Annotated in this window: 42 protein-coding genes and 2 tRNA genes (1 of these 44 running past the window's edge); 17 read left to right on the forward strand and 27 right to left on the reverse strand. The window is 56.4% G+C overall.

Annotation, left to right across the window (positions count from 1 at the left end):
• Positions 1-69 precede the first annotated feature (69 nt).
• Positions 70-597, reverse strand: a complete 528-nt coding sequence (locus KYK14_RS02030) for an RNA methyltransferase (protein ID WP_219156528.1) — start codon at positions 595-597, stop codon at positions 70-72.
• A 297-nt stretch (positions 598-894) separates the two neighbouring features.
• On the opposite strand from KYK14_RS02030, the gene mutS reads away from it, so the two are divergent.
• Complete coding sequence (gene mutS, locus KYK14_RS02035) at positions 895-3,570, forward strand: DNA mismatch repair protein MutS (protein ID WP_219156636.1); 2,676 nt, start codon at positions 895-897, stop codon at positions 3,568-3,570.
• A gap of 94 nt (positions 3,571-3,664) precedes the next feature.
• Here the strand turns inward: mutS and KYK14_RS02040 are convergent, their stop codons facing one another.
• The 4 genes from KYK14_RS02040 to KYK14_RS02055 all read right to left on the reverse strand — a co-directional run bounded on the left by KYK14_RS02040 (position 3,665) and on the right by KYK14_RS02055 (position 10,600).
• Positions 3,665-5,371: a RagB/SusD family nutrient uptake outer membrane protein gene (locus KYK14_RS02040; RefSeq protein ID WP_219156530.1), complete on the reverse strand. Its 1,707-nt coding sequence runs from the start codon at positions 5,369-5,371 to the stop codon at positions 3,665-3,667.
• Positions 5,372-5,390: 19 nt separating this feature from the next.
• Positions 5,391-8,588 (reverse strand): SusC/RagA family TonB-linked outer membrane protein, encoded by a 3,198-nt coding sequence (locus tag KYK14_RS02045; RefSeq protein ID WP_219156532.1) that lies wholly within the window; start codon positions 8,586-8,588, stop codon positions 5,391-5,393.
• 237 nt (positions 8,589-8,825) lie between these two features.
• Positions 8,826-9,875 carry a FecR family protein gene (locus KYK14_RS02050; RefSeq protein WP_219156534.1) on the reverse strand — a complete coding sequence of 350 codons (1,050 nt, stop codon included), beginning with the start codon at positions 9,873-9,875 and terminating at the stop codon, positions 8,826-8,828.
• A gap of 125 nt (positions 9,876-10,000) precedes the next feature.
• Positions 10,001-10,600 carry an RNA polymerase sigma factor gene (locus tag KYK14_RS02055; protein ID WP_185281510.1) on the reverse strand — a complete coding sequence of 200 codons (600 nt, stop codon included), beginning with the start codon at positions 10,598-10,600 and terminating at the stop codon, positions 10,001-10,003.
• A 374-nt stretch (positions 10,601-10,974) separates the two neighbouring features.
• Between KYK14_RS02055 and KYK14_RS02060 the strand changes: the two genes are divergently transcribed.
• Together KYK14_RS02060 and KYK14_RS02065 are read left to right on the forward strand one after the other, a co-directional pair.
• Positions 10,975-11,050: transfer RNA gene (locus KYK14_RS02060), tRNA-Gly, on the forward strand.
• A gap of 82 nt (positions 11,051-11,132) precedes the next feature.
• A tRNA-Leu gene (locus KYK14_RS02065) sits at positions 11,133-11,215 on the forward strand.
• 65 nt (positions 11,216-11,280) lie between these two features.
• Here the strand turns inward: KYK14_RS02065 and KYK14_RS02070 are convergent.
• The gene (locus KYK14_RS02070) at positions 11,281-12,318 is read right to left on the reverse strand and encodes an LLM class flavin-dependent oxidoreductase (protein WP_219156536.1); all 1,038 of its coding nucleotides are present in this window, start codon (positions 12,316-12,318) and stop codon (positions 11,281-11,283) included.
• 230 nt (positions 12,319-12,548) lie between these two features.
• Between KYK14_RS02070 and KYK14_RS02075 the strand changes: the two genes are divergently transcribed.
• The 8 genes from KYK14_RS02075 (at position 12,549) to KYK14_RS02110 (ending at position 22,055) form a co-directional block, all read left to right on the forward strand.
• Positions 12,549-12,983: a hypothetical protein gene (locus KYK14_RS02075; RefSeq protein ID WP_219156539.1), complete on the forward strand. Its 435-nt coding sequence runs from the start codon at positions 12,549-12,551 to the stop codon at positions 12,981-12,983.
• A 148-nt stretch (positions 12,984-13,131) separates the two neighbouring features.
• Positions 13,132-13,380 carry a heavy metal-binding domain-containing protein gene (locus tag KYK14_RS22035; RefSeq protein ID WP_246601640.1) on the forward strand — a complete coding sequence of 83 codons (249 nt, stop codon included), beginning with the start codon at positions 13,132-13,134 and terminating at the stop codon, positions 13,378-13,380.
• Between the two features lie 88 nt (positions 13,381-13,468).
• Positions 13,469-14,749: an efflux RND transporter permease subunit gene (locus tag KYK14_RS02085; protein WP_219156541.1), complete on the forward strand. Its 1,281-nt coding sequence runs from the start codon at positions 13,469-13,471 to the stop codon at positions 14,747-14,749.
• Positions 14,750-14,936: 187 nt separating this feature from the next.
• Complete coding sequence (locus tag KYK14_RS02090; protein WP_219156545.1) at positions 14,937-16,826, forward strand: efflux RND transporter permease subunit; 1,890 nt, start codon at positions 14,937-14,939, stop codon at positions 16,824-16,826.
• A 168-nt stretch (positions 16,827-16,994) separates the two neighbouring features.
• Positions 16,995-18,239, forward strand: coding sequence for a TolC family protein (locus tag KYK14_RS02095; RefSeq protein ID WP_219156547.1), 1,245 nt, complete (start codon positions 16,995-16,997; stop codon positions 18,237-18,239).
• Between the two features lie 46 nt (positions 18,240-18,285).
• A complete protein-coding gene (locus KYK14_RS02100; protein ID WP_219156549.1) occupies positions 18,286-19,545 on the forward strand; it encodes a heavy metal-binding domain-containing protein in 1,260 nt (419 codons plus the stop codon).
• Between the two features lie 77 nt (positions 19,546-19,622).
• Positions 19,623-20,885 (forward strand): efflux RND transporter periplasmic adaptor subunit, encoded by a 1,263-nt coding sequence (locus KYK14_RS02105; RefSeq protein ID WP_219156551.1) that lies wholly within the window; start codon positions 19,623-19,625, stop codon positions 20,883-20,885.
• 195 nt (positions 20,886-21,080) lie between these two features.
• The gene (locus KYK14_RS02110; protein ID WP_185281502.1) at positions 21,081-22,055 is read left to right on the forward strand and encodes an AAA family ATPase; all 975 of its coding nucleotides are present in this window, start codon (positions 21,081-21,083) and stop codon (positions 22,053-22,055) included.
• Positions 22,056-22,071: 16 nt separating this feature from the next.
• Here KYK14_RS02110 and KYK14_RS02115 read toward each other — a convergent pair whose 3' ends face one another.
• Together KYK14_RS02115 and KYK14_RS02120 are read right to left on the reverse strand one after the other, a co-directional pair.
• Positions 22,072-23,358: a lipopolysaccharide biosynthesis protein gene (locus KYK14_RS02115; RefSeq protein WP_219156553.1), complete on the reverse strand. Its 1,287-nt coding sequence runs from the start codon at positions 23,356-23,358 to the stop codon at positions 22,072-22,074.
• Positions 23,355-24,542: a glycosyltransferase gene (locus KYK14_RS02120; RefSeq protein ID WP_219156555.1), complete on the reverse strand. Its 1,188-nt coding sequence runs from the start codon at positions 24,540-24,542 to the stop codon at positions 23,355-23,357. Before KYK14_RS02120 ends, KYK14_RS02115 begins: the two co-directional genes overlap by 4 nt.
• A 124-nt stretch (positions 24,543-24,666) precedes the next feature.
• On the opposite strand from KYK14_RS02120, the gene KYK14_RS02125 reads away from it, so the two are divergent.
• Both KYK14_RS02125 and KYK14_RS02130 read left to right on the forward strand, forming a co-directional pair.
• Positions 24,667-25,554: a YicC/YloC family endoribonuclease gene (locus tag KYK14_RS02125; RefSeq protein ID WP_208306599.1), complete on the forward strand. Its 888-nt coding sequence runs from the start codon at positions 24,667-24,669 to the stop codon at positions 25,552-25,554.
• Between the two features lie 376 nt (positions 25,555-25,930).
• Positions 25,931-26,425 (forward strand): hypothetical protein, encoded by a 495-nt coding sequence (locus tag KYK14_RS02130; protein ID WP_185281498.1) that lies wholly within the window; start codon positions 25,931-25,933, stop codon positions 26,423-26,425.
• 153 nt (positions 26,426-26,578) lie between these two features.
• On the opposite strand, the gene KYK14_RS02135 is transcribed toward KYK14_RS02130, so the two are convergent.
• The 11 genes from KYK14_RS02135 to KYK14_RS22380 form a co-directional block, all read right to left on the reverse strand.
• On the reverse strand, positions 26,579-27,925 hold the full coding sequence (locus tag KYK14_RS02135) for a M28 family metallopeptidase (protein ID WP_219156557.1): 1,347 nt from the start codon (positions 27,923-27,925) through the stop codon (positions 26,579-26,581).
• The gene (locus KYK14_RS02140) at positions 27,913-28,329 is read right to left on the reverse strand and encodes a VanZ family protein (RefSeq protein ID WP_219156559.1); all 417 of its coding nucleotides are present in this window, start codon (positions 28,327-28,329) and stop codon (positions 27,913-27,915) included. The genes KYK14_RS02135 and KYK14_RS02140 overlap by 13 nt, the downstream gene beginning before the upstream one ends.
• A 1-nt stretch (position 28,330) precedes the next feature.
• On the reverse strand, positions 28,331-28,711 hold the full coding sequence (gcvH, locus tag KYK14_RS02145; protein WP_219156561.1) for a glycine cleavage system protein GcvH: 381 nt from the start codon (positions 28,709-28,711) through the stop codon (positions 28,331-28,333).
• A gap of 284 nt (positions 28,712-28,995) precedes the next feature.
• Positions 28,996-36,444, reverse strand: a complete 7,449-nt coding sequence (gene sov / locus KYK14_RS02150; protein ID WP_246601641.1) for a T9SS outer membrane translocon Sov/SprA — start codon at positions 36,442-36,444, stop codon at positions 28,996-28,998.
• A gap of 33 nt (positions 36,445-36,477) precedes the next feature.
• Positions 36,478-37,083 (reverse strand): Holliday junction branch migration protein RuvA, encoded by a 606-nt coding sequence (gene ruvA / locus KYK14_RS02155; RefSeq protein WP_219156563.1) that lies wholly within the window; start codon positions 37,081-37,083, stop codon positions 36,478-36,480.
• Positions 37,084-37,216: 133 nt separating this feature from the next.
• Positions 37,217-37,612 carry a hypothetical protein gene (locus KYK14_RS02160; protein ID WP_219156565.1) on the reverse strand — a complete coding sequence of 132 codons (396 nt, stop codon included), beginning with the start codon at positions 37,610-37,612 and terminating at the stop codon, positions 37,217-37,219.
• Positions 37,613-37,708: 96 nt separating this feature from the next.
• Positions 37,709-39,991: an NADP-dependent malic enzyme gene (locus KYK14_RS02165; RefSeq protein WP_208306594.1), complete on the reverse strand. Its 2,283-nt coding sequence runs from the start codon at positions 39,989-39,991 to the stop codon at positions 37,709-37,711.
• Between the two features lie 188 nt (positions 39,992-40,179).
• Entirely contained in the window at positions 40,180-42,117 is a 1,938-nt protein-coding gene (locus KYK14_RS02170; protein ID WP_219156567.1) for a LysM peptidoglycan-binding domain-containing protein, read from the reverse strand.
• A 65-nt stretch (positions 42,118-42,182) separates the two neighbouring features.
• Positions 42,183-43,622 carry an Asp-tRNA(Asn)/Glu-tRNA(Gln) amidotransferase subunit GatA gene (gene gatA / locus KYK14_RS02175; protein WP_219156569.1) on the reverse strand — a complete coding sequence of 480 codons (1,440 nt, stop codon included), beginning with the start codon at positions 43,620-43,622 and terminating at the stop codon, positions 42,183-42,185.
• 136 nt (positions 43,623-43,758) lie between these two features.
• Positions 43,759-44,142: a Sec-independent protein translocase subunit TatA/TatB gene (locus KYK14_RS22375; protein WP_219156571.1), complete on the reverse strand. Its 384-nt coding sequence runs from the start codon at positions 44,140-44,142 to the stop codon at positions 43,759-43,761.
• 9 nt (positions 44,143-44,151) lie between these two features.
• Positions 44,152-44,439 carry a Sec-independent protein translocase subunit TatA/TatB gene (locus KYK14_RS22380; protein ID WP_219156573.1) on the reverse strand — a complete coding sequence of 96 codons (288 nt, stop codon included), beginning with the start codon at positions 44,437-44,439 and terminating at the stop codon, positions 44,152-44,154.
• 323 nt (positions 44,440-44,762) lie between these two features.
• On the opposite strand from KYK14_RS22380, the gene KYK14_RS02190 reads away from it, so the two are divergent.
• Positions 44,763-45,704: a GAF domain-containing DNA-binding protein gene (locus KYK14_RS02190; protein WP_219156576.1), complete on the forward strand. Its 942-nt coding sequence runs from the start codon at positions 44,763-44,765 to the stop codon at positions 45,702-45,704.
• Between the two features lie 267 nt (positions 45,705-45,971).
• Here the strand turns inward: KYK14_RS02190 and KYK14_RS02195 are convergent, their stop codons facing one another.
• The 7 genes from KYK14_RS02195 to KYK14_RS02225 form a co-directional block, all read right to left on the reverse strand.
• Entirely contained in the window at positions 45,972-47,306 is a 1,335-nt protein-coding gene (locus tag KYK14_RS02195; protein ID WP_246601642.1) for a murein hydrolase activator EnvC family protein, read from the reverse strand.
• 16 nt (positions 47,307-47,322) lie between these two features.
• Positions 47,323-48,075, reverse strand: a complete 753-nt coding sequence (lolB1, locus tag KYK14_RS02200) for a lipoprotein insertase outer membrane protein LolB1 (RefSeq protein ID WP_219156578.1) — start codon at positions 48,073-48,075, stop codon at positions 47,323-47,325.
• A gap of 13 nt (positions 48,076-48,088) precedes the next feature.
• Positions 48,089-49,900, reverse strand: coding sequence for a tetratricopeptide repeat protein (locus tag KYK14_RS02205; protein ID WP_219156580.1), 1,812 nt, complete (start codon positions 49,898-49,900; stop codon positions 48,089-48,091).
• A 111-nt stretch (positions 49,901-50,011) separates the two neighbouring features.
• On the reverse strand, positions 50,012-51,025 hold the full coding sequence (locus tag KYK14_RS02210; protein ID WP_219156582.1) for a sugar phosphate nucleotidyltransferase: 1,014 nt from the start codon (positions 51,023-51,025) through the stop codon (positions 50,012-50,014).
• An 82-nt stretch (positions 51,026-51,107) separates the two neighbouring features.
• On the reverse strand, positions 51,108-51,542 hold the full coding sequence (dut, locus tag KYK14_RS02215) for a dUTP diphosphatase (RefSeq protein ID WP_185281483.1): 435 nt from the start codon (positions 51,540-51,542) through the stop codon (positions 51,108-51,110).
• A 63-nt stretch (positions 51,543-51,605) separates the two neighbouring features.
• Positions 51,606-53,108 (reverse strand): oligosaccharide flippase family protein, encoded by a 1,503-nt coding sequence (locus KYK14_RS02220; RefSeq protein WP_219156584.1) that lies wholly within the window; start codon positions 53,106-53,108, stop codon positions 51,606-51,608.
• Between the two features lie 127 nt (positions 53,109-53,235).
• Positions 53,236-54,027: an enoyl-CoA hydratase/isomerase family protein gene (locus KYK14_RS02225; RefSeq protein ID WP_219156586.1), complete on the reverse strand. Its 792-nt coding sequence runs from the start codon at positions 54,025-54,027 to the stop codon at positions 53,236-53,238.
• A 208-nt stretch (positions 54,028-54,235) separates the two neighbouring features.
• On the opposite strand from KYK14_RS02225, the gene mscL reads away from it, so the two are divergent.
• From mscL to KYK14_RS02240, 3 genes are all read left to right on the forward strand, one after another.
• Entirely contained in the window at positions 54,236-54,661 is a 426-nt protein-coding gene (gene mscL, locus KYK14_RS02230; RefSeq protein ID WP_185281480.1) for a large-conductance mechanosensitive channel protein MscL, read from the forward strand.
• Between the two features lie 133 nt (positions 54,662-54,794).
• Entirely contained in the window at positions 54,795-55,724 is a 930-nt protein-coding gene (locus tag KYK14_RS02235) for a DUF3078 domain-containing protein (protein WP_208306583.1), read from the forward strand.
• A gap of 94 nt (positions 55,725-55,818) precedes the next feature.
• A complete protein-coding gene (locus KYK14_RS02240) occupies positions 55,819-56,265 on the forward strand; it encodes a hypothetical protein (protein ID WP_219156588.1) in 447 nt (148 codons plus the stop codon).
• 362 nt (positions 56,266-56,627) lie between these two features.
• Here KYK14_RS02240 and infB read toward each other — a convergent pair whose 3' ends face one another.
• Positions 56,628-57,671: the 3' end of a translation initiation factor IF-2 gene (infB, locus tag KYK14_RS02245; protein ID WP_219156590.1), read on the reverse strand. It continues 2,028 nt past the right edge of the window; only the last 1,044 of its 3,072 coding nucleotides appear in the window; its start codon lies off the right edge, out of view; the stop codon is at positions 56,628-56,630.

Raw genomic sequence — 57,671 nt, forward strand, 5'->3', positions numbered from 1 at the left:
AAGGTCCTTCGCTCCGCTCAGGATGACAAACCCTTTTTCAACTCACCATCTCACTACTCACAACTTCACCTACCTCATCTTCGAAATAAAATCCCACAACACCACCCCCGCCGCCACGCTCACGTTCAGGGAATGTTTGGTACCGAATTGTGGGATTTCCACAGCCGCATCGCAGAGGGCCAGCACTTCGTCGTCTACCCCAAATACTTCGTTGCCCATCACCAGCGCATAGCCTTGGCCGGGGGTAGGGGAGAAGGCGGGTAGGGGCTGGCTTTCGGTGGTTTGTTCCACGGCTATTACCTGGTAGCCAGCGGCCTTCAGCTGCTCCACGGCTGCCACAGTGGTAGGTGCGTATTCCCACACCACCGACTCGGTGGAACCTAGTGCCGTTTTGGTGATTTCGCGCTGGGGCGGGCGGCCTGTGATGCCGCAGAGCCAGATTTTCTCCACCGCAAAGGCATCGGCAGTGCGGAAGGCCGCGCCCACGTTGTGCAAGCTGCGCACGTTGTCGAGCACCAGGACAAGGGGGAATTTTTGCGTATTTTTGAAGTCTGCCACCGTCAGTCGGTTCAGCTCTTCCATTGAAAGTTTGCGCATTCGGCAAAGGTAGGAACACGCCGCCGGCTGGCGGGTGTTTGCTGAGTTATTGACAGAAAGGTTGTCATGCTGAGCTTGTCGAAGTATCTCGTTCGCATCGTTGAGTCACTTGCGCAACGTCAGCACGCGAGATGCTTCGACAAGCTCAGCATGATGGTCTGATTACCTGCCCCGCCTACCCCTATTACCCTCGTACTACCCCGCACACCCGTGAAAACGAAATCCGCCGACTCCACTAAGAAGCCTGTCCGCACGCACGGCTCGCTCGGGCCAGCGCCTGTGGCCGATACGCCGCTGATGAAGCAGTATTACCAGCTGAAGCAGCAGCATCCCGGAGCGCTGATTCTCTTCCGGGTAGGTGACTTCTATGAAACATTCGGCGACGATGCCGTGAATGCCTCGCGCATTCTGGACATCGTGCTGACCAAGCGTGGCGCCGGCACGCCCTCGGAGGTGCCACTAGCCGGTTTCCCTCACCACTCCCTCGATACCTACCTGCCTAAGCTGGTGCGCGCCGGCCAGCGCGTGGCCATCTGCGACCAGCTAGAAGACCCCAAGCAAGCCAAGGGACTTGTTAAGCGCGGTATCACGGAGGTAGTAACGCCTGGCGTAAGCATGCACGACAACGTGCTGGAGCGTCGCCGCAACAACTACCTCTGCGCTATTCACTTCGGCAAGCAAGAGGCCGGCATCAGCTTTTTGGACGTAAGTACCGGCGAGTTTTTGGTGGCCCAGGGCGATGCAGCCTACCTCGGCAAGCTGCTGCAAAACTTCACGCCCGCCGAGGTGCTGTTCTGCAAGAAAAGCCGCCGTGAGTTCGAGGAAAACTTTGGCCCCGACTACTGTCACTTCGCCTTGGATGAGTGGGTGTTTGGTTTCGACTATGCCCACGACACGCTCACGCGCCACTTCAATACCGCCTCGCTTAAAGGCTATGGCATTGATAATCTGAAAGAAGGCATCACGGCGGCGGGCTGCATTCTGCACTACCTCGCCGAAACCAAGCACACCGACATTGGTCACATCGGCAGCATTGGTCGTTTGGAGGAAGACAAGTACGTGTGGCTCGACCGCTTCACGGTGCGCAATCTGGAGTTGGTGCACGCCCAGCACCCCGGCGGCGTGCCTCTCATCGACATCCTTGACCAGACCGTGACGCCCATGGGCGCCCGTCTGCTGCGCAAGTGGGTAGTCCTACCGCTAAAGGAGCCCGCCCAAATCCAGCGCCGCCTCGATACGGTGGACGGTTTATTGCAAAACCCTGATCTGCTGGCCGAACTGGACCAATACCTACGCCAGATCAATGACTTGGAGCGCTTGATTTCCAAGGTAGCCGTGCGCCGCATCAACCCGCGCGAGCTGGTACAACTGGCCCGCGCCTTGGAGGCCATCGAGCCCATCCGGGAGTTGCTAGCGGCCTCGGGGTTGCGCGCCCTTCAAAAGCTGGCCGATCAGCTGAACCCCTGCGCGGCCCTGCGCGACGAAATCAAAGCCAAAATCAAAGTTGATGCGCCCTTGCTCATCAACCAGGGCAACGTACTCAACGATGGGGTAGACCCCGAGCTGGACCGTCTGCGCCGCATTGCGTTTTCGGGCAAGGATGAGCTGCTGAACATTCAGCAGCGCGAGCAGCGCAACACCGGTATTTCGTCGCTGAAAGTGGCGTATAACAAGGTGTTTGGCTACTACCTCGAAGTCTCGAACGCGCACAAAAGTAAGGTGCCCACGGAGTGGATTCGCAAGCAAACTCTGGTGAATGCCGAGCGCTATATCACGGAGGAGCTGAAAACCTACGAGGAAACCATTCTGAACGCCGAGGAAAAGCTGTTTTCCCTAGAAATGCAGCTCTATAATGACCTGGTGCTATCAGCGGCCGAGTCGGTGTCCCAAATTCAGCAAAATGCCCGCGCTATTGGTGTCACCGACTGCCTGTCTTCTTTCGCCAACACAGCCCGCCAGCATCGCTATGTGAAGCCTGTAGTGAACGACGGCACCGTGCTCGACATACGCGCCGGCCGCCACCCCGTAATTGAGCGCCAACTACCGGTCGGCGAAGCCTACATTCCCAACGACATCTGCCTCGACCAGGACGAACAGCAAATTGTGGTGATTACCGGCCCCAACATGGCCGGTAAATCGGCCCTGCTGCGGCAAACGGCCCTTATTGTGCTGCTGGCGCAAATCGGCTCTTTTGTGCCCGCCGATGCGGCCACCGTGGGTATCATCGACAAGATTTTCACACGGGTAGGGGCTTCCGACAACCTGAGCAAGGGCGAAAGCACCTTCATGGTGGAGATGACCGAAACCGCGTCCATTCTCAATAATCTATCGGACAGAAGTTTGGTGCTGATGGACGAAATCGGGCGCGGCACCAGCACCTACGATGGCATCAGCATTGCCTGGGCCATTGTGGAACACCTACACAACTCGCCCAAAGCGCGAGCCAAAACGCTGTTTGCTACCCACTACCACGAGCTAAACCAGCTCGCTGACGACTGCCCCCGCGTGCGCAACTACAACGTGGCCGTGAAAGAAGCCGACGGCCGCATTCTGTTTCTGCGGAAGCTACAAGAAGGCGGTTCCGAGCACTCGTTCGGCATTCACGTGGCTCGTATGGCGGGTATGCCCACGGCCGTAGTACTACGCGCCAACGAAATCATGCACCACTTAGAACAGGAGCGCGCCGGCACCGGCCTGGACACGGACGCACCCACCGAGTTCGATGAGGTGCTGGCCGGCCTGGACATCGAGCCGCCTACCCCCGAAACGGGCCGCCGTGCCCCCAAGGCCCAACCCGCCGCGGCCGTGCACAACGCTCCGCGCCCCAGCCTCCAACTCAGCATGTTCGAGCCCGCCGACCCGGCGCTGGAACGCCTGCGCGAACTGCTGGAGAAGCTCGACGTGAACACGCTCACACCCATTGAAGCGCTGCTAAAGCTGAATGAGCTGAAGCTGGCGGCAGGTAGCAAGTAAATAGACGCAAAAAAGCCCCTCGTACGATGTGCAGTACGAGGGGCTTTTGCTTGCTACCCGCTAAGGGGGTAGGCTACCTGATTAGAAAGAAAACCTAGTAGCCAGGGTTTTGCTTGAGTTGCGGCGACACGTTCAGCGCATTCAGCGGAATAGGGTAAATCTTGGTATGGTCGTCGCCATCTGGCGATTTGTCCCACCACGTACCAGTATTGAATTTGCCGAAGCGAATCAGATCAATACGTCGACGGCCTTCCCCAATAAATTCACGGCCCCATTCATCCAGCAACTCTTGCTCGGTAAGAATAGCCCCACCAGTTCCGTACAGGCTAGATGAGCCGGTAGGGTAGTTCCGGCGCCGCACGGTGTTCAGCAGCTCAGCAGCAGCCACTGGGTCACCCGCCCGAAATTTGCATTCGGCCAGCATATAGTGAATTTCTGCTAAGCGTATCTCGGCATAATCTGCTTCGATCTTGTTGGGGTCGGTAGAAGGGTAGAAAGGATACTTTACCATAAAGATGCCTGAGTTTTGGTCGGCATTGTTCATGTCTGACACTTTATTGGCTGGCACCTGGCCGGGCTTTGTGTACTTGAAGAGGCCTACCTGGTCGCGCAAGTACAGCGTGTAACCGCGGGTGCTTTTAATGGTATCCTTGCCGTCGTTATACAGCAGGTATCCCTTCAAAAACATGCCCTCACGAGTGCTATTGCCCAAGTTTTGGTAGTTTTTCAGGCGTACATCATCGGCGTACTTCTGAAACTTTACAAACGGCTTGCCCTGCACGAAGGGGTATTCCTTATTCTCAACATCGTGACCCGGTTGCAAAGCATACCGCGGGTTGCCCCCCCCGAAGTCGGTGAACTTAAAGTAGTTGATAGGAACGTTGTATGGAAGTCCCCAGAAGTACATGCCGCTTGTATATTGCCAGTGCGAGCGGCCAAATGAGCCAGGGAAAGCAAAAATGGTTTCCGATGACTGATCGTTATTCCAGTCGAATGGAGCGTCCCAGCGGCTCTCGATGGCATATGGGCCATACTTGCCACTGATAATGTCCTGACACAGGGTCGCGCAATCAGTGTAGTGGTCCTGGTCAATGTACACTTTGGCATTCAGGTAGAGACGAGCTAATAGGGCGGCCGCGCCCGCCTTGGTCCAGCGGCCCTGAAACTGCGCAGTACCTTGGTCACCCTTAGCGAGTAAGTCTGGCAAGGCCTCTTTCAGCTCTGTTTCAATGAAGGTGAAAGCCTCCTGGGGCGTTGATTGGGGCGGACTTGTCGTTTCCCCTTTCACCTTCGTAACAATCTGAATATTGCGAAACAGGTCCAGCAGTCGCAGATGATACCAGGCCCGCATCACGCGCAACTCCGCAATGAGTTGTTTTTGCTCCGCCACGGTCATATTAAACCGGGCGGGGTCGAGGGCTTGAATATCCTCCAGGGAGTTGGTTGCCAGAACATTGCCTTGGCTTAGGAGCGTCCAGGTGCCATTAATATAGCCCTCTTGGATTGTCCAGGTGTGGTAGTGCGCCCTTGCATACTGCCCGCCGTCAAACCAGTCGCCCTCCCGGTTAGGAGTCATGAGTTGATCAGCGCTTAACTCCTGTAACTGGTAAGGTGCGTCTTGTATCGTGTTGTACCCGTGCTCGAACGTGCGCAAGAAATCACGGTACACGTCGTCTTTAGTTTGCAGAAAGTTGTCGGCCGTAATACGGTCGTACAACGTTTCATCCAGATTCGTGCAACCACTAAACCCAGCAAGTATTACTGCTGCTGAAAGGCCGGCGTATGTTTTAAAATATTTCATAAGAAGCAGAAAGAGGCGTTTATAGACCGAACTGGAGGCCGAATAGAACCTGCGTAGTAGAAGGGTAGTACTGGCGGGTGCCGTTGTTGTCCACATTAAGTGGGATGCCTGGATAAAGCCCGTTGATGGGTATGATGTCGGGGTCGCCCCCGGTGTAGCCCGTTATCGTCAGAACGTTTTTGGAGGCGGCATACAGGCGTAGCGAGCGGGCGTATTTTGACTTAAATTGGAAAGTATAACCAATGCTCACGTTGTCTAGCTTCACGAAGTCGCCCTTTTCTAGGAAGTAGTCCGAGAGCACACTAGTAGTTGTATTGTTGGTAAGCTTAGCATACTTGCTGTCATTATAAGCAGACGTCAGCACGTTGGCATTGGATTGCGTAGACGGTGTGCCCAAGTAGAAAGCCCTGATATTAAATATATCAAAACCCAATACACTTCGAAAGAAGATAGAAGCGTCAAAGTTCTTGTAAGTGAACGTATTGCCTAAGCTCAGCGTGTACTTGGGTAGGCCGTTACCTACCACCTGCCGATCGTCCAAGTTTGCTTGGTTGCCCGGAATGACGGTGCCATCCTTGGAATATACCAGCAGGCGCCCTTGCTCATCGACACCGGCTGACTTTAGCATATAGAATGTACCGATACGTTGTCCTTCTTGTAAACGCTGCGCGTTGCCGGGTGAGCCGGGTGAAGGCAAGCCTACTACATCAATATAGGGTTGGCCTTGGTATGTGTCATTCGAAAAAGAAACAAATTGGTTGCCGTTAGTTGCCCCAGCAAAGGATATAGCGTATTGAAAATCAGGCTTGCTGATGATGGGAGCATTTAACTGCACTTCTACCCCTGAGTTATCCAAAGTACCTACGTTCGCATATGTGCTGGTCTGTGTGTTGGGTGGAATCGGCACTCTGTAGCTACCCAATAGGTCTTTGTTGCGGCGTGTGTAGTAGTTGACGCTACCCGTAAGCTTACTATTGAACAGAGCAAAGTCTACCCCAATATTTAAGCTTTGCGCTTCTTCCCAGCGGAGATTAGCGTTAAGGTTTTGGTTTGGGCCATACACTTGGTAGTACGTGCCATTCAACAAATAATACCCAAAGCCGGTGTAAGTATTAAGCGAAAGGTAATTGCCGAAATCCTGGTTGCCAGTCACACCATAGTCGGCCCGTAGCTTCAGATCATTGATCCATTCCTGGCCGTCCAGAAAAGACTCTTCCCCAATGCGCCATCCTATTGATACCGCTGGAAAATTACCCCACTTGTTATCGGTACCAAACCTTGTTGAACCCTCGTGGCGCAAACTGGCAGACAAAAGGTATTTATCTTTGAAAGAATAATTGACGCGGCCGAAGAAGGCAATTAGCTTGGAGTCGTTCTTATAGCTACTGGCATCGTTACGCCCAGCTACTTGCCCATATAGGCCAGTGCCAATGTTGTTGTACGTGAAAGCATCTGATGGGAAGTCACGGTTGTAGATAGCGTTGCCTTCCGCCGAAAAGTATTGGTAGGAATAACCGGCTAGGGCCTGCAAAGCATGCTCTCCAACGTTGAGGGCATAATTTCCAGTCCACTCCAAACTTTGCTGGTCGTAGCGATTATAGTTGCGCTCGGCCGAGTTCATGCCCCCGTCGTTCTGTAGAGCGAACGTAGAAGTAGAAGGCCGGAAGAAGAAGTCGAAATAGTCGGTGGTAAAGCGTCCGTAAGTTACCTGTGTGTTCAGCTTCGGCAGGATATTCAGCTTGAAAGTGGCGTCGTAGTTCAGGATTTTTCCTTCCGTACCGTCCAATTCTGTTTGCAGGCGCTCTGCCGGGTTGAAGCGGCCATCAAATCCACTTTGAATATTGTAGTAGCGGGTTGGGTCATCCGGATTTCGCACCGGAATAGTAGGGTTCAGCGTCAGGGCTTGCTCAAAGCTGCTGTAATCGGCGTTGCGGGACGTGAAGTAGCGAGGCGCAAAGTTCAGCCCAATAGAGTAGAGCTTACTGGGCGCATCGTGGTTTAAGGAAATACGGGCACCGTACTCTTGCCGACCCGAGCGTACGTCAATGCCCTTGGCATTGCGATAGTCGAGTGTAGCTCGGTAATTACTGTTATCGGAACCGCCCGACGCAGTAAGGGTATGCTTATTCGAAAAAGCGTGGTTTCGGGAAACTGCGTTTAGCCAGTTCGTTCGACCGCCGTAATCCGTACCGCGCTCTTGTGCCAAAAATTCCTCGGGAGAAAGCACCTTAGGTTGCAAGGTGGCATAGTCGAAGGTAGCGTACGTGTTGTAGTCTAGCGTGTTATTCTTTGTGCCCTTCTTTGTGGTGACCACAATCACGCCGTTGCTACCCCGTGTGCCGTAGATAGCAGATGCGGCACCGCCCTTCAGTACATCAATAGATTCGATATCGTTTTGGTTGATGTTTTCCAGATTGCCGCCTGGCACGCCGTTAATCACAATGAGCGGACCTAAGCCGGCATTCCGCGACGAAACGCCACGCAGCTGAATGCTTGGTTGCGAGTTTGGGTCGGCGGCCGAGGTGTTGGCAATAGTCAGACCCGCTACCTTGCCTTGCAACGCCGTCAGCGGGTTGATGGCGGCCACCGTCAGCAGCTCCTTGCTATCGATGTGGGTGATGGTGCTGGTTACTTCTTTTTTATCGAGGGTGCCGTAGCCCACTACTACCACGTTGTCAAGCGACTGGCTATTTTCCTGCAAGGAAACGCGCAAGGTTGTAGTGGCCTCCTGCACCGTCACTTCCTGCGGGTTATAGCCGATAAAGCTGAAAGATAGCACGCTACCCTGCGGCACCGTCAACGAGAAGTTGCCGTCGGCATCAGTAGTGGTGCCAGTGGTGGTTCCTTTCACTACCACCGTTACGCCGGGCAGGCCCTGGCCGTTAGGCTGCGTTACGCGGCCCGATACGGGTACGTCGGCGACGCTGGCGCTAGTCTCAAGTGGTGCGTGGCTTAGAATCACGCGGCCTTTGCGCACCTCAAACTGCGCCTTGCGCGGAGCAAGCAACTCATTCAGGACCTTCTCTAATGGCTCGTCTGTCACCCGCAGGGTTACCCGCCGGCTAGAGCCGATAAGCTGTGGGCTATAGACGAAGTGTACGTCTAGTTGCTTTTCAAGCTGTTTCAGCACCGATTCAATCGTTTGCGATTCCGCTTGAAACGAAACGTGACGTTCCAGAACTACTTGCTGCGCCACAGCTGGGCGAGCAGTGGCCATAGTAGTCAGCGGAAAAGCTAAGGCAGATTGAATCGCTAGTATCCGGAGAGGATATCCAAAACGCTTCGAAAGAGGTAAGCGGTTTTTCATAGATAGAAAACGATTGCGGTGGAGAGGTAAAAAAATTATTGTAGTGGTTGTGGGAGTGAGCGCGCTATTGTGCTGCTTAGCAGATAAGCATAGCAGTAATCAGAGGCAACAGAGAAGTGAAAGGCCATTGCGAGTTGTGTCGAAAGCTTAAAGCGTGCAGCCATCACTGTGGAATAGAATTCGAGCATTGTCAGTAGGAGAATAGCTAGCGCCGAGCGCCTTGCTGAGCACATCCAATCTATCGTAGAGCGATTCTGACTCCTGATAGAAAGTAATGGTGATGGTGCAGTTAACTAGCTTGGCTTCATCATATATAATCTCAACTCCGTACGCCTTCTCCAACGCCTGCAATACTTTGCTCACAGGCTGTTTATCAAAGGTGAAGGTCTGTGGAGTAAGGATTGCAGGGTTTTGTACAAGCTGCTTACGCAGCGGGCGCGGCGTTAAAGCCGAATATGCTACCCGCTGGTTGGGCAGCAGTATGATGCCCTCAGCAGCGGGTTGCGCAGGCGTGGCACTCAGGTCGGCGCCGCGGCGTAGTTGCACGGATACGCGGCCCTCGTGCACTGCTACCTCATTCTTATGCCCTGCATAGGCTTTCACCCGGAAGCTGGTACCTAGCACAGTTGTCACTAGCTGATCGGTATAGACCAGGAAGGGCGCATCAGGATTTTTGGCAACCTGAAAAAAAGCTTCGCCCTGCAACCGAACCTCGCGGCGCGGACCCGCAAAACCAGCCCTGTATTGCAGGCTACTGCCTGGGGATAGTGTAACGCGGCTGCCGTCCGCCAGCGCAAGTAACTCAATGTTTTTTCCCTTGTTATGGTGCTGCTTCCACTCAATGGCCGTTGTAGAAGGTACAGGCGCCGATTCCCATTTCTGAGGCAATACGATTGCCAGCGCTACCCCAACTACTAGTAAGGCTGCCGCTACCCAACGCATTACTGGCAGGCGCCAAAGGGAGGTTGAAGGGTGGAGTTCTTTAACCGGAGGCGTATTACTGAGGCTGTCCTGCGTGAGGTGCTCAATCTGTTGCCACATAGCGGCACGCACTTGTTCATGTTGCGTGGGTGGCAAGACCAGATTCTCCGGCTCCCCAAGCTGGTTGCTCCACTGCTCTATCAACGCTCGTTCGCCGGGCCGGCTGGTGCCGTCGAGGTAGCGTTGGAGCAACTCTTCAAATTCAGCTTCAGTCATAAGAATAAGCCCGAGGTAAGCGTCTAAAAAGGAAGACGCCTATCTCGGGCTTACCCCTAAAGAGGAGGCAAACTTTTTTCAAGCAACTACGCCAGGTAGTATGGGCTTGTATACACAATTGCTTTTCAGCGAATAAAAAACAGGAGGGGCGCCAGCATAACCATGAACTCCCGCAAGTATAGGCGTAACAGCTTCAACGACTTAGTCAAATGATACTCTACTGTTTTAGACGTAACCCCCAAATGCGTTGCTATTTCCTCTACGGATTGGTGCTCCAATCGGCTCAGTTGGAACACTTGCTTTGATTTTTCGGGCAGGAGTTCTACACCTCGCAGGAAAGCGGCCGTTAAATCACTGGCAGCCAGCGCTTCTTCAGTTTCGTGCGTCGTCTCAATTTGTACGGTATGGCAGTAGGCTGCGTAGTGCGTTCGGACTCGATAAGCTCGAATGTAGCTTAGTACCCGATGGTTGATGGCTGCCAGCAAATAATGGTCTAGCTGTGCAATGGTCTGTTCGGCCCGCTTGTGCCAGAGAGCGGCAAACAACTCCTGTACTAATTCCTCTGCCGTTTCTCGCGATTTTAACTTTCGGTAAGCCAATGAGAATACCCGGTACCAGTACCGTTCATACACTTCAGCAAAAGCTCCCCGGTTGTCTAAGGCTACTGCTTGCAATAAAGCAGCATCGGTCCAAGAAGCATAAAACCGGATAGGTGGAGAACTCACAAATAGAGAGGAGGAAGAGAAAAGTACGGAGAGAGATAAGGTGGTATTATAAATATACTGATTTATAATAAAATAGTAATACTGTTAAATGCAGCTTAGACACTGTAAATACTGGCTATTCGGAAAGCATAGAATACATGAACTCAATACATATCTATAACGATATGTATTGGCGACGCGTGGATACGCAGATAGTAGGAGAGAATTTTCAAGCACTTCTTTACATTTTTGGAAAATTTTTCTGCTTGAAAATCAGCTGAAAACAGCTTTTTTGAAGTGAAATAGAAGGTTTTTTTACAGCAGGCGCTTGACTTCAGAAATTCTTCTTCTACCTTTGTCACATCAAAACGCCGGTAACGGTGTTGAGACTAAAAGCGAGAGTAGCTCAGTTGGTAGAGCGCGACCTTGCCAAGGTCGAGGTCGCGAGTTCGAACCTCGTCTCCCGCTCCAAACAAAAAGACGTTGCTTTACCAGCAGCGTCTTTTTTGTTTGCACGTAGTAAGTATTGTTGCTGTTAGGTATAACTGCTTGAGCCAGAGTGGTGTAATGGTAGCCACGAGGGACTTAAAATCCCTTGTCTTCACGGACGTACGGGTTCGAGTCCCGTCTCTGGTACTAGTAAAAAAAGCCCTTTCATTTTTCAATGAAAGGGCTTTTTTGTATCGCTTCTTCTACTGTTCCTAACCTGCTACTGCGTCAAGCGGCTGGCGAGTCACTATCTGAAGCGCATCGGCAAGCAACTGGTAGGAGTATACGCGCGCTTCGTGGTCGAAGATATTGGAGACGGCCATCAGCTCGTTGACTTGCGTGCGGTCAACGAATTCTTGAAGCTCTGCTTGTAGCGTAGCTTTGCCGCCAATGAAGGAGTAGGCCAACATCTGCTCGACCATGTGCTGCTGGGCCGGTGACCAGAAGGGCTGCATGTTTTTCACGGGCAGTTGTAGCGGGGCGGGATGGCCGGCTACCACGCTCAGCATAAAGCGCTGCAAGGAAGTAGATAGCCACTGGGCCTGGTCATCGGTGTCGGCGGCTATTACGTTCACGCAGGCAATAACGTAGGGTGCGGCCAGCGTAGCAGAAGGTCGGAACTGCTGTCGGTAGATCTCTAGGGCGGGCAGTAGCTGTGCCGGTGCAAAGTGGCTGGCAAAGGCGTAGGGTAGGCCCAATTCTGCTGCTAGGTAGGCGCTATCGGTGCTGGAGCCTAAGATGTAGATCGGGATGTCGAGGCCCTCGCCGGGCATGGCGCGCACGGGGCTGGAGCTATTGGAAGCAGAGAAATAGGTTTGTAGCTGCTGAATATCGCGCGGAAAATCCTGCACGGCCCCAAAGCGGCTGCCCCGAATGGCTTGAGCCGTGCGTTGGTCGGTGCCGGGGGCGCGGCCCAGGCCCAGATCGATGCGGCCCGGATACAGCGAGGCCAGCGTACCCATTTGCTCGGCCACTACCAGCGGCGCATGGTTGGGTAGCATAATGCCGCCCGAGCCTACCCGTAGGGAGGTAGTACCCCCAGCAATGTGACCAATCAGAATAGGTGGCGCTGAGCTGGCTACGCTCACCATATTGTGGTGCTCGGAAAGCCAGTAACGGGTATACCCCATGGCCTCTACCTGCTGGGCCAGGTGCAGGCTATTGCGGAATGTGTCGGTAGGCGTGCTTCCGGCAAGGATGGGCGCCAGATCCAGCACGGAAAAAGCAACGGAAGAAGTATCGGCTGTCATAATTCGGAAGGAAAAGGAGGCTGGCGGACGGCATCCGAATAGGACCGCAGGCAAAGCCTCATGAAGGTTGTACCTGCTCAACAAAAAAGAGGCGCTACCGGTTGCCTGAAACGCTACGAGGCTGGATGTAGCCAAAGAGCTGTACCACGCCAGCACGATTCCATACCTGCACAACCGGAACGACTTGCCTATCTTTGCGGTTGAGTACCGGGCGCTACCCCGCACACCCTATGTTCCAACTCTCTGCCCTTACGCGACGCCTGACGGCGGCTACTTTTCTGGTAGCCTTCCTCAGCATGTTCGCGGGGCGGTGCTTCTGCGGCCCGGTAAGCAGTGAGGTGAAAGCACCCAAGATGACGTGCTGCACCAAGATGGCCGGCAAGCAGTGCGAGGGGATGAGCAAGACAGGTCATCCGTCTGGCAGCCCCGACAAGTCGGATTGCGAGACACCGGTAAAAGCCTTTTTTGCCGCGCTAGCCGGCCCGCCCAGCCACGGTGTGAGCGTCGATGCGCCGCTGTGGATGGTGCTGCCGCCTACCTTCAACTTTGAGTTTGCGCGCTACGTGCGCTGGGAGCAAGCCCGGCCGGTAGCCTTGGTGCCCCGGCGGCACCTGAAGCCGAAGATTCCGGATATCCGGGTCTTTACCCATTCCTTGACTATTTAAGGTCGATTTCGCACGCGCTGCCGCCGTGGGTTTAGCTCTGCTATGCCCGCGGCGGCAGCGCGTTTTTGTGCGCTAAGACGCTGTAGCAAGTAGGCGCTGTACGGCCTCCCTTTTCACGTTTCTCATTCACTTTCAACCTTTTTCACTTATGCTGATAAAATCTGCCTTCCTTTCTTTCGTGGCCGCTGGCCTATTCCTCGTGAGCAGCTGCGGCGCTGATAACAAGCCTGTAACGGTAGGCGCCGAAGGCCCTGGCGACAACATGGAAACCACCACAACCGATACCACGACTACCCCCGCTACCGCCGGAGCTTACGTGTGTCCCATGCACCCCGAAGTGACCAGCGACAAGCCCGGTGACTGCCCCAAGTGCGGCATGGCCTTGGTGAAGCAATAAGGTAGCCACTGGCTGATAGCTGCTAGCTATTGGCTTCTGTTCAACAAAAAGCTGATAGCCATCAGCTGGTAGTCAACAGCTCAAAAACATGGTAGAAAAGCTGATTTCGCTTTCGTTGCGCAACCGGGTGCTGGTGCTGCTGCTGGCAGCAGGGCTGTTTGGGTGGGGCGTATACGCCCTGCGCCGCAACCCCATCGACGCCATTCCGGACCTCTCCGAAAACCAGGTGATTGTGTTTACGGAGTGGAGCGGGCGTAGTCCGCAGGTGCTGGAGGACCAGGTGACCTACCCGTTGGTATCGAACCTACAGGGGATTCCGAAGGTGCGCAATATCCGGGGCGCATCGATGTTTGGGATGAGCTTTGTGTACCTGATTTTTGAGGATGAGGTAGACCTATACTGGGCCCGCTCGCGGGTGTTGGAGCGCCTCAATTACGCCCAGCGCTTACTGCCCCAGGGCGTGACGCCTACCCTCGGTCCTGATGGGACGGGGGTAGGCCATGTGCTCTGGTACACCCTGAAAGCGAAGGGCATGGACCTGGGCGAACAGCGCGCCTTGCAGGATTGGTACGTGAAGTTTGCCCTGCAAACGGTGCCCGGCGTGAGCGAAGTGGCCTCGTTTGGCGGCTTTCAGAAGCAGTACCAAATCACCCTCGACCCCACCAAGCTCAACTACTACCGCATCCCGCTGCCCGACGTGCTGCGGGCCGTGCGCGCCAACAACAACGACGTGGGTGGGCGCAAGTTTGAGATGAGCGACATGGGCTACATCGTGCGCGGGCTGGGCTACATCGAGAATATCCAGGATGTGGAGAACATACCCGTGGGCACCTACCAGTCTACCCCCATCCGCATCAAGGACGTGGCCACCGTGCAAATGGGCGGCGACCTGCGCCTGGGCATCTTCGACGTGAATGGCGAGGGCGAAGCCGTGGGCGGCATCGTGGTGATGCGCTACGGCGAAAACGCCGACAACGTCATCAACGCCGTGAAAGCCAAGATGCAGGAGGTGGAAAAAGGCCTGCCGCCGGGCGTGACGTTCGACATTGCCTACGACCGGAGCACGCTCATCGAACGGGCCATTGCCTCGGTGCGCGGCACGCTGGTAGAGGAAATGGTGACGGTGTCGCTCATCGTGCTATTGTTCCTGTTCCACGCCCGCAGCGCGCTTATCATCCTCATTCAGGTGCCGCTGTCCATTGCCATAGCCTTTATTCTGCTGGAAGCCTTCGGCGTGTCGTCCAATATCATGTCGCTCACTGGCATTGCGCTGGCCATTGGGGTGATTGTGGACGACGGTATTGTGGTGGTGGAAAACGCCTACCGGCAGTTGTCGGAAGCGCAACAGGCGGAAGAGGCTACAAGCTAGAAAACTAGAGCTAGCTCCCCTCCTTTTTCAAGGAGGGGGTAGGGGGGGGTAAAAGTCGTCAGAACAACAAACTACAAACTAGCTCTAGCACCGTGCAAACCAGTTTTACCACCCCCTACCCCCTCCTTGAAAAAGGAGGGGAGCTAGCCTTAGCTCTAGCTAAAATTTTATAGATCAGTATTTTAAAATGACCACCGAAGAACGCAACCGAATCATTGAGCGGGCCTGCCAGCAGGTGGGGCCGGGCGTGTTCTACTCGTCCATTATCATCGTGGTGTCGTTTCTGCCGGTGTTTTTGCTCACGGGGCAGGAGGGCAAGCTGTTCGCGCCCCTGGCCTGGACCAAGACGTTTATCCTGCTGGTCGATGCCTTTGTGGCCATTACGGTGGGGCCGGTGCTGGTGAGCTTCCTACTGAAAGGCAAGCTGAAGCCGGAGGGTAGCAACCCAGTAGGGCGGGCGTTGGAGCGCGTGTACGCGCCGGTGCTGGCCTGGTGCCTACGCTGGCGCAAAACCACGTTGGGCCTCAACATCGTGGCCCTGCTCATCAGCATTCCGATGCTCCTGAGCCTGGGCACCGAGTTTATGCCACCGCTCGATGAGGGTAGCATCCTGTTCATGCCCGTGACCCTGCCCGACGTGTCGAACCAGGAGGTGAAGCGCATTTTGCAGGTACAGGACCGCATTATCAAGCAAACGCCGGAGGTGGCGCACGTGCTGGGCAAGGCGGGTAGGGCCAACACGGCCACCGACAACTCGCCGCTGTCGATGATTGAAACCATCATCCTGCTAAAACCCCGCGACGAGTGGCGTGCCGGCATGACCAAGGCCAAAATCGTGGACGAGCTGAACCAGAAACTCCAGATTCCGGGCGTGGTGAACGGCTGGACCCAGCCCATCATCAACCGCATCAACATGCTTTCCACCGGTATCCGGACGGATGTGGGCGTGAAGGTGTACGGCCAAAATCTGGATTCTATCTACCGGCTTTCCACCCGCATCCGGCAGCAGTTGGCGGGTATTGAGGGGGTGAAGGACCTGTACGTGGAGCCCATTACGGGCGGCAAGTACCTCGATATCAAGGTGAAAAAAGAAGAAATTGGGCGCTACGGGTTGAGCGTAGACGACGTGAACCTGCTGGTGGAATCTGCCCTGGGGGGCATGGAGCTGACTACTACCATCGAGGGTAGGCAGCGCTTCAGCGTGAATGCGCGCTTTGCCCAGGACTTCCGTAACAGCCTACCTGCCTTGCAGCGCCTGCAAGTGCAAACGGCCAGCGGCCCCATCCCGCTGTCATCGGTGGCCGATATCCGGATTGCGGAAGGGCCGCCCATGATCAACTCCGAAAACGCCCTGCTACGCGGTACCGTGTTATTCAACGTGCGCGACCGGGACCTGGGGGGCACCGTGGCCGAAGCCCGCCAGCGCCTCGAAACCATGATGGGCAAGCTGCCGAAAGGCTACTTCTTGGATTGGAGTGGGCAGTACGAAAACCAGCTCCGCGCCACCCAAACCCTCAAGCTGATTCTGCCGCTGGTGCTGGCCATCATTTTCGGGGTGCTCTATTTCACGTTCGGCTCGCTGAAGGAAGCCTTTTTTAACCTCGTGACAGTGCCGTTTGCGCTGATTGGCGGCGTGTTCATCGTGTATTTCTACGACGTGAATCTGTCGGTAGCGGTAGCGGTGGGCTTTATCGCGCTGTTTGGGTTGGCCGTGGAAACCAGCATCCTGATGGTGATTTACCTCAACGAAGCCATGCAGAAGCTGGTGGCCGAAAAAGGCAACTCCCGCGACACCATCACGCCCGCCGACATCCGCGGGGCCGTGATGGCCGGCGCCGCCCAGCGCCTACGCCCCAAAATCATGACGGTTTCGGTGTCCTTATTCGGGCTGGTGCCGGTGCTGTGGTCCACGGGGGTAGGGTCTGATGTAATGCTGCCCATTGTGCTCCCGCTGATTGGCGGCGTGTTCACGTCCTCTATTCACATTCTACTGGTCACGCCAGTGGTGTTCGAGATGACCAAGGAATACGAATTGCGCAAACATGGCCGCATGGAAATCCCAGTGGCCCGGCATTGATGGAAAGAAGTAAGAACGTCATGCTGAGCGCAGCGGAGCGAAGCCGAAGCATCTCGCTCGCATGCTGATGGCAGATAGTAATTACCAGGAGCACGCGAGATGCTTCGGCTTTGCTCTGTTGCGCTCAGCATGACCGCCTTTTTTTCTGCATTTCAGACGATTGTATATATGAAACGCTTCCTGCTTTTCTTGCTTTTCCTACCCCTCACCACCCAGGCCCAACTGCCGGAGGTGTTGCCGCTGGACACCATCCTGGCCAGGGTAGAGCGCGTGCACCCGCGCCTGCGCCAGTACGACGCCCAAGCTAAAGCCGCCGACGCCTACGCCGCCGGCGCGCGGGTGTGGATGGCGCCCAGGGTAGGCGCTGGGCCGTTTATGGTGCCGTATAGTGCCAACCGGCGCGGCGAGGACATGGGAATGCAGTCGGGCGGCTCGGTGATGGTGATGGCCGAGCAGGGCCTCCCGAACCGCGCCCGCCAGCGGGCCAACGAAAGCTACCTGCGCAGCCAAGCCAACGTGGACCGCGAAACCCGCGCCTACACGCGCAACCAGCTCCGCGCCGATGTGAAGCAGAACTATTACGACTGGCTGATGCTACAAAAGAAGCTGCACGTGCTGGAAAAAACCGAGCGCCTGATGGAGTTTGCGCTTCGTAGCATCGAGCTGCGGTACAAATACGGCGGCGAAAAACTCAGCGACGCCTACCGCGCCCAGGCCGCGCTTCAGTTGCACCACGTGGAGGAAATGGAGCTGGAAGGCCAGCTGAAAGAGCGCCGCGCCAACCTGAACACCCTGCTGGTGCGCGACCCGCAAACCCTATTCTACATCGACACCACCTACCACCTGCGCGCCCTCGACCGCAGCCTCGACACCACCGAGCTGGCCCAGGCCCGCAGCGACGTGCGCGCCCTGGATCAGTCGCTGGTACGCAACCAGTTGCAGCAGCAACTGGAGCGCACCGCCGCCCGGCCTGAGTTTGCCGTACAGGCCCAGCACATGCAGGGGCTGGGCAGCATGCCCAACCAGTACACGGTGCTGGGTACCATGTCGGTGCCGTTTGTGCCGTGGGCCTCGCGCCAGTACAAGGCCAATGTGGCGGGCATGCAGCTAGAGGCCCAGGCCCTGCGCGAGCAACGCGCTGATTTGCTGATCCAAGCGGCCGGCAAAGTAGAAGCGCTGAACGCCCGCCGGCGCGCCCAGTACGAGCAGGTACTCTTATATAAGGAGAATGTGCTGCCGGCCGTGCTCAAAAGCTACCGCGCTACCCTGCTGGCCTATGAGCAAAACACCGAAACCTTCTCGGCGGTGCTGCAAGCCTGGGAAACCCTGCGCAACACCCGCCTCGCCGCCGTGGACCAGGAGCAGCAATTGTTGCAGCTACAGGTGGAGTTTGAGCGCGAACAGGAACAGTAGGGGCGCGTCGTACGCGCCCATCGTTGCACGATTTTGATTGAAAAAAATGGTCTATCTAGTTGATTTTATGATGCGAACGGGTAGGCGCGCGCAACGCGTTTCTACCGCCTTGCTCCTGTTGCTACTGGTTGCCGGCTGCTCCACCAAACAGCCCCATGAGCACACCCACGCCACAGCCGAAGAATACTACACCTGCCCCATGCACCCCGAGGTGGTGCAAGACAGCCCCGGCAAGTGCCCGGTATGCGGCATGTTCCTGGTGAAGAAAACCACCGGCCCGGCCGTTGACGCCGATACCAGCGCCCTCCCCACGCCCGCCAGCAGTGCCGCCACCCCCACCGACGTGCAACTGGTGCACCCTACCACCGGCGCAGAAACGACCACCATCACTGCCCCCGGCGTCATCAGCTACGACCCGCGCCAGTTCGAGCGGGTGTCGGCGAGGGTAGGGGGGCGCATCGAGCGGCTGTACGTGCGCTACCGCTTTCAACCGATAAAAAAGGGGCAAAGGCTCTACGATATTTACAGCCCGGAGCTGCTAACGGAGCAGCAGAATTTGCTTTTTATCTTGAAAAATAAGCCCGTTAACGAGGCGTTGCTGACGGCCTCACGACGCAAGCTGGAGCTACTAGGCCTGACAACCGGACAGGTGCAGGCCATTGAGAAAAGCGGCCGGCCGCAGCTGCGCATCAGCGTCTATAGCCCGGCCAATGGCTACGTGACGGAGGTAGAGGCTGCAGCTGAGGCTGACGGTGCATTGGAGCAAGCCGGTCCGCTGGGCATCCAAGAGGGCGACTACGTGCAAACCGGCCAGCCCGTGTTGCAACTCATCAATACCACTACGGTGTGGGCGTTGCTGCAAGTGTATGCCGCCGATTTGGCGCACGTGCAGCCTGGCCAAGCCGTAGAAATTACGCTGAATGATGCGCCCCAAGCCGCGCCGCGCCAGGGCAAGGTAGCGCTGGTAGAACCGCTCATTACCAGCAGCGCACCTACAGCTACGGCCCGCGTCTACCTATCAAACAGCGAGCAACAGCTCAAAATCGGGCAGCTTGTAACGGGCCAAATTCAACCCGCCACGCAAGCCACAGGGCTATGGGTGCCCGCAGCGGCCGTCCTCGACCTGGGCACCCGGCAAGTTGTGTTCCGGCAACAAGACAATCAGCTACAGCCCGTAGCGGTGGTAACGGGTGCCCGCACCGGCAACCAGGTACAAATCACGCGCGGCCTGACTGCTAAGGACCAGATAGCCGCTAACGCGCAGTACCTAACAGATAGTGAGAGTTTTATCGAACCGGTTCTATAACTGAAGTTCTGCAAGACCTTTTCGTCAGAACACTGCGAACCTCTGCGCCTATCTCCGCGAACCTCTGCGAGAAAAACATGAAATACACGCTGCTTCTACTGCTATTCTTCGTGGCCTGCCGTCAAGCCACGCCAGAGGCCGATTCTGCTACAGTGCCCGAAGCTGACCCCACGCCCAACCCAGCGCTGGCTGCCACGGCGGAATCCTACTACACCTGCTCCATGCACCCGCAAATCCACGAGGACGAGCCCGGCGACTGCCCCATCTGTGGCATGGACCTCATCAAAGTGCAGCACCAGTCGGGCACTACCACGGCGCGCACTATCCGGCTCAGCGCCGAGCAGGTGCGCCTGGGCGGTATCAAGGTGAGAAAGGTAGGCGAGCAGCCAATGGCTACTGCGGCGGCCGGTACCGGCCTGGCGCTCACGGGCCGCGTGGTGCCCAACCCCGAAAACCTAACCCAAGTGAGCGCCCGCGTGCCCGGCCGCATCGAGCGGCTCTACGTGCGCAACCCTGGCGAAACCGTGCGCGCCGGCGCGCCGCTGTTTGCGCTCTACAGCGAAGAATTGCAGAAGGCGCAGCTGGATTTTCTGCTCGCCACCGCCCAACAGCGCGAGCTGTCCGGCGCCGATAACATCGACTACGCTCCGCTGGTGGCCGCTGCGCGCAACCGGTTGCAGCTCTGGGGTTTCACGTCGAATCAGCTGCGGCAATTACTTCGGGCTGGCAAGCCGCTAAACCCGGTGCCATACTTCAGTTCAAAAAGCGGCGTAGTGCAGGAAGTAGCCTTGCGTGAGGGCGACTACGTGCAGGAAGGCACGCCCATCTTCTCTCTCGTCGACCTGAGTACAGTGTGGGTGGAAGCGCAGCTTTACGCCACCGATGCCGCCGTGCGCGCCGGGCAGCCGGTTACAGTCACGTTTCCGTCGTTGCCGGGTAGGGAGGTGACGGGGCGCGTGAGCTTTGTGAATCCTGAGCTGGCCGATAGCAAAGTAACCTTGGTGCGCGTGGTCCTACCCAACCCGCAACGCGCCTACACGCCAGGCTTGCAAGCCGTGGTGCGCATGGCCCCTACCTCACCCCAAGCCCCAGCGGCAGTAGGCGCACTACGCGTGCCTATGGCTGCCGTGTTGCAGGAGCAAGCCGGCAGCAGCCTGTGGGTGCGCCTACCCAATGGCAGCTATGAGAACCGCGAAGTAGAACTTGGTAAGCAGACAGGTAGGCAAGTCGAAATTCTCTCGCACCTGACAGCCGGGGAAGAGGTAGTGGTAGATGGGGCCTACCTACTGCACAGCGAGTATATCTTGCAGAAGGGTGCCTCCCCACTGACAAGGCAGTAAAGACACAAAAAGCGTGTCTAGTCGTTAGCTCCATTGTTGCGCATCTTCCGCTGAATCCTGACAGGGTTGGCTACCGCTGCCGTTCAACAACGAGACAGAAAATGTTGTGTCTCTACCAGTAATAGCGCAACTTTCTGCGTTACACGTTCTGCTGCCGTATCTTTCGCGCCTTCTTATTCCTGCCCTTCACCGCCTATGTCTACCCCAGATCCCGAATACTACCGTCAGAAAATTCAACAGGTTTTTGCCGAAGTGGGCAATGTGGTGGTAGGCCAGCAATACATGGTCAACCGGCTACTGATTGGCTTGTTTACCGGCGGCCATATTCTGCTGGAAGGTGTGCCGGGTCTGGCCAAGACGCTTACCATCAGTACACTATCTAAAGTGCTGCACCTGCACTTTCAGCGCGTGCAGTTCACGCCCGACTTGCTGCCTTCCGACCTCATCGGCACCATGATTTACAATCAGAATCAGTCGGAGTTTGAGGTAAAGAAGGGGCCGATTTTCGCCAACCTGGTACTGGCCGACGAGGTGAACCGCTCGCCCGCCAAGGTGCAGAGCGCCCTGCTAGAAGCCATGCAGGAAAAGCAGGTGACCATCGGCGAAACCACCTACCCCATCGATCTGCCGTTTCTGGTGCTCGCTACGCAAAACCCTGTGGAGCAGGAAGGTACCTATCCATTGCCCGAGGCCCAGCTCGACCGTTTCATGTTGAAAGTGTACGTCGACTACCTTAAAAAAGCCGATGAGCTGGAGGTGATGCGCCGCATGGCCAACATGAGCTACGTGGAAGCCGTGCAGCCGGTGCTCACTAAAGAGGACATTTTCGCCATTCGGACGCTCATCAATCAGGTGCAGATTTCCGAGACATTGGAGAAGTACATCATCGAACTAGTGTTTGCCACCCGCAAGCCCGCCGAGTACGACCTGGCCGAGTATGCCCAATACGTGCATTTTGGGGTGAGTCCGCGGGCCAGCATTGCCCTGCACCGCGCCGCCAAGGCCGTAGCTTTCCTCAACGAGCGCGACTACGTGCTGCCCGAAGACATTAAAGACGTGGCCACCGACGTGCTCAACCACCGCATCCTACTCAACTACGAAGCCGAAGCCGACGGCATCCGCACCCAGGATTTCATCGAAGCCATCCTGCGCAAAGTGCCGATCAGCTAACAGCAGTTCACTTTTTCTAAACCTTCGTACCGCGCTGCGCCAGAAGCCACTTGCGCCAGAGCGCCACGCCATACGCGGCGTCGGCGGGCCCGGGCAGTAGGTGGCGCAGGCCGGTGCCAGTATCGCGCAGAAACTGCCAGAGTAGGTAGAGAGCCGATACCGAATAAGAAAGCGACATCGCCAGTGCCGCTCCCCGAATCCCGTAGCGCGGAATCAGCAAGAAGCAGGCTGCTAGGGTCACCAGTACGCCTAGCCCCGCCGCCACGTTGTTGACGCGGTAGCGCTCCAGGCCGCTGAAGTAGGTGCTGCACATAATATTACTAGCCACCGCCAGTATGCCCGGTGTGAGGCACCAGAGCACGAGCCGCGCGGCCCCAAACTCGGGGCCAAACAGGCGCGTGAGTACCACCGTGGGTAGTGCGCATAGCGCCAGCAAGCCTGCGCCGGTTGCCAGCAGCGTGAGCCGTGTCGTGCGAAGGGTAGGGGCCAATTGCGCCTGCTTATCGGTAGCGTGCACCAGGTCAACATATTGAATAAGAGCAGTGCTGCGTGGAATCAACCACAACGCTTCGGCCAGCGACACGCCTACGCTTAGAACCCCTAAGGATCGTACGTTGGCATAATGCGCCACAAAGTAGTAAGCTAGGCGGTAGTTGATAAAAGTGAGAATGTTGGAAAAATGCGCACCGCGGCTATGATACGCCAACTCCCGCACCACCTGCCGCAGCGACTGTCCCGTGCGCCAGCGGTCAGGAAGTTGCCACAAAGCCCCAAAGCTGAGCAGTAAAGGCAGACCGTATGCCAGGTAGGCGGCATAGTAATAAGCATCTACTGTGCGTTGCAAATTGCCTATAAAAGCTATCAGCAGGCCACCAGCCAGGAGCAGCACTTGCCCGATAGTCAAGAGATTATATGCGGTTTCGCGCTTGCGCCCGAGCAGTAGAGAGGTGTTTGTTGATAATAGCGCCTGGCATATCGTCACTACTAATAAATGCGTTAAGTAGGCAGATGCTACCGGTCGAAACAACCCTACGGCCAGGGTGCCCACGCCGCAAACTGCCACTGCCCAGCCATAAGCCGGTACCAACAGCTTCCAGCTACTATAGCGCGGCGAAAGGTAGATAAGCGAAGAGCCGCCCAACAGCCCAATAAACAACAACACCGCAGCACAGTCCGTCACAAACAAACTCACGGCCCCGCGTCCGGCTGCGCCCAGGTAGCGAGCCGTGAGCCATACCACCCCAAAGCTGAGCAATGCCGTCAGCAGGCGCGTCAGGAAATGGTAGGCGATGCGGCGGATCATGCGGGTAGTATGGCACGGTAAAGTAGTGCAAATTGCTCTCCTACGGCTTCGTAGCTGAACTTTTCTTCTACACGAGCCCGCATCAGGTCAGGGGAGAACTGTGTTGGATTTTCTAGGGCCGAGAGAAGGGCGTCGGCCAAAGCACCTTCGTCGCCGGGCGGTACTAGCAGGCCGAAGCGGCCGTCGGCGGGTAGTAGCTCGGGCACCCCGCCTACCCTTGTGGCCACGGCAGGCAACCCACTGGCCTGCGCTTCAATCAGCACACAAGGCAAATTCTCATAGTTGCTGAATAAAACCAGACAGTCGGCCTGCTGCATTTCGTGGGCGACGGCAGCAGAAGGAAGTTTCCCTAAAAACCGTACTGTGCCGTCCAGCAAGCCAAGCTGTTGAGCCGTCTGCAACACGTGCGCTTCATCGGGTCCGTAGCCCGCCACGCGTAAGCTGATATCCGGCTGCTCCTTCAGGCGCGCCAGTACCCGCAGCAAGCCAGTCAGGTTTTTGGCTGCTTCGTTGAAGGCTGCTACATGCAAGAGGCGTCGCCCGGCACGTCTGGGGTAGGGTAGGGACGGACGAAACAGCTGCGTGTCCACCACATTCGGAATCACAACGGTATGCGGATTCGAAATTCCCAACGCCTGCATCGCCTGACGTAGGTTGTCGGATACCGTGTGCAGCGCCGCCGCTTGCGCTACTACGTGGCGGGTGAGCCACTTGCGGAGCATACCTATGTTTGTCGCCTTAGCCGGCAGGTACAGCGTCCAGTGCTCAGTGATGAGGTAGGGAATACCATGTCGCGCCCGTAGCCACCACGCAAACAGGCCCGTACGCAACAATACGTGCACGTGCACCAGTTGCGGGCGCTGCCCGTTCCAGTGTTGCACGGCTTTTCGGTAGCCACACCCTACGCACCAGTAATATAGAATCAGCTTCAACAGCTTATCTATCAAACCCAAGCCTGTTGGCCGGGCGCGGTAGTAGTAGCGCCAGGTAGGGGTAGGGCCTGCCATATCGACTTCGCCGACAACGAGGTGGGGTAGGGGACCACGGGCTACGGCGGCAAACACCACGGCGGTCTGCGCGTGGGGGGCAATGGCCGCCACGTGCCGCGCTACAAAATCACCGTCCTGGTCGTCGTAGCGGTGCGGGTACCACTTGGGTAGCATCAGCACGCGAAGTTTGGTCATATGCTGCAAGCTACAGGGTTTTAAACAGCCAAGGCAAGCCCACAGGACCCAGAAAAGACCAGCCCGGCGTAGTTAGAAGCGCCGCAGTACTTTTGCACCGTTTCACTCTAACTGTCTTCCTACCATGCTCCTGTCCATGACCGGCTACGGCATTGCCCACCGCGAAACCGACCGTTACACCGCCACCGTTGAAATTAAGTCGCTCAATTCCAAAACTTTGGACCTGAGCCTGCGCCTACCCCGCTTCCTGCAAGACCGCGAGTTGGAGGTGCGTAACTTGTTAGCTAAGAGTTTAATTCGTGGGAAAGTCAACCTGAATTTCGAAGTGAGCCGTACCGCCGGCGCCCGCGCTGCTACCATCTTCAACCGCGAAGCGCTACTGGCGGCCTATCAGGAGGTGAAAACCATAGCGGAAGAACTAGGCCTGCCTGCCAGCGAGGAAACCTTGTTGGCGGCCCTGCGTCTACCAGGCGTGCTGGCCGGCCCCGATCAACTGGCTGAGCCGGAAGTGGAAATCACTTGGGACGAGCTATTGCCGCTAGTGCACGAGGCGCTGGAGCGCATCAACCAGTTTCGCCGCGACGAAGGCCAGGCCCTGACCACCGAAATTCTGGGCTATATCGACCACATTCGCGTAGCCCTGGCCGACGTAGAGCGCCACGACCCGACGCGCATTACCCAGGTGCGGCAACGCCTGCAAAACCATCTGAGTGAGCTAGCTGCGACGGAAAATTTTAATGCCAGCCGCTTCGAGCAGGAGGTGCTGTACTACATTGAGAAGCTCGACATTGCTGAAGAAAAGGTGCGCCTCATCAACCACCTGCACTACTTCACCGAAACGGTGTACTTGCCCGAACCTACAGGCAAAAAACTCGCCTTCATTTCTCAGGAAATCGGCCGCGAAATCAACACCATTGGCTCGAAAGCCAATGATTCCACCATTCAGCATCTAGTGGTGAGTATGAAGGAGGAGCTAGAGAAAATCAAAGAGCAAATAAATAATATCCTATAAACTATAGGTTCTCTTGCACGGTTTAGATTGATTTTTATAGTACTTTTAAATGATAACAAATTTATATTTTGATGCGTATTTACAGTACTTTATTAATGTTGTCTACTATCTGTGTATAATTAACGTAAAGATTTATGTGCTTATGATTGACGTTTTTAGATGAAATTGGCAGGATTTTAGGAGATGAGATGCAATAGCATAAAAATATTTCTTTTGGACAAAACTTGTCTTTAAGATTATTCGTAGTAAATTGTGCTAATCAAGCAGGGGTCGTTTTTATAACAGACCCATTATTCTTTTGAAATTCATCTTTTTTCAAGTAAACGTTATGAAAAAAGCTTTACTACTTCCGTTTCTCTGCCTGTCTATGCTTTTGATGGCAGCTCGCCCGTTCGCCGAGGTAGAGCTTATTAAGAAGCGCGTGCTAAGCGAGCGGGTTGAAATTCTCATTCCCAAAGGCTTCGAGGTGATGAGCGAGCAGCAAATGGATTTCAACTACGGAAGTGCCCAAAGCCGCCCGAGTGTTATCTACACCAACAGCAAGGAAGCCAGCGTTGCCTTCACCTACACCGACAACGCAGCTGATCAGGACATGATCGACATGTACGCTGAAACGTTTTACAAGACGTATACCAAGCAGTTCAAGAACGCTAAGTGGTTTTCAAACGGCGTGCGCGAAATCAATGGCCGTAAGATGGGCTATATGGAGCTGATGAAGCCGGAGCTGGGCCACGAGGTATATACGCTGGTGTTCTTCACCGATGTGGAGGGCAAGCTGCTCATGTGCACCTTCACCTGCGCCGACCGCCAAAAGCCCGAGTGGGAAACGGTAGCCAAGCAGATTATGGGTTCCCTGCGTACCAACGGCTAAGAATAAGCACGTCAGCCGAAGAGTGTAAAAACCACTAGCACGTCACCAATCGGTGATATGCTAGTGGTTTTTGTGCGTATCAGCATGACCGTAGCGCGTTTCGGCAGTTGCTTCGAATGATAGATCAATACGCTCTTGGGTTCGCCTGCTTACTTAAAATGAAGCCAGAAACCGAGTAATCAACCTGAACACGCCGGAAAAAGCCGTTAGGGGTAGGGCAGCAGCCTGGTCGTGCACATCGTGGTAGGCAGTAGGGCCGCCACGGGTGTAGAGGAAAAAGGCAGGCACACCGCTTTCGGTGAAATAATAATGGTCGGAATTGGCTGCCTTGCCGCGGGCTGCTACGGAAGGCACAAAATGCTCGGCCTCGTTGAGCTGTTGCAAGCGCTGAAAAGCATCGGGCAAAACACGGCCATTCACCACGGTAATGCCTTCTTCACCAGTACCCAACAAGTCTAGGTTGAGCAAGAACCGGATGCGGGTTAGGGGCACCAACGGGTGCTGCACGAAGTAGCGTGAACCAACTAAACCAGCTTCTTCACCACCAAAGGCAATGAATAATACGGAGTAAGCCGGCCGGTTTTCGGGTCGAGCATAGTAGGTGGCCAACTCCAGCAGCATGGCTGTGCCGCTCGCATTGTCGTTGGCGCCGGGAAAGTAGGCGCGGCGGCCCATTGTGCCCAGGTGGTCGTAGTGCGCCGTAACAACCAAGAACGAATCGGGCTGGGTGGTGCCGGGCAGCATCCCAATCAGGTTTTGGGTTTGGTAGTCGTGTTTCAGTTCTGCATCTACCCGTACAGCTACCTGCGCTGCTAGGTCATCTTGTTTAGCAGCATACTTCTGCCAAACTGATTCCAAAATATCTAGGCGTACTTGGCCAGCCTGCGTGGGAGCCAGTGAGGCCGTGAGCTTAGGTACTAGCGTGAAGCGTAACGCCGCCGAGTCGAGGTGCTGCTGTAGGGGTAGGGGAAGGGTAGCCAAGCGAGGTACGTCGGCGCTACGGATTGCCACGCCGCCCCCGTACCAGGGGCGTTTCAATAGGCGCTGCTGGGCCGCGGCATCTGTGAAAACCAGCGTATCGAGGCGAATAACGGGTGCCGCTGAAAACGGTCCGCCTATTTTGCCTGACCCTGATTCGGGAGCGGCAATAAACTCCTTGCCCGGCTGCAACTGGAGGGAGCGGCCCAGCATCGGAAACCGCAGCATGCCGAAACGAAGCTCCAATTGCAGCTTCCCCGGAAAGGTATTTACATCCAGCGGAAACGACTGGGTATAGTCAGGTGCTAAGGGCTGCAAACCCAGCTGCTGGAACCGCTGCCGCAGATAGGCAGCGGCTTGCTGGTCGCCGTGGCGTACGTAGCCGCGGCCGTGCATCTGGGGTGCGGCGAGGGTAGCTATGGTTTGGCGCACGCGGGCCATGTCCTGCGCCAGTGCCGCGAAGGGTAGGAGCCCTACCCCCAGCAGCAGCCAACGGCGCCCGGTGGCCATCAGGCCTGCCACCAGCGCCGCAGGAGCCAAGCCGCGCCCAGGCCCGCCACAGTGCCCAGTGTGTCGCTGATGAGGTCGGACCATTCGCCTTGGCGGCCCAAACCCATAGTTGCCTGTAGTACCTCAATCAGCCCCCCAAACAAAGTGCAGCCAACGCCTACCCATAGCAGTGCCTGACGGCGCAGGGTAGGGAAGCGGCGCTGCCGCCGAGCCGAGATATAGCTGGTGAAAGACAATACCGCGAAGACGCCTGCGTGGGCAGCCGTGTCAAACGACAGTAAATCCCAGTGCGGTGTGTCGGGCATTTCCTGGGCTGGCGTGAGGGTCAGCACCAACACCAACGCCGCCCACGTGGCCGGCACACCAGCAAAGGCGCGCGGCGACGCGGGCGGCGTTATGCTCGTTGAAGCCGTCAACTTAAGCGCCTACGATTTCACCATAGGACTCAGCCGTCAGCAGCTCGTCCAACTCAGCGGCGTTGCCTATCGACATCTTGATCATCCAGCCGTCACCATAAGGGTCAGAGTTCACCAGCTCGGGGCTGCCGTCGAGGGCGGGGTTGATTTCTAATACGGTACCGGTGAGGGGGCTAAACAGGTCCGAAACCGTCTTCACGGCCTCTACCGTCCCAAATACGTCGTTTTGGGCTACATCCTTGTCCAGCGTGTCAATGTCTACATACACGATGTCGCCCAGTTCTTTCTGCGCGTGGTCGGTGATGCCTACGTATGCTACGTCGCCTTCAACGCGCACCCATTCGTGCTCTTTGGTATACTTCAGTTCAGCGGGGAGATTCATGCAAAGCCAGGTTAAAATGAACAGCCCCCAAAAGTACGGGAAAAGGCGAAGAGTGGAATGGTGAAGGGGTGAGTTTGTGAAGGGGTGAAATAGGGAGTGATGAGTTTGTGAAGTGGTGAATGAAAAAGCGTCTGTCATCCTGAGCGCAGCGAAGGACCTTCTCACATAAGAACGACAGACGTACCAACGACTCGTTTTACGGGCATAAGGTCTTTCGCTGCGCTCAGGATGACAGACGCTTTTTCATTCACCACTTCACAAACTCCCCACTCCCCACTCCCCATTTACTGCGACAGGCTATAGCGAAGCTGGATACCACCTTCGGTGGCGGCGTTGCGGAAGGAGTTTTGCACGCGCGGAGCCGTAACGGTGCGCGTGAAGTAGAATTGCAGGTTCAGACGCTGGTTGAGGGTGTAGTCAATGGTAGGGCGCAGCAGCACCTGGCGGGTACCGCTAGTGACCAGGCTAAAGGGCGTGCCCACATCCGACCCGTCTACCACATCCTCGATAGTACGCTGGATGATGGTATTGTCCCGAATCGACATATCCAGGCGGGCGTTGAGCTGGTTGCGCAGCACCTTCTGCTCGCCCCCGATACGGAAAGGCAGCTTCAGGCGGTCCGTCACGTAGCCAAAGCCTATCACCATCTCGGTGGTATGCAGCTCCGTTACCTGGGCGTTGATGGTGTTCAGGCCTACGTTGCGCGTCACGCGATACTCCAGGTTGCCGGATACCTTTTGCAGAGTCTGGAAGTTGATACCGATCAGCGGGGCCAGCTGCTCCGAAATCGTCACCTGCCCTAAGATATAGTAGGGAACAAACAGGCTGTTATCGTTGGTAACGGTTGAAAATGCGTCGTCCTTGGGCGCAGCAGTGTACAGCGTAGAGGTAGTGTAGCTGTTGATGCTGTAGACCGAGGTATAGGCGTGCTTGAGCGTGACAGAGCGGAAATAGCGCTGCACAAACGGCAGCTGTGCCAGGCCGTTGTACTGAATAGTCCAGTTGGGCAGCGGAACTTTGAACTGTTTGGTCGGATTGAATCCCTTCGCCTCGTAGCCGTCCGACGACTTACCGCGGTAGGCATCTAGGAAAGCGGGTAGCAGCACGTCTTGCGAGTTGTAGCTGTACACGCCGGGGGCAGCATTGGCAGCAGTCAGACGGTCGTACACAAAGGCCCGGTTCTGCACAAAGCGGTTGAAGGCTTTGGAAATCGTACCCTCCGCCGACCGGTCGCCGAACAGCGTTTGGATGGAGATGAACGAAGTGCTGAACGATCCCGACCCCAGTGGGTTACTTGCTGCAGCTACGCCACCCGGTACGGGTAGCAGTGTTTCTTCATCAATGGTCCGACGGTAAAACACCTCCCGGTTACGAATTCGCTGTTGGCGCGCGTCCAGCTGAATGTTGAAGTCGCGGAAGGGTTGCAGGGAGGTGCGCAGTGTCAGATTATCGGTGAGCAAGGAGCTGAGCGGCGTATTCAGCAGGTCGCTGCGCTCCGTGTACCACCCGTTGCTGGCGGCGCGCTGGTACAGCATATCAAGATCTGTAAAGTTACTGTACTGCTTGCCCAGGATGAATGGAATACCCGGCGCATTAAACGAGTTATTCATCCCAAAAAACTGCGTGCTGGGCAGGTAGCCCGGCAGCAGCGTACCGTTGCTGCGGGTGTAGGTGAAGTCCAGGGAGCGGGCCGTCATCAAGGAACGCAGTACTGCTTTCAGCGCCCGGAACTCCGGGGCTTTGCGGGTGGTATCGGCGGGGGCGCCAGCCACACCAGGGGCGCCGGGCGCGGTAGGCTTGGGCTTAATGATGCGGCCTTTCTCGTCGCGTTGCACGGGTGGGGGCGGCGGGGCGTTGTTGATGATGTTGAGGAAGCGCACTTTGTTGTAGAGCTTCACCAAATCAATCTTACCCGTACCGCTCAGCTCGCCGTTGTTCTGAATGGTATTGCCGAGGGTAGTGCTATCGGAGGCCAGCGGGCTGTTGGGGTCGCGCAGCACGCGCAGCGCCGTAGAAGCCGCCTGCCAGGTGTAGTTGGCCGAGTAGCGCGCATTGATAGATACCCAGTCGGTGAGCGGGAATTTATCCAGCGGCACGCGCCACGTTACGGCTACTAGTTGGGTGAAGTTGGTAGTGCGGCCCCCGCGCAAGAGGTTGTCGCGAATCAGGTCGCGGTTCTGCTGGGCCTGATCGGAGCTACCCACGGCCCGGCCTACCCCTTCATCCACAATCGCGCGGTTGTTGGCCGTATAATCCAGAATCAAGGATTTGGTCAGGTCCCACTTCAGATCGTAGATGCGGTTGAAGTAGAAGCTCTTCTGGAAAATACCTGCGCCGGTTGAAACAGGAAGGGTACCAGGTTCCAGCACACGCTGTAAAAACCGCTCGTTGTAGCGCCGGTCCAGGTCAGCCCGGAACGAGAAGCGCGAGGGTAGGGGAGTGAAGTTCACTTCCTGCAAAAACTTCAGGTAGGGCGAGTCCAGCGCCTTTAATCCTGCTAGCGGCGTGTAGTTCTTGGGCGTGGTTTGGTACACGTAGGCCAGCGCCCCCGTGAAGGTACGAGTGTAGTCTTTGTCGGTATTGATGTCGGTGTGCGTGCGCTCGGTAATGGCATAGCTCACCGCAAAGTTCTCAATATCATAGGGGCGCACCGGCTTCTGCGGGTCGGTGCGCTCCTTATGCGCGTTTAGAACACTGATGCTGCGCTGGCTGGTTTGCGAAACGACTTCCTTCTCGTACTCGCGGCGCAGTTCTCTATCAGAGCCAAATTTTTGCAGCGACTGGCTGAGCTTGGTATCAGGATCCAGCGGGTCGTACTCGGGCTTGCTGACCTCGGAGCCCGCCTGCACCAACACAGGCAGCCGTAGGCCCAGCTTCTCGGGCAGGAACCTGTCGGCCGCGATGGTGGCATTCACGTCACCGCGCATAATGTCGCTGGTCGTGCGCTGCTGGAGCTTATCCTGCAAGCCACCGAAGCCCGAGGTAACATAGCTGCCCGTAGCCGTCACGTTGGCCACGTCGGCTAGCTGAGTGTTAAAGCGGGCTGTGGCGGCCCAGGCACTCTTACGGTCGAACTCAAACACCCGGAACTCATCGGCCCACACCGTCACCGACTTGCTCACGCCGTTGTCCAGGGGGTTGAAAACGCCAATCATGGCACCCTGCACCTGTGAGAAGTCGGGGTTGCCTACTACCGTGATGGTAGCCCCAGTGGGCAAGTTTTCAGTATAAGTAAAGGGAGTAAAATAAAACTCTGACCCCAGATTATTCTGAACGGCAACGGCATTACGGGCCGCTTTGGCATTGATAAAATCCTGGAACGCCACCTGAATCTGGTTGGCATCAGGCCAGATTTCGGAGGTAGTCGATGCGCCCGTGCGGGTGATTTGCAGGGGCAGCGAGTACTCGTAGTAGTTCTGGGTGTAGTCGGTGCCGATGCGGATAAAGGCGCGTACGTCGCCATCGTTCACGTTGGCTTCCTGCGTTTCGGCGTGCAGGAACATCCGCAGTTGCTTGTACCGCAACAGGCTGATCTGGATGTTTTTGTAGGCAGCCTTGCCGTAGCCGTCGCGTAGGCCGTCCACTGTCAGGCGTAGGCTTTGCTCGTTTTGCCGGCGGTTCACGGTGCTGGAACCATACTCTTGGTCGCGCTGAATGCCGGGCGGCAGTACGTACGGAATGGCACCCGACGTATTGGCCGAGGCGCCGTTTTCCTCCAAGCTCACCGTCGAAATAGCAAAGCCCTCAGCATCGGTATCGTTGTTGAGTACGGGCTGGCCGGGGGTAGCAATGGTGCTCAGGAAGCGGCGCCACTGGTTGGCCACAAACTGCGGCTGCACCAGGCGTAGCACCACCGGCTGCTGCCACTGCGTGAGGTAGAGGCGCACAAACCGGATGGATTTGAAACCAAACGGCTGCCCATTAGGCGTGCCGCGCACAGCCGAATACTGCCGCACCGGCACCCGGAACTGGTACCACGACACCGACTCGCCGTTGGAGCCGGCAATGGTGCGCGTCACCTTGTCCACGATGTAGTTCTGACCCACTACCATATTGTTGGGCCGGATTTGCAGACGGTACTCGTAGTAGCGCTCCAGGTCCGTCACCACGTTGTCGCGGTTCAGGTCTTCCTTGTCGGGGTAGGCGGTGGAGCTTTGGTTGGTGTCGGAGGTGGAGTTGCCCTCCATCCCGTTGTACTGCTTGTAGCGACCCAGAATATGGTTGCCGGCCTCGGTACCGTTGTATGCACCCGAGAGGTGGTGCAGGAAGTCGTCGCCGGCTGGGTCGTCCAGGGCCGAAAACGGACCGGGTACACCCAGCGCTTTTTCGGCGGTATTGTCTACCCCATCTAGGCCTACATCCTGCTGCGCCCGCGCCCCATTGGCTGCCGAGAACGCATCGGTTAAAAACTGCTGGGTGGTAGCCCTACCCCAAACGGTGTTCTGCGTCAGGTTGGCCGCGTTATTGGTGCCGTCGGGTAGGCCGTTCTCAAACTCATTGATGTTGTTGTTGCGCAACACATCTTCCGATACCGAGCCCAGGTTGATGTAGAAATCACCGCCGGGGTTGGTAGAAGCCACCGTCTCGTTCACCCCATCGCGAATGACGTTGTTGCCGTTGTTGCTCTGAATGAAGGGGTCCATCATCCAGAACTCAATGTACTCGACGTTGGCGTTGTCGAAGTCCGTATCGAAGGTGATTTCGCGGCTGATGGCGCCGTAGTTGCCCTGCGCCAGGCCGAGGGGTAGGGAACGGCCATCGGGGCCTACCTGCGGATTATAGTTATACTGCCCACGCTCCGTTGGGAAGTAAGCCAGGTCTAGAGGCAATTCAAAACCGTTGCCAGTAGCGCCCACGTCGCGGGCTGGGAAAATCTCAGTGCGCGGAATGCCCCGCACGTAGTGGTTGCGCAGCTCCTGCGTCCCAATGCTAGAAGGTTTGCTGGGGCCGTTGGAGTAGTAAGTCTGATCTACGGTGTACCAGGCCATCTTAGCGCGGCGGTAGGCAAATGGCAGCCCCTGCTCCTGCGACCCTTGGATGGGTAGGGGCGTCGTGCCCAGGCGCCACACCGTAGCCGAGTTCAAACCGGCCAGCGTGTAGGGCGTGCGCGCATTCTCGAAGTCATCGAGGTAGGACACGCCGTTTTCGCCGCGGCCCAGCTCCGTTTTGCCCGGCAGTAGTTGGGCAAACTCCCCACTAAAGGCCACCGACGACGGCGCCTTGGTGCTGAGGCCCGGTAGCATATCCAGGTACTTGGTGAGGGCCCGCGACTCGCGGCGCATGTTCACGTCGAAGCCGTAGATAGTGTTGTTGTTGGGCTCGTCGCCGATGGCTACGCGGTTGATGCCGGGGGCCTGGTTTTCAATCAGCTTCAGCATGGTAGCGCCAAAGTTGATGTCGGGGCTGAGGCGGTAGTCGAGACGAGTGCCAATAAGGCGGCGCGGCTGCACCTGCACCACCGCGTTTTTCTCGAAGGTGATGCGCAGCTCGTTGGCCGAATTGAGATAGCTCGGGTTCAGGATTTTCACCTGCGCCTGATCGTAGAACACCTGATAGTCAACCGTTTCCTGCAACAGCGTGCTCCCCGCATACACCCGCACCGAACCCTGCGCAATGCCAAAACCAGGTAGGCTAATCACGTCGGTAGACGTAGCCTGGTAGCGCCCGCGTAGGAAAAACTTGTCCTTGTCCTGCACCTGTTGGGCATCGCTCTGCACTTGATTATATAGGGCCGAGTACACGTACTTGTCGATCAGTCCCTGCTCGGTGCCGGCCACAAACTGGTTCTGCAAGTAATTGCCAAACGGCTCTACCTCTGGGAAGTAAATGCGCCCCAGGGTAGGGTCGATGGTGATGCCCGAGATAAAGTCGAAGTTGCCGTCGGCGTTTCGGTCGTTGTTGGGGTTCAGGTTATCGAGGTTGAGCACCTGAATCAGCGGCACGTTCTGCACGCTCTGCCCTTCCTTCAGCGAAATCAAGTCCACACCCGTCACATCGTCCTTGTACACCACTTGCAGCTGGAAGTTCTCGCGGTTGAGCTGCGTAGCATTCAGCGAGTACACGTTCTTCATCAGCAAATCCCAGGTAGGGAGGTTGCGCGTGAGCAGGTTGGGATTCTGCGGATTCACGTTGGGGTCGGCCAGGCCCACGCCGGGGTTGGTGGCCTTCAGCATCTTCAGGAAAATCACCTGATCGGCATTCACGCTGGCGTAGTCGTCCACCAGCTCGCCTACCTTGTATACCTGGCCGTTGTAGAGGTATTCGTAGCTCACGCCCAGCACCTGCTCGGGTAGCAGCTGCGTGTTCAGCGAAAGGTAGCCCAGCTGGGCATTGAAGGTATATTCGGTAGGGGCCAGCTTACGGGCACGCACCCGCTCGAAGTCAGTGGCTTTCACCAGCCCCAACGCGTTCAAAGAGTTGTCTACGGTGAGGTTGCCACGATCCCGGCGTACCTGCTCATATTCGGTATTCTGCCCGTTGCCGGGGGGCGTATTCGTCGTGCGGTTGCCGGCCAGGAACTGCGGGCGGTATACCCGGAACGGTTCGGCCAGGTCCATCAGCGTCACCACGTTGCGCAGGTCGGTGGCGGTGCGGTTGTCGTTGGTCACGTACACCTCCAAGCGGCGGATTTCAATGCCGCTCTGCACGGTGGGTAGGTTGCGCAGGGCCGCGTTGTACCGGTCGCGGAAAAACTGCGACAGGAAGAAGTGCCGGTTGTTTTCGTACTGACTGGCCTTGATTTCAAAGTTGCGGCTCTGCCCGCCGTTCTGCACCGTCACGGCGTCTTGCTGGCCGCGCAGGGTACTGGCTACGGCCGTTACGCCCAGGCGCCCGAATTGCAGCTGGGCTTTCACCCCAAACAGGTTCTGACCGCCCGTAATCAAGGAGTTGTTCAGGGGTAGGCTCACGTTGCCCAGCTCCACCTTCCGGATAATCTCCGTTTCGTAGCCCGTATAGTCGAGCTTCATGTTGTTCTCGAACTCGAAAGCCGCTTTCGTGTCGTAGTTGAACGTCACCCGCATCTTCTCCCCGATCTGGCCGGTGAGGTTCAGGTTCATGTTCTGCTCGTAGTTGAAGTCGCCGGTGCGCTGCTGGCGGAGCGTGAGGGTAGGATTTTCGTTGCGGTTGAAGCGCGCGCCCATGCGCAGCGTCACAGCGCCCTGGGGCCGGATGTCTACATAGCTACCCCCGAAGATGCGGTCGGCCATTGGGCCGAGGTAGATTTTCGGAATCAGGCGCTGGGCCGTAGCGGGCGTGTTGGCGCCGCCAGTTACACCGCCAGCGGCCTTTTCGCGGTAATAATCGCGCACAGCCTGCTGTTGCCGAAACCGCGAATACTCCTCAAACGTCATCCGACTCGGATTCCGATAGTCGATATCCGAACCTATTTTCTCGTTTAAGTCGTAGTAGTCTAAACTGTCGCTCGCCACTACCTCGGGTTTCACGTTGGCGGGCTGGTCGAGCAGCAGGGGCGAACGGCGCCGGGTAGGCGACGTAATACCCTGCCGGTCTGCGGGCGCCACTTTGGGGCGCGAGCTGGGCCGGTATCGGCTGGTATCGGGCAGCACCACGCGCGGGGTATCGGGCAGCAGCTGCGCCACCACGGGTAGGTGTGTCAGGAGCTGGTGCAACCGAGCAGCGTTGGTACTCAACGGCTTCGCCTGCGACCACCAGGTCACCAGCAACGCACACAGAACCAGCGAGGAGGAGAGGTGTTTCTTATCGAAGCTCAAGGAAGTGAAACGGCCGCACGGCCGGGAGGAACGCTAATGGGTCTTAAGAGCAAACTTAATCAATTCCTCTATGCTCAGCTCGTTGCCGTGCTTGTGCTGGATAGTATCCAACGCCTTTTCTGCCGCTGTCCGCGCGAAGCCCAGAGTCACCAAAGCCGCTAACGCTTCGGAGCGGTTGGTATTGTGTGCCTTGGCCAGTGGCACGGTATCCACGCCAGCTTTGGCCAACAGCTCATCCTTCCGCAACCGGTCTTTCAGCTCCAGCACCACCCGCTGGGCAGTTTTCGGGCCAACTCCCTTGATACTCTGAATGGAACGCACATCCTCGCTCACAATGGCGTGCCGAATTTCACCCACGCTCATGCTGCTCACCATCACAATGCCCGTGCCTGGCCCAATGCCCGACACCGAAATCAAGTGCATAAACAGCGCCTTTTCGTTGGGGTCCAGAAAGCCGTAGAGCGTGTTGGCGTCTTCCTTGATGTGCTGATAAGTGAAAAGTTTTGCCTTTTCGTTCTCGGTGGGCAGCTTGGAGTAAGTAGCCAGCGAAATCTTCACTTCGTAGCCAATGCCGTGCACGTCGAGAATGGCGAGGGTAGGGTCTTTATAGGCAAGCGTGCCGTCGATATAGGCAATCATAGCAGAGGGTGGGATGAGCTAGAAACAGAAAGTGCTTCTCTGTGAGTGGAAAGCTACGGATAAACACGTTTGGACACGTAATCTATCCCCAGCGAAAGAAAATAAGGGCCCCGGGTTGTGCCGAGTGCATTCTTTAATTCTCGCTTACTTCCGCGTACCAGATGGCCCAGGTTTCTTGTTTGGTGAGGTAAAAAGTAGCTACCACGCCCTGCACTGGCATTCGGAGTAAAATAGCCGCCTGCTTGTCGTCAATGGAAAAAGCTTCTATGGATAACAACGGCTCAGTAGGGGTCACCTTCACCCACCGCACCGGGTAGCGCCCTGGCAGCTCGAAATTGTCGATTGGGATAAACCGGCGGTTGTACACCACGGGATTCAAAAATCGAACGGAAATGAAGCCTTGCTGCTCAGCATGAGGCCGCGCGAAATTCCAGAGCTGCGGATTGGTCACTACCGCGCCGATAATGGCCCGTACATCGGCCTGCGGATCGGCGGGAGCTTGCCGGCAGCTGTTCAGGCATAGCAGCAATAAGCAGCAAACAACGAAACCTCTTATAAAAGGCACCGGCTTATCAATTTTTATCAAGCTATCGAAAAATTAATAAGCCGGTGCCTGTGCTGCTACCTATAGCTGCTGCCTACCCTTCGCCAGCTGCTGCGCATCGGCCACGGCTATGGCCGTGATGTTCACAATCTCGCGCACCGAGGCGCCCAATTGCAGAATGTGCACCGGTTTGCGCATACCCATCAGCACCGGCCCAATTACCTCGGCGCCGCCCAGCTCTTGCATCACTTTGTAGGCAATGTTGCCGGCTAGCACCGTCGGGAAGATGAGCGTGTTGGCACCGCCGTACTTGGCCAATTCCGAGAACGGGTACTGCTCCTGCAACAGCTGCGGATTTAGGGCGGTGTTGGCCTGCATCTCGCCGTCTAGAATCAGGTCGGGGTAGCGCTGCTTGGCTAGCTCCGTGGCGCGGCGCGACTTGTCGGGAACAGGGCCGGGGTTGGAGCCGAAGTTAGAATAGCTAAGCACGGCAATGTGTGGCTCGTTGTCGAAGAAACGCACGGTACGCGCCGCCAAGCCAATAATGTCTACCATTTCCTCGGCCGTGGGGTCGATGTTCACGGTGGTATCGGCGAAGAAGAATGGCCCGCGCTTGTGCTGGATGATGTACATACCAGCCACGCGCTTCACGCTCTCATCCACCCCAATCACGCGCAACGCAGGCTGAATCGACTTGCTGTAGTCCTTGGTCAAACCCGTAATAAACGCGTCGGCCTGACCGGTTTCCAGCATCATCGAGCCGTAGTAGTTTCGCTCGCGCATCAGGCGCTGCGACTCGTAGAGCGTGATGCCCTTGCGCTGGCGCTTCTGAAACAATAGCTGCGCAAACTCCTCGCGGGTCGCCTTTTCCTGGATGTTGTCGATGATTTCGCAGCCGGCAAGGTCCAGGTTGTTGGCGCGGGCAATTTCTTCCAGCTTCTGGCGGTTGCCCAGCAAAACGGGCTTGGCAATGCCCTCATCCACCAGCGTTTGGGCGGCTTTGAGGATTTTGTAGTTGTCGCCCTCGGCAAACACCACCCGCTTGGGGTTGGATTTGGCCGCCGACGTCACGCGGTTCAGTAGCTTCTGGCTCACGCCTAAGCGGCCGCGCAGCTCGTCTTCGTAGACAAACCAATCCGTAATCTGGCGGCGGGCCACGCCGCTTTCCATGGCGGCTTTTGCTACGGCCGGCGATACAGTGGTAATCAGGCGTGGGTCTAGTGGCTTGGGAATCAGGTAGGTGCGTCCGAAGGCCAACGTGTTGTCGCCGTAGGCTTTGTTCACGAGGTCGGGCACTACGTCCTTCGCCAGGTCGGCCAGGGCGCGTACGGCAGCCAGCTTCATGGCTTCGTTGATTTCCGTGGCCCGCACGTCCAGCGCCCCCCGGAAAATGTAGGGGAAGCCCAATACGTTGTTCACCTGGTTGGGATGGTCGGAGCGGCCCGTGGCCATAATGATGTCCGGCCGAGTAGCCATGGCCAAGTCGTAGTCGATTTCCGGGTTCGGATTAGCCAGGGCAAACACAATGGGATTGTCGGCCATTGTCAGCAGCAGCTCAGCCGGCAGCACGTTGGCCGCCGATAGGCCCAGGAACACATCGGCGCCGCGCATGGCCTCGGCCAGCGTCGTGACGGGCCGCTGGGTAGCAAAGCGCATCTGCATATCAGCCAGATCGGTGCGCTGGGGATTGATAACGCCGTCTTTGTCGAACACTACCACGTTCTCCAGCTTCACACCCAACTCCAAGTACAGCCGTAGGCATGACACAGCGGCCGCGCCGGCCCCGCTCACCACCAACTGCACCTCGTCAATCTTCTTGCCTACCAGTTCCAACGCATTCAGCAGGGCGGCCGAGGTGATGATGGCCGTACCGTGCTGGTCGTCGTGCATCAGCGGGATGTTCATCTGCTCACGCAGGGCCGTTTCGATGCGGAAGCATTCGGGCGCCTTAATATCCTCTAGGTTGATGCCGCCGAAGGTAGGCTCCAGGGCCTTCACAATGCGAATGAACTCATCGGGGTCCGTGGCGTCAATCTCAATATCGAAGCAATCAATACCCGCAAACTTTTTGAACAACACGCCCTTACCCTCCATCACTGGCTTGCTGGCCTCGGGGCCAATGTTGCCCAGGCCCAGCACCGCCGTGCCGTTGCTGATAACGGCTACCAGATTGCCCTTCGCGGTGTATTTATACACATCATCGGGGTTGGCAGCAATGGCCAAACACGGTTCGGCTACCCCCGGCGAGTAGGCCAGCGCCAAGTCAGACTGCGTACTAACGGGCTTGGTGGGCACTACCTCAATCTTACCGGCAGGCTCCTGGGAGTGGTAGTTGAGGGCGTCTTGTTTGTTGATTTTCAGCATGAGGTAAGAAAGGTGGGTGGCAAAAGTCGTGGGTGCGACTAAGGGGCAAAGGTAAGCTAGTGGCCGGCAAAGGTAGGCGCCACCGGAAAGAAAAGCGCCCCAGGCGGTAGGCCCGGGGCGTAGGGTAGGGTAATGCCTGGCATTTCCAACATTCTGCGCATCAAGCAGAATGTTGGAAATGACGTGCTTTAACTGGTTTCCACAATCAGCTTCTGGCCCGGCTTCACGGCATCCGATTTCAGATGGTTCAACCGGCGCAGTTGCTCCACCGTCACGCCTTGGTAGCGGCGCGAAATGTTATAGAGCGTGTCGCCGGGCTGTACTAGGTAGGTACGGGGCGGCAAAAGGGTGGGAGCAGCGGGCTTTGAGCGGGGCACTGGCTTATGAGCCGCAGCGGTTAGCACCGGAGCTGCCGGAGTTTCTTCATCGGCCTGCGCCACGTAGAGCGTCAGCTTTTGCCCCGGCATCAATTGGCTGGAAGCCGATGGGTTCCAATCCATCAACTGTGCCACCGTCACATCGTGGCGTTGGGCAATCTTGCTGAGGTTGTCGCCGCGCCGTACGGTGTAGAGGGTAGCAGCCGTATCCGCAGGCGCTGCCGATGCTACTGCTACTGGGGACGTTTCGGGTACTGCGGTAGGGTGTTCCTGATGGGTAGGGGCCTCCGTGCGTCGGGCAACGGACCGGGTAGGGGCTGCCGCTGCGGTAGCAATAGCTGCCGCTGGCGCAACCGGTTTCATTACCGCTACCGGCGTCACAACTGTGCCGTCTGCCCGCCGTGCCGATGCTACGGTGGGTAGGGCCTCCGGTACCTGGGCCGCTACCTTCGCATAAGTTGGGGTAGGAGTAGGTTGTTTTTCGGCGGGGGTTGGCACAAATAGCACTAATTTCTGCTGCGCCCGCAACGTCTGCTGGCGGCTGCTCAGCTTGTTCCAGCGTCGCAATTGGCTTTGCGAGACACCGTAGTTGCGGGCCACAGTAGCAATAGTCTGGCCCCGGCGCACCGTGTGCACCTTACGTTGCAGGCGCGGGGCTTCAGGTGGTGGCGCGGCGTCAGCCAGCATAGCCGGGGTAGCAGGCGCGCCGGCCATGTGCGGTGGTAGGGGCACTAAGGGCTGCGGCAACTCTCGCAGCGGCTGGCAGTAGGCAAACAGCGTAGACCGATCAACGTTAACTAGCTGCGCCCGGAGCGCCGAGGGTACCTGAATAACGTAGGAACGATACCCCGACGGCAAATACGCCCGCTTGATTTCCGGGTTATACCGCAGCAACGCCAACGAATCGGACAAGCCCACTGCTTGGCTGAGGCGGCGCAGGTCGAAGGCTTTACCGCGCAAGTGCAGCGTGTCGAGCGGCTCGGCGTACTGGTAACGAAGCTCGGACGAGTGCAGCTGGTGCTCCCGCGCGTACTTCATGGTATACATGATGGCCGTGAAGGTAGGCACGTAGTTGCGCGTTTCCTTCGGCATGTAGGGGTATAGGTCCCAGAAGTTCTTCTTGCCCGTGCGGCGAATTACGCGCTGCACGTTGCCTACCCCCCAGTTATACGACGCCAACACCAGCTCCCAGTCGTGAAAGACGCCGTAGAGGGCGCGCAGATATTTGCAGGCTGCTTCGGTGGCCTTTTCGGGGCTCATACGCTCGTCCACCCACTCATCGCGCACGAGGCGCCAGTCGCTGGCAGTAGGACCCATAAACTGCCACAAGCCAGTAGCGCCTACCCTAGATTTGGCCGTCGGAATCAAGGCAGATTCGACGACAGCCAGGTATTTCAGGTCGTTGGGTAAGTCGTATTTCGCCAGGTACTTCTCAAAAATCGGGAAGTACATATTCTCCCGCTCCAGCACGCGCTGCGTGTAGGCGCGGTTGCGTTGGGTGAAAAAGTTGACGTAGGCCAGCACCGAGTTGTTGAACACATGCGGCATGTCGGTTTCAATGCAGCCTACCCGGTCGCCCACCAGGTCGCGCAGCTCAGGGGGCGTTTGGGCCCACAGCAGCTTCACAGAGTCGACGGGCGCCGCTACCAGCGAATCGGGGGGTAGGGCCAGCAGGTTCACCTGCACGGTATCATCGGGAAGCGGGAGCGAGCCAATGGGCGGGGCGGGCAGCGTTTGTGCCGTTCCCATCCTTCCAAAAGCCAGAAATAACAACCCCGGTGCGGCTACCCGCTTCCACAACGACAACTTCTTCATCAGGGCAATGCGGGTGTTAAAGACTCAGCAATTGAATTGGCAAAGGCCAACAGGTGCTCTTCGCGGAATGCTCCGGCCAGTAGCTGCAAGCCAATGGGTAGACCTTCTGCATCGGTACCAGCCGGCACCGAAATAGCCGGCACCCCAGCCAACGACGCCTGCACCGTGAAAATATCGGCCAAGTACATTGCCAACGTATCCTTATTCACGTCGCCGATGTGGAAGGCGGTGGTAGGAGTGGTAGGCAGCACCAGGAAATCGTACTGGCGCAGTAGCTCGTCGGTCTTTTCCTTGATCAGGCGGCGCACCTGCTGCGCTTTGGTGTAGTAGGCGTCGTAGTAGTCAGCCGACAGCACGAAAGTGCCCAGCAGAATCCGGCGCTGTACTTCCGGTCCAAAGCCTTGGGCGCGGGTTTTCTTATAGAGCGATTCCAGATCGGTAGCATCCGGGGCGCGGTAGCCAAACTTCACACCATCGTAGCGGCTTAAGTTGGAGCTGGCCTCAGCGGTGGTCAGTATGTAATAGGTCGGAACGATGTAGTCCAGGTAGGGGAAGTCTACAGCTTCCACCACGTGGCCCTGGCTGCGGAGCAAGTCCAGCGCTTCTTCCGTGGCCGCCTTAATTTCCTCGTTCAAGCCCGGCCGCTCCAGACAGTCCTTGATGTAGCCGATGCGGTATTGCGCCGCCGGCTCCAGTTGCTGGCTGTACGCAGGCACTGGGTGGTGGCTCACGGTGCTGTCAAAATTGTCGGCTCCGGCCATCACTTCCAACAGCAGCGCCGCATCTTCCACGGAGCGCGTGAGCGTACCAATCTGGTCGAACGACGAAGCGTAGGCAATCAGTCCATAGCGCGAGATGCGCGAGTAGGTAGGCTTGAAACCCACCACACCGCAAAAAGCGGCTGGCTGTCGTACCGAGCCGCCTGTATCGGAGCCAATAGAGGCCAGACACAAATCGGCCTGTACTGCCACCGCCGACCCGCCCGACGACCCACCGGACACCCGGTCAGTGTCTAGTTCATTGCGCACGGGGCCAAAGTAGGATGTCTCGTTGGAGGCGCCCATAGCAAACTCGTCGCAGTTCTGGCGACCAATCAGAATAGCGTCTTCATCCAGCAAACGCTGTACGGCCGTGCCGGTGAACAAGGAGAGGAACCCATCCAAGATGTGGCTGCTGCTCTGCAACGCGTGGTCTTTGTAGGCCAGCACGTCTTTCAGGCCAATCACCATACCGGCCAGCTTGCCGGCCGTGCCAGCTTGCAGCTTGGCGTCCACGGCATCGGCCTGAGCGCGAGCCTCTTCGGACCACACTTCCAAGAAGGCGTTCAGGTGTTGCTTCTGCTGGATGTTATCCAGATAATACTCGACGAGCTGACGACAGGTGGTGGTGCCTGCCGTCAGCTCGCGACGAACTTCCGTGAGGGAGTTAAAACGTTTCAAATCGCTGGGTCAGTGAAGTGAAAAAAGAAATTGTCAGGAAATAACGGTCTGTTGCTGGCAAGCTTTGTAGGCTTGCATAAAGAACAGACCGCTACTTCCTGACAACTAAAGTACGGTTTTACTTTGAAACGACGACTTAGGAAGTCTGATCGAGGCGGTTAGATGTATGCTCTGGCTGCGGAGTCGGCATAGCCACACCACCATCCATGGGCGGTGCTACCGTGGTAGGAGGCACTGGCACCGAGTCGGTATGAGCTGGAGCGCCAGGAGCTGAAGCATAAGGCTGTTGGTACGGCTGCTGTGGCTGCTGGTACGATTGATTATGGTTGGGACGGCCGGAATTCTCGATTTCGTTGCGAATCTCCGACGAAGCGTCTTTGAACTCCCGAATGCCTTTGCCTAAGCCCCGCGCCAACTCAGGAATCTTATTGGCGCCGAAGAAAATGAGGATAACCACCATGATGAGCATTATCTCACCACCTCCCAGGTCTCCCAGGAATAAGAAAAGAGGCGTATTCATTGCAGTAGGTTAGTAACGGGGTTGAGTTGGATTCTGATGCTGATTGGTAGGCGGCGCTGGCTGGTCGCGGTAGGGCGGCTGGGTAGGCTGCTGGTTACCGTAGTGAGGCTGCTGAGGCTGCTGGTCGCGGTACTCGGGACGCTCCTCCTTCGAAGCATCCTTAAATTCCTTCACTCCCTGACCCAGGCCACGGAACAATTCAGGAATGCGTTTGGCACCAAAGAAGATGACAAGCACGAAGATAATGAATATGATCGTGCGGGGGGCAATAGCCAGAAACAGCGCGGTTAAGAGCATGGGCGAGGCCGCAAGGCCAGTTTGGGGTGGTAAAACTATAGCTACGCAACTGGCTATGGTTTAGGATTGGTAAAGGTACCCGATAATTCGCAAATCAGTTCCGATAACCAGTAGTTTTCCTGTTGGAGTCAATGCAGGCTAATCCTGTTCGGTAGAAAGTAAAGTAAAAAGTTGAGCGCTAAAAATCCAGCTTCTGCCGTGCTAATATCATAGTTCAACGATTACCGCCCGGCAATCCATTGATCAACTGATATCTTCGTTGCCCCCTCTATCTTACTAATCTTTTACCAGCGCATGCAATTCAGTAGTTTATCTGCACGCTAATGACAAAAAAATCATATAAGAGTCAATCCTCACTGATTTCAAATGACTCTGGCAGCCGGGAGGCTACGCGGTTAGAAATACTGCGCAACTATCAAATTCTGGATACGCCCAAAGAACAGGCTTTCGACGACTTGGCAAAGCTCACGGCCTATATCTGTGATACGCCAATTGCTCTCATATCGTTCATTGGCGCCGATCGGCAGAGTGTGAAGGCGGAGGTAGGAGGGGAGGGCCTGCACAATCTGCCGCGCGACATTGCCTTCTGCAACTATGTGATGCTGTCAGAAGATTTGCTGGAGGTAGAAGATGCCGCGAATGATGTTGATTTTCAATACAACCCGCTAGTAGTTGGCAAGCAGAAAGTGCGTTTTTATGTAGGTGCTCCTTTGCTTTCGCCCGAGGGCTACCCCTTGGGTAGTCTATGCGCCATCGATATGGTACCGCGCCGGCTGAACGAGCAGCAGCGCGAAGCGCTACGCATATTAGCCCGCGAGGTAGTAGCGCACCTAGAGCTGCGCCGGGCCCGGCTGCAATTAGAAAAGGAAAAAACGCAGCTGTTTGAACTGCTACGCCCAAGTACCAATAAGCCCGATGCAGCGGCGGCGGAAGAGCAGTACACAGAAATATTCGTGCGGCAGGAGCAAAAGCTGGTGCGCGTGGTTACAGCCGACATCACCTACGTAGAGGCCCTGGGCGATTACGTGAATATTTATACTGATCGAGAGCGACTTACGGTATACAGCACGATGAAAGAACTGGAAAGCCGGCTGCCTAATCGGGACTTTGCCCGTATTCACCGCAAGTACATTGTGTGTCTGGGCCGCATTATTGCTATTGAAACCGACACCGCTTTGTTTGAGACCAGCAAGACCACTACGTTGTCGTTGCCCATCGGCAACTCTTACAAGGCGGCACTTCTCAACCGGCTGAACTTGATATAGTACCGTTTCTGAATAGCATGGCTTTTATTCAGCGGCCGTAATTCGTGACTTTACCGAGCGAAAGTGTTGCTTCAGCGAAAAAGAAAGATATACTTATTGAGAATTATATAACTTTCCGGTAGTTATCTAAGACTTAACAAAGGAGCAGGCTATGTTCTGGAGTTGGAATATTGATAGCTAAGTTTGTTTTCATAGCTCGGAAAGACACCGTATTGTATACGGTGTTTTTTTTGTTCTGTAGGTTTTGCTGCGCTACTTCACCTAGCACTATTTGCGGCCCAGCCAATTTTCTGGGTTGAGATTAGCACTGTTGCGCCACAGCTGAAATTGCACTTCCGAGGTGCCTTCCGAGTTGGTTTGTACGGTACCAATAGTTGCACGGGCCTTCACTACCTGGCCTTCTTGCACGCTCACGGAGCGTAGCTTGGCATACACCGTGAAATACTCGCCATGCTGGATCATGACAATGTTGTTCATGCCTGGCACGCTGGATACCGTGAGTACTTTACCGTCGAAAATAGCTCGCACCGGTTCACCGGCATTCGTCTGGATATCTACGCCGCGGTTTTCTACTACTACGTTTTTGAGCACCGGGTGCGCGTGGCGGCCAAAGTGCTGGGAGATGAAGCCGCGTGCCACAGGCCACAGTAGGCGGCCCTGGTTGTCGGCAAAGGAAGAGGAGAGGGCGGCCGTTTCGGGGGTAAGCGTTACGCGATTTACCCGGCTGGCGGCGGCATCTTCCTCGGCGGCACTGGTGCGCGAGGTGCCACCCGCACCACCTCGTACCCCGCTACGAGCCGCATTGGCTCGGGCGGCACGAGCAGCGGCAGCAGCGCGGGCCGCCCGGGCAATTTCTTCGCGTACCCGTTGGGCAATCAGGTTGTCGAGGCGCTGCACGGCTTGCTGGCGGCGGGCCAGCTCTTGGCCCAGCTTTTCTTCTTGCTGGCTGAGCTTGGTTACTACCTGATCCTGCTGCGTTTTAAGGCTAATAAGGTTCTTTTTCTCCGTGAGCTGATTGGAAAGTAGTGTACTTTTCTGCTGACGCTGCTCATTAAGGTTCGTCAACTGGCGGCTGAGCTTCTGCTGAGTGGCACTGATTTGGGCGGCCTGGGCCTGCCGCACTTCGGAGTATTGTCGCACGTAGCGCAGGCGGCGCAAAAAGCTATTGAACGAATCGGCCGCAAACAGGAGCATGATGCGGTTGTAGCTATTCGCCGTTTTGGAGGCCGCGTAAATCATGCGGGCGTACTCGGCGCGCAACTGCTCCAGGCTTTGCTGGGTTTGCTGTACCTGGCCTTCAGTCTGGCGCACATCTGTTTCCACGGTTTTCAGCTCCGTGGAAATGTTGCGAATCACGCCCTGCTGCACGGTGAGCTTTTCTTTCAGCGCATTCAGTTGCCCAATAGAAGCCTGCTTTTTCTCTTGGGTTTGAGCCAAGATGCGGCTGGTTTCTTTGATGCGCCGCAGCGTAGTGCGTCGTTCCCGTTCCAACTGCGCTTTGCTTTTGGTACGGGTAGTAGAGCGCTTACGCTGTTGTGCCTGAGCAGGAGGTCCGCTCAGGTGTAACAGGAAGGCAGTAAGGAGTAAAATGTAAAAACGCAACGTTCCCTTCACGCTGTTACTTTTTTCGCGTGTAGCCCGAAGGTACGGAGAAGGGGAAAGACAGGCGCTCCTTGTCAAGGTCCACGTTGCGGTAGTTGATGGATAGCGTAGAAGCGCCACTACCCTGCTTCACCTGCACCAGCGTGGAGTAGGCGAACTGTTGCTGCGTACCGGCCAGGGCCTGAAAATCGGTGTAGTTCACCATGTAGCTGTTCTGCGAGTTGGGGTCGGTCACTGTTAGCTCCTTCACGCGTTGCCGGCTCAGCTCAATCAGTTGCTTAAGCAGCAGGCCCGATTGGGCATACTCTACCCGCTGCTGCGGGCCTTCGGTAACGACGGTAGGCGTCACGCCGGCCGGTGCGGGCAGGTAGTTGCCCAGCAACAGCGCCTGTAGCTGCTCGAAGGTTACCTCCACGTTGAACTGCTGCTTCAGGTAGGCAAAGTTGCCAGCGTAATACTCCCGCTGCAACTTGTTCATAATTTGAATAGAATCGCGGGTGATGCGGGCGCGTACGCCTTCAAATCCAGCCAGGCCCAACGACATCCAGATAATGCTGTCCTTGCGCATGCGCACGTTAATATTCACCGTCTGCTTCAGCGAAGGCATATCTACCTGGGCCTTGCCTTTGGCAGCGAGGTAGCGGAAATCGATATTCTCTACCTTGATTTCTGGGTTGATTGGCGTGGCCGTGGTAGCCGGATTGTTGGTAGCAGTAGGCGTTAGCTTGCGCTGACAGCTGCCCAACACGAGCAGAACAAGGAGCAGCAAAACGCCGGGGTACTTACTCATAAAGCTTCTTTTCTTTGATCTTACGGTCAATCAGGGCCGAGGCGTCGCCGGCTTGTTTGGCGCGCTCCCAGGCCGCTACGGCCTGCGTGGGCTGCTGTAGCTGAAACAGCACGTCGCCGTAATGTTCTAGCAGCGTGCCATCGGAACTGTGTTTCAGGGCGGTTTCCAGCGCCTGGCGGGCGCCGGTGTAGTCTTTCAGCTTATACAGCACCCAAGCGTACGTGTCGAGGTAGGTAGGGTTATTGGGAGACTGCTTTACCAGCCGCCCAGCCATTTGCTTAGCCTTGTCCAACTTCTCGCCTCGCAGGGAGAGATAGTAGCTGTAATTGTTCAGGGCCTGGGCATTATTGGCGTCAACGCTGAGCGCTGCCTCATACGCGGCATCCGACTTGGGGTAGTCTTTCAGCTCGTGGTATACATCGCCCAACTGTGTATTGAACTGCGCCTGTAGCTCGGGGTTGTCGGTCGTAAGCTTGCGGCCATACTCCAGCGACTTGATAGCCTGGGCGGGCTGCTTTTTCAGCACGTGCCCTACCCCATTGTAGAACCAGAGCGGTGCTTGGTTAGGAAACAGTTCCAGCGCCTGCTCGGTGTGCACCAGCAACGAATCGGACTGGTTTAGCTCAGCATCCAGCAACACCACTTGCTGCCAAATCTGAAACTTGGAGTTGTCAAGCTGAATAGCGCGCAGGTAGGAAGCGCGGGCGTCCTGCCTGTGCTCAATAATGGTCTGTACATCGCCAGCCATGGCAAAGGCCTTGGCCTCCTGAGGGTGCGCTTTTGTAGTTAGCTCCGCTAGGTCCAGCACTATTTGGGTGAGGTCTGGATTAGGCAACTGTCGAACGTATTCAATCAGGATGCGGACTTTTGAGTCTATGTCCATCGCCGGATTACCGAACGCTAGCTTCAGCTGCTCCACCGACTCGGCCTTTTTGCCCTGCAAGCGGTACACATCTGCCAAGATCATGCGGGCCTGTGGGTTGTCGGGGGCTTGGCGCAACGCCTGTTGGGTAACGCGCAATGCGTCGGGTAGGCGGTTGTTGGTCACATACATCTGGGCCTGCGCCAACACGTACCGAATGTCGTCGGGGTTGGAGGCAATCAGCGTCTCGCCTTCTTGCAAAGCCTTATCCAGGTTGTTCTGCTTCAGATAAATCTGCTGCTTCTTGAACGCTACCTCATCCGTGGAGCCAAATTCCTTCTCGGCTTGGTCGTAGGTGGTCAGCGCCTCTTGCAGCTTACCCTGCGCCAAGTACAAGTCGGCTAGGTTGAACAGGTAATAGTTTGAATCGGGTACATCCCGAATCAGGCTGGTATACACCTTTGCGGCCTGGTCATACTGCTTTTGGGTGGTGTACGTCTGAGCCAGCAATAGGTAATAATAGGTGTTTTTGGGGTCGAGGCGCACGGCGGCCTGCGCAAAGTTGGTGGCCTCCTTGAGGTTGCCCGTAAGCATATTCACCTCAGCAATTTTATAGCTAATGGCCGCATTGTTGGGGCTGAGCGCATACGCTTTCAGCAGCCGCTCCATGGCCTTGGAGTAGTCTTCGAGCAAGGCGTAGCGCACCCCGTCCACAAAGTATGCCTCGCTTTGTTCCCGTTCCCGCGACGAAGGCTCGCGCGAGTTCTGCTGGGCATTTTCCAAGGCCACCCGGTGGGCCAGCTCCTTCCGCTCGCGGCGGCTGAGCTTGCGCTCCTTGGCCGGCGTCAGGCCAGTGTCTGTCTCCGTGGATTGTTGTGCCATGGTGCTGCCGGCCACTAGTAGCCCCAGCATCAGCAGCAAGAAAGCGGATAGTTGAGGCATACAGAGAGGAAATAAACCGGCCGGACGGCCCGGCGCATCAACAAAATAACAAAAGAAATAGCACGGCCCGTCAGGACCGCGCTATTGCTAACGTCAAAACGCAGAAAAATATCACACCCGCAGGGTGTTAAAGTCACCCAGGCTCAAATCGGCGGGGGCGCTTACGACGGTGGCGTTGTTGCCTACCATCGAGTTGGTGATATTGGCGTGCAGTACCGAGGCTGATTTCTGCACGATAGAGTTGGTCAGCACCGAGTTGCGCACGTTGCTACCCTCACCCAGCGATACGTGCGGACCCACCACCGAGTCGGTCACCACAGCGTTTTCGCCAATGTACACGGGCTCAATTATCACCGAGTTCGTGATTTTGGCCGAGTCGGCTACCAGTTTCTCGCCGCGCTCCTGCAAGTATTCGAGGTAGCGCTGGTTGGTGAAGACGGTTGCATCCTTGTTGCCGCAGTCAAGCCACTCAGTTACGCGGCCGGGCACAAACTTGGTGCCCTTGTTTTTCATGTTTTCGAGGGCATTGGTGAGTTGGTACTCGCCTTTGTCCTTGATGTCGTTGTCGAGCAGGTATTGCAGCTCCTCGCGCAGGTAGGCGCCGTCCTGGAAGTAGTAGATGCCGATGATGGCCAGGTCAGAAACGAATTCCTCAGGCTTCTCTACGAAGTCGGTAATCTCACCACTGTCGTCCAGCTTCACCACGCCGAAGGGCTTGGGGTCGTCTACCTTTTGCACCCAGATGGTACCAGCAGCCGACGAGTCCAACTTGAAATCAGCCTTAAACAGCGTATCAGCAAAGGCCACTACCAGCGGGCCGGTCAGCGACTCTTTAGCGCACAGAATGGCGTGGGCAGTACCTAAGGCCTCATCTTGATACACGATGCTAGCCTTGGCCCCTACCGACTCAGCAATTTTTTGCAGGTTGCTCTCCACCTCTTTGCCGAAAGCCCGGCCAATAATGAAGGCTACTTCGTCCACCGGCTCGTTGCACACCTGGGCAATGTCCTCCACGAGGCGCTGCACAATGGGCTTGCCCGCAATCGGAATTAGGGGTTTGGGAACAGTGAGGGTGTGGGGGCGCATGCGTTTGCCCATGCCAGCCATCGGGACGATGATTTTCATATCCTTCCTGAGTAGGAGTGTTAAAAGTGGGTAATAAGTGCTCTATATTATATAGAAACGGGGAAAAGCTTGTTGCGGTTGGTTAATGACTGCCAGTACTGCCGTAGCCGCCCGTGCCGCGGGCTGTTTCGCTTAGCTCTTCGGTAGGTTCCCAGTCAATTACCTCATGGCGGGCTACTACTAGCTGTGCAATTCGCTCGCCGTCCTGCACTACGAAATCCGCGTCGGAGAGATTCACCAGTAGCACCTGAATTTCGCCCCGGTAGTCGGCATCAATGGTGCCGGGGCTGTTCACGATGCCAATGCCGTGCTTGTAGGCCAGGCCACTGCGGGGCCGCACCTGCATTTCGTAGCCCACGGGTAGGGCCACAAACAAGCCAGTCGGGATAAGGGCGCGTTGCAAAGGTCGTAGCGTCACGGGTTCCGTAAGATTAGCCCGCACGTCGAGGCCAGCGGCGTGTGCTGTTTGGTAGGCAGGTAGAGGATGGTGAGAGCGGTTGATAACGGGAATCTGCATCGGGCAAAGGTAGGAGGGTAGGGGCAAGAAGCCAGAACCTCATCCCGAAAGAACATTTAACAGTTACCTACCTAGTACGCGTTGCGGTTTCTCAATCAGCACAATCAGCCCAATGAAGGCTAGCGTGAGTAGCGCGTGAAAAGCATGTCCACTCCAGGTACCCGATAAGGGTAGCCACCAACTAACAGCGACTACCCCGCAAGCCACCAGCAACCACGTAAGCAGCCGCACCACAGGGTAGGGCACCGGAAAGTGACGTTCGCCGAGCCACCAGCATAGCGCCGCCATCATAAAATAGCAGGCCAGCGTGGCAATGGCCGAGCCCATATACCCCAGCACCGGAATGAGTAGGAAGTTGAGGACGATGGTAAGTACAGCGCCAGCAAATCCTATATAGGTGCCGTAGTAGGTTTTGTCGGTGAGTTTGAACCACACCGAGAGGTTCCAGTATACGCCCAAAAACAGGTTGGCCAGCAGCAGCACCGGCACCACGCTCAAGCCTTGCAGGTATTCGGGACTGCGCAGAAACACCCGCGCTACTAAGTCCACGTTCACGCTTACGGCAACGAACAGCACGGCGCAGCACAGCGTGAACCACTTGAGCACCAAGGCAAACGTGCGGGGTGAGTTTTTTTCGGTGCTCTGCGCGAAGAAAAAGGGCTCGGCCGCGTATTTAAACGCCTGAATAACCAAGCTCATCAGAATGGCAATTTTATAGCAGGCGCCGTAGATGCCTACCGCTGCCAAGCTGTCCTGACCGGGGTAGAAGCCCTCAGGAAGCCACTTAGGCAGCAGAATGCGGTCCAGCGTCTCGTTCACCATCCCAGCTAGGCCCATCAGCATAATAGGGTAGGCGTAGCGGAGCAACGGCCGCAACGGCTCCAGGTTCAGGCGTGGGCGAATATCGAGCAACTCCCGGTACAGCAGCACCAGCGTGAAAGCGCTGGCTGCCAGGTTGGAAATGAACACGTATCCTACCCCCACCGTGGGGTCGTAGAGGCGGGCCACCAACGGCTGCAAGGCCGTTAGGTATTTCCCGGCCAGCACATCGGGGCAGAACACGATGAAAAACAGGTTCAACCCGATGTTCAACAGGATGTTAGCCAATCGGATAGCCGCAAATTTCTTCGCCTTGTTCTCCAACCGTAGCCTGGCAAATGGAATGGCCGCTACGGCATCCAGGCCCAGAATACAGGCTATCCAGACGGCGTACCGCTCGTGGCCGGGGGGTAGGGAGAGCAGGCTCATCAGCGGCCGGGCCAGCAAAGCCAACCCTACCGTAAATACGGCGCTGGTGAGCAGTAACAGCGTCATCACACGGTCGTACAGCTCTTGGCGGTCGGTGCCGGGGCGGTTGGCAAACCGGAAAAATGTGGTTTCCATGCCGTAGGTGAATACCACATTCAGGAACGATACGTAGGCAAACAACCCCGTAACAATGCCATACTGCGCTGCCACAAACCGGGCTGTATACACGGGTACCAGCAGCGTATTCAGTACCCGCCCTACAATACTACTCACGCCGTACACGGCCGTCTGGCCCGCCAGCTTTTTAGCTATACTCACGGAGTGAAATGGTAAATGATGAAATAGAGAGCAAATAGTGAGATGGTGAATTTGACGTACTATCTGCGCAACTGGCGCGCACTGCGCCAGTAGTACTCGCAGAACGTCGAGCTCACCATCTCACTACTTACTCACCCGTGAATGCCGCCGGGCGCTTTTCCAGAAAGGCCTGGGTACCCTCGCGGAAGTCAGCAGAGCCGCAGCAACGGCCAAAGAGGTTGGCCTCCGTCTGGTAGCCGTGGCGCTCTTGGTCGTAGGCCGCATTCACGCAGTCGATGATCATGCCGATGGCCAGCGGCGCTTTGCTCAGAATCTTGCCCAGCAACTGCTCGCAGAAGGGTAGCAGCTCCGCCAACGGGACTACATGGTTCACGAGGCCTATGCGTAGCGCTTCATCGGCTTTCACTTGGTCGGTGGTCATCAGCAGTTCCAGCGCTTTGCCTTTGCCGATGAGCTGGGCCAGCCGTTGCGTACCACCGTATCCCGGAATCAGGCCCAGGTTGGCTTCGGGCTGCCCGAAGCGGGCGTTTTCGGAGGCCACACGCAGATGGCAGGCCATGGCCAGCTCGCAGCCGCCACCCAGCGCAAAGCCATTCACAGCGGCAATAACCGGCTTGGAGCTTTCCTCAATCAGGCAAAATACCTCCTGGCCCTTCTCGGCCATACGGCGCCCTACTATCTCGTTCAGCTCGGCCAACTCGGCAATATCGGCGCCGGCCACAAAGGCTTTGTCGCCGCTACCCGTCAGGATGATGCCGCGCACCGCTTGCGCATCCAGGGCATACTGCATGGCTTGGCGGATTTCCTCAATAGTAGCCGCGTTCAGCGCGTTCAGCTTGGTAGGGCGGTTCAAAGTAATGCGCAGGATGCCGGAAACGGAATCCTGTTGCAACAACAGATTATGAAAAAGAGGAACCATAGAGCCGTAACAAAATAGAAGATCAAAAGTCGAGCAGGCAAAGATAAAGTAAAAGCGCGGGGCCTGTTTTGTCCGGCCTGCGGGTCCGCAATAACCCGAAATCGGTTAGGCAACCAATTGATACTGAATTATAAATGAAAAGATATATTGAAAAGTATATTTACTTTGTGCTATTCCTGTCCATTTATTCACCAAAACAATAGGCTACATGGGTTTCTTCTCTGAGTTTAAAACGTTCGTAGCGAAAGGCAACGTGCTGGATCTGGCAGTCGGTGTCATCATTGGCGCCGCCTTCGGTAAGATCGTCACTTCACTGACCGAGGACATCATCATGCCGATTATCAGTCTGGCTACGGGCGATATAGATTTCAAGGAGTGGTACATTCCGTTGGATGGGAAAAGCTACGCCAATCTGGAAGCAGCCAAGGCAGCCAAGGCGGCTACCGTAAATGTGGGCCTGTTTTTGAATGCCGTTATCTACTTTTTTATCATTGCGTTCTGCGTGTTTCTGATTGTCCGCTTTGCCAATCGATTTAAAGCACCCACTGTGGTAGAAGTGAAGCCGGACCCAACGCCGAGCAAAGAAGAAATATTACTTACCGAAATTCGCGACGCCTTGCGTAGCCGCGCATAGCGGCGAGAGTGGTCTACTGAGCAGCCGGTTACCAAGCTCGTAAGGCTTGTACACCGGCTGCTTTGTGTATATGATAGTTTGTTTCCGTCCTGTTTTGTCCTTTGTCCTCCGAGTTGTCCTCTTACTGCTGCTTTTGCTACCGACTATCGGTCAGGCGCAGACCATGCCGCGCCGCATTGCCCTTGAACCCTACAAGCTGTCCACTGAAATCGACACGGCCCGCGGCTGGCGGCGCGGTGGCGCCGGTTCCATTAATCTCAGCCAGGTAAGCCTCAACAACTGGGCGGCTGGTGGACAAAGCTCCCTGTCGCTGCTGGGTATTGGCAACGTGTACGCGCATTTCCGGGGCGAGAAACACACGTTTGCGGCGGCTGTCGATCTGGTGTATGGATTGTTGAAGGCTGGCCCGGCCAAGATGCGCAAAAGCGACGACCGGCTGGAAATGAACATTCGCTACGCCCGGCAGTATTCCAACAAGTGGTCGTACGCTACGCAAGTCAATATCAAAACCCAGCTCACTCCTACCAAGTCCAATGAAATTCGTGATTCGCTGACTTCCCGATTTTTCGCGCCCGCGTACATTCTGGCGTCGGCAGGCTGGGAGTACAAGCCGGTTGAGTACATCTCCGTCCTATTATCGCCCGCTACCGGCAAGTTTACGGTGGTCAATAGCCAGCGCCTGGCTGATTACGGCGCCTTTGGGGTGCAAGGTGCGCGCCGCGACGCCGACGGACGCCTGGTGCGCGGAACCGGCAAGCTGTTTCGGGCCGAGGTGGGGGGTTATATGAATGCCCGAATGGTGAAAACCATTCTACCCAACGTTTCCTACCAAACCCGGCTGGAACTATTCAGCAACTACTTCCACAACCCGCAAAACGTTGATGTATACTGGACCAATCTGCTTGATTGCAAAGTCAACAAGTTTATCAGCGCCAACGTAGCCACTATTCTGATGTACGACGACGATATTCCCGTACCCATTGGTGATGGCACCACGGGCGAAAAAGGGCGTCGTATTCAGTTCAAAGAAACCCTAGGTATTGGCCTGACTTACAAGTTCTAGGGCTGAACTAAAGTGAGAAGGTAGGGGTTGTCGTACCAATCAAAAAGCGGTATCTTAGTTGCTTGCCGCCCATAGTCCCTTAATACGCTGCTGCATGAAGCACTTTTTTGTCTGCCTAAGCTTGTTGCTCCTCACGTCCTTGGCTCAGCAAGCCATGGCTCAGGCCACACTGGCTACCCGCAAATCGTTGGTTAGCGATGAGCCCGCTACCCGGCGTAGTGGCAAAAAGAAGGCTTCCGATGCAGAGATTGCCCGTATGCAGCAACGTATGAGCATGAACTCTGACGAGGCCAAGCGCGATAAGCAGATGGAAATTCTGGAAGCTCGTTCGGGTATGGGTTCCAATACCAGCTTCAGCCGTGGCAGTAGCTCTGCCCGCCAATACGATTCGCGCAACGGAGGTTTTACCGTCAAAAAATTCAAAACCAAAAACGTAGGCTCGCTACGCCAGAAACGCGGCCAGACCCACGCCGCCCCCGGCATCGACCCCAAAGGCAAGCCGCTGAAGCACAAGCATAAGAAAAGATTTTTGTTCTTTTAATTAGGAGCAGAAACACCCTAATTGAAAGCCCCTACCACGCAGAAGTGGTAGGGGCTTTTTTGGCAAAAAATAGGGATATGGAGTATGAAATATCGACGGGTATTAACGTAAAGCCAATGAAGCTGTCTAGGAAGTAGGTTAGGTCGTCTTGCTGAGCAAAGTCGAAGCATCTCGCTGCGTCCCCTACCATCCAATGAAGCAATAATGTCTAGACGCCGCTCAGCAGGATAGTCAAAGGAGTTTCTACACAGAGGAAGAGCAATCATGTAGAATATGATTGTTGGGAGAATCTAAACGCAAAACGCCCCCGGCTCCATAAGAGCCGGGGGCGTTTTGTACTTGCTGAAAATCCAAGCAGTTGCTTACAGCGTCCGCTTGATTTCCTTTTCCTCGAAGCCTTCAATGATGTCGCCTTCTTGCAAATCATTGTAGCCTTTGATGCTGATACCGCACTCGTAGCCTTGGCGCACTTCCGATACGTCGTCTTTGAAGCGTTTCAGGGCCTGTACGTCGCCAGTATACTGCACGATGCCGTCGCGTACCACGCGCACTCGGGTATTCCGGTTGACAGAGCCCTCCGTCACCATACAGCCGGCAATGGTGCCTACCTTGGTGATGTTGAACACCTGACGTACTTCCAGCGTAGCTACCGTCACCTCCTGCACCGTTGGGGCCAGCATGCCTTCCATGGCATCCTTCACCTCGTTGATGGCATTGTAGATGATAGAGTACAGACGGATATCGATCTGCTCCTGCTCGGCCAAGCGGCGGGCACTCTGCGAGGGCCGCACCTGGAAGCCGATGATGATAGCGTCGGAAGCCGATGCCAGCAACACGTCCGATTCGGAAATCGCGCCTACCCCTTTGTTCAGGATATTCACGGCTACCTCCGGCGTGCTGAGTTTCAGCAGGGAGTCGGCCAGTGCTTCCACCGAGCCGTCCACGTCGCCTTTCACAATCACGTTCAGTTCTTTAAACGAACCGATAGCCAAACGACGACCAATCTCATCCAGCGTGATGTGCTTCTTGGTACGCATGCTCTGCTCGCGAGCCAGTTGCTGACGCTGCGTAGCTAGTTCACGAGCGTCGCGCTCTGTGTCCATCACTACAATTTTGTCACCAGCTTGCGGGGCACCAGTCAGACCAAGCACCTGCACCGGAGTAGCTGGGCCAGCTTTTTTCATCTTCTTGCCGCGGTGGTCTGTCATGGCCTTCACACGGCCGTAGTGCGGACCGGCCAGCACGATGTCGCCTACCTGCAACGTACCGGTTTGCACCAGCACGGTGGTTACGTAGCCACGGCCTTTGTCCAGAGAGGCTTCGATAACCGTACCTACGGCATTGCGGTCGGGGTTGGCTTTCAATTCCAGCAGTTCCGCTTCGAGCAGCACTTTCTCCAGCAGATC

Source organism: Hymenobacter profundi (assembly GCF_019334315.1).
Lineage (GTDB): Bacteria > Bacteroidota > Bacteroidia > Cytophagales > Hymenobacteraceae > Hymenobacter > Hymenobacter profundi.

Bases quoted from the DNA above. Each gene is read 5' to 3' on its own strand.
- KYK14_RS02085 (WP_219156541.1), top strand. From the start codon at position 13,469: ATGGTAGAAAAGCTGATTTCGCTTTCGTTGCGCAACCGGGTGCTGGTG.
- KYK14_RS02045 (WP_219156532.1), bottom strand. From the start codon at position 8,588: ATGGCCACTGCTCGCCCAGCTGTGGCGCAGCAAGTAGTTCTGGAACGT.
- KYK14_RS02030 (WP_219156528.1), bottom strand. From the start codon at position 597: ATGCGCAAACTTTCAATGGAAGAGCTGAACCGACTGACGGTGGCAGAC.
- KYK14_RS02105 (WP_219156551.1), top strand. From the start codon at position 19,623: ATGAAATACACGCTGCTTCTACTGCTATTCTTCGTGGCCTGCCGTCAA.
- mscL (WP_185281480.1), top strand. From the start codon at position 54,236: ATGGGTTTCTTCTCTGAGTTTAAAACGTTCGTAGCGAAAGGCAACGTG.
- KYK14_RS02240 (WP_219156588.1), top strand. From the start codon at position 55,819: ATGAAGCACTTTTTTGTCTGCCTAAGCTTGTTGCTCCTCACGTCCTTG.
- KYK14_RS22375 (WP_219156571.1), bottom strand. From the start codon at position 44,142: ATGAATACGCCTCTTTTCTTATTCCTGGGAGACCTGGGAGGTGGTGAG.
- KYK14_RS02125 (WP_208306599.1), top strand. From the start codon at position 24,667: ATGCTCCTGTCCATGACCGGCTACGGCATTGCCCACCGCGAAACCGAC.
- KYK14_RS02120 (WP_219156555.1), bottom strand. From the start codon at position 24,542: ATGACCAAACTTCGCGTGCTGATGCTACCCAAGTGGTACCCGCACCGC.
- KYK14_RS02190 (WP_219156576.1), top strand. From the start codon at position 44,763: ATGACAAAAAAATCATATAAGAGTCAATCCTCACTGATTTCAAATGAC.
- KYK14_RS02100 (WP_219156549.1), top strand. From the start codon at position 18,286: ATGGTCTATCTAGTTGATTTTATGATGCGAACGGGTAGGCGCGCGCAA.
- KYK14_RS02075 (WP_219156539.1), top strand. From the start codon at position 12,549: ATGTTCCAACTCTCTGCCCTTACGCGACGCCTGACGGCGGCTACTTTT.
- dut (WP_185281483.1), bottom strand. From the start codon at position 51,542: ATGCAGATTCCCGTTATCAACCGCTCTCACCATCCTCTACCTGCCTAC.
- KYK14_RS02040 (WP_219156530.1), bottom strand. From the start codon at position 5,371: ATGAAATATTTTAAAACATACGCCGGCCTTTCAGCAGCAGTAATACTT.
- KYK14_RS02070 (WP_219156536.1), bottom strand. From the start codon at position 12,318: ATGACAGCCGATACTTCTTCCGTTGCTTTTTCCGTGCTGGATCTGGCG.
- KYK14_RS02130 (WP_185281498.1), top strand. From the start codon at position 25,931: ATGGCAGCTCGCCCGTTCGCCGAGGTAGAGCTTATTAAGAAGCGCGTG.
- KYK14_RS02095 (WP_219156547.1), top strand. From the start codon at position 16,995: ATGAAACGCTTCCTGCTTTTCTTGCTTTTCCTACCCCTCACCACCCAG.
- KYK14_RS02050 (WP_219156534.1), bottom strand. From the start codon at position 9,875: ATGACTGAAGCTGAATTTGAAGAGTTGCTCCAACGCTACCTCGACGGC.
- KYK14_RS02110 (WP_185281502.1), top strand. From the start codon at position 21,081: ATGTCTACCCCAGATCCCGAATACTACCGTCAGAAAATTCAACAGGTT.
- KYK14_RS22380 (WP_219156573.1), bottom strand. From the start codon at position 44,439: ATGCTCTTAACCGCGCTGTTTCTGGCTATTGCCCCCCGCACGATCATA.
- KYK14_RS02090 (WP_219156545.1), top strand. From the start codon at position 14,937: ATGACCACCGAAGAACGCAACCGAATCATTGAGCGGGCCTGCCAGCAG.
- KYK14_RS02115 (WP_219156553.1), bottom strand. From the start codon at position 23,358: ATGATCCGCCGCATCGCCTACCATTTCCTGACGCGCCTGCTGACGGCA.
- gcvH (WP_219156561.1), bottom strand. From the start codon at position 28,711: ATGAATCTCCCCGCTGAACTGAAGTATACCAAAGAGCACGAATGGGTG.
- KYK14_RS22035 (WP_246601640.1), top strand. From the start codon at position 13,132: ATGCTGATAAAATCTGCCTTCCTTTCTTTCGTGGCCGCTGGCCTATTC.
- KYK14_RS02205 (WP_219156580.1), bottom strand. From the start codon at position 49,900: ATGCCTCAACTATCCGCTTTCTTGCTGCTGATGCTGGGGCTACTAGTG.
- KYK14_RS02170 (WP_219156567.1), bottom strand. From the start codon at position 42,117: ATGGGAACGGCACAAACGCTGCCCGCCCCGCCCATTGGCTCGCTCCCG.
- mutS (WP_219156636.1), top strand. From the start codon at position 895: ATGAAGCAGTATTACCAGCTGAAGCAGCAGCATCCCGGAGCGCTGATT.
- KYK14_RS02225 (WP_219156586.1), bottom strand. From the start codon at position 54,027: ATGGTTCCTCTTTTTCATAATCTGTTGTTGCAACAGGATTCCGTTTCC.
- KYK14_RS02165 (WP_208306594.1), bottom strand. From the start codon at position 39,991: ATGCTGAAAATCAACAAACAAGACGCCCTCAACTACCACTCCCAGGAG.
- ruvA (WP_219156563.1), bottom strand. From the start codon at position 37,083: ATGATTGCCTATATCGACGGCACGCTTGCCTATAAAGACCCTACCCTC.
- KYK14_RS02210 (WP_219156582.1), bottom strand. From the start codon at position 51,025: ATGAAAATCATCGTCCCGATGGCTGGCATGGGCAAACGCATGCGCCCC.